Origin of the sequence: Salinisphaera dokdonensis CL-ES53 (genome assembly GCF_040361215.1) — a bacterium.
Lineage (GTDB): Bacteria > Pseudomonadota > Gammaproteobacteria > Nevskiales > Salinisphaeraceae > Salinisphaera > Salinisphaera dokdonensis.
Genome location: NZ_APND01000002.1, coordinates 745,485 through 801,722 on the forward strand (window position 1 = coordinate 745,485; position 56,238 = coordinate 801,722).

Sequence of the window (56,238 nt, forward strand, 5' to 3'; positions counted from 1 at the left end):
ATCGCGGTCTGAAAGGGCGGGCAGCGACCACCGCAGCGATCGAAATGCTGGAAGCGGTGCGTATTCCGGACGCCTCGCGGCGGATTCGCTATTACCCGCACCAGTTTTCCGGCGGCATGCGTCAGCGTGTGATGATTGCCATGTCGCTGGCCTGCGAGCCGGATATTCTCGTGGCCGACGAGCCGACCACCGCGCTGGATGTGACCGTGCAGGCCGATATTCTCGACCTGATGGCCGAGCTGCGCACGCGCACGAAAACCGCGCTGTTGCTGATCACGCATGATCTCGGCGTGGTCGCCGGTCAGACCGAGCGTGTGCTGGTGATGCGTAACGGCGAAGTCGTTGAGCGCGGGCCGATCGATACCCTGTTCGCGGCCCCGCAACACGACTACACGCAGCGCCTGCTGGCGGCCGTGCCCCGGCTGGAGACGCCGCGCCGCGCGGATGGCGGCAGATGAATCTGCCCGATTACCTGACCGCGCCGGAACTGCTCTCACTGCTGCGGTTCTGGGCCACGGTAATCGTGCTCGCCGGCAGCGCGCTGGTGGCCAGCGTGCATGCCCTGCTGACCCGCGAAACCCCGGCCAGCGCCTTCGGCTGGATCGGCGTGTCGGTTCTGTTTCCGCCGGTCGGGCCGTTGCTCTACTACATGTTCGGCGTCAATCGCGTACGTATCCGCGCGCGGCGTCTGGATCGCCAGTCGCGCCACGGTCTGGGCGCGCGCCAGCCGGGCGCCTATGCGGAGCTGCGTGATTACAGCGAGGTTCTCGACCGGCGTCGGCTGGGGCTCGCGGCCGCCGGCGATCGTCTGTCCGCCTGGCCGGTGGTTGCCGGCAACGGCGTCGACATGCTTCACAACGGCGAGCAGGCCTATCCGCCGATGCTGGAGGCGATCGAAAAGGCGCACCGCTTCGTCTATCTCACCACCTATATCTTCGAGACCAACAAGGTCGGCAAGCGCTTCATCGACGCACTCGGTCGCGCCGCAGAGCGCGGTGTGGATGTGCGCGTACTCATCGATGGTGTAGGCGAGTACTACGCCTGGCCGGGGCGGCGTGCTGTGGCACTGCTCAAGCGCCAGAACGTCCAGGCCGCGCGTTTTCTGCCGCCACGGCTGCTGCCGCCGTCGCTGCGTATCAACCTGCGCAATCACCGCAAGATCCTGGTGACCGATGCTGGGGTTGCCTTCACGGGCGGCATGAACATCGGCGACCGGCATTTCTACGCCGACGGGCGCGGCGTCGAGGATATGCATTTTCGTTTCGCCGGGCCGATCGTGCGCCAGATCGAGGCCGTGTTTCTGTCCGACTGGGCGTTTGCGACCGGTCGCCAGACCGGTGTGAGCCGCGGCGAGATCGCGCCGGCCGGTAGTGCGGCCTGTCGCAGCATCGAGAACGGCCCCACCCGGGATACGGAGCGTCTGGCCACGTTGGTACAGACCGCCGTGGCCAGCGCGCGGCGGCGGGTACTGATCATGACGCCGTACTTCCTGCCCGGGCCGGCGCTGATTGGCGCGCTGCAGTCCGCGGCCCTGCGCGGCCTGGACGTACAGATCGTGCTGCCGTCGAAGAACAATCTACCGTTCGTGGAATGGGCATCGCGCCACGCGTTGGGCGAGTTGATGCTGCGCGGGGTCAAGATCCATTACCGCCCGCCGCCGTTCGCACATACCAAGCTGCTGGTCCTCGACGACGACTACGCGTTGGTCGGCTCGCCGAATCTGGATCCACGCAGTCTGCGTCTGAATTTCGAGCTGGCCGTGGAGATCTTCGATCCGGCCGGTGTCGAGAGGCTGGCTCGCCATATCGAAAACGTTCTCGAGCGCAGCCGGGCCTATACGCTGGCCGATCTGCGCCGGCGCCGCTGGCCGGCACGCATGCGCGATTCCATCTTCTGGTTGTTCTCGTCGTACTTCTGAGGCCGGGCGGCTTCGCTTTCGCTTAGGGCGATGCGCCTTCCAGGGCGCGATGCAACGTGTCCGGCAACTCGACGGCCATATGCAGCGGAAGATGGTCGGAGAGCACGGCATCGATGGCCCGCGCTTCGCGAATCTTCAGGCTTGGCGAGGTCAGGATATGGTCGATGCCCCGGCGCGGCCGCCAGCTCGGAAACGTCGGCAGCGGCCGGTCGTAGACATGCAGGCCGCTGGCCGCGAGTGCCGGGTCTGCGATCAGGGCATGGGCCGTGCAGTTGGTATCGCCCATGACGACGACGTGTTCGTCCCGGGCCACCAGTTCGCAGATGGCGGCCAGCTGGCGCGCGCGGCTGCCGGCCCCGAGCGCCAGATGCGTGACCACCACGGCGAGGCTGTCGTCCGGGGTGCCGAAACGCGCGATCAGCGCGCCGCGACCCGGCAGGCGTCCGGGTAGTTTGTGTTCGCTCACTGCAAACGGGGTAAATCGGCTGATCAGGCCCAGCCCGTGCTGGGCAACCCGACCCAGGTTGCGATTGACCTGCACCCGCCAGTATTCGAAGCCGGCCTGTTCGGCCAGGTGTTCGATCTGGTTGCGGTACTGGCTGCGCCGGCTGCCGGCATCGATCTCCTGCAGGCCGATGATGTCGTGGCCGACCAGCAGTTCGCCGATACGATCGAGATTGTCGCGCACCTGCTGGCTGGGCAGCACATGCCGCCAGCCCTGCGTGACGTATTCGCGATAGCGCTTGGTGCCGACGCCTACCTGCATGTTGAAGCTCAGCAGGGACAGGCGCGGCTTGTCTCGGCTGGGCTGGCGCAGGGCGCCGGGATCGTTGGGCGAATTCACGGCTTCAGCGTACCATCGTTGCCGTATTCCGTAGGTGCCGTACGGGCGGCTTGTCGATGAACGAAACGCTGCTGCGACTGGACGACTTGAAGGTCCATTTTCCGTTGACCGCCGGCTGGCCCTGGCAGGACGCCGGGGTGCTCAAGGCCGTGGACGGCGTAAGCCTCGCGCTGCGGCCCGGCCGCACGCTGGGCCTGGTGGGCGAGTCAGGCTGCGGCAAGTCGACGCTGGCGCGCGCGCTGACCGGCATGGTGCCGATTACCAGTGGCCAGCTCGAATTCGATGGCCGCCGCGTCGAGCACGACAAACCGGCGACCTGGAAAGCGCTGCGCCGCGACGTGCAGATGATCTTCCAGGACCCGCTGGCCAGTCTTGATCCGCGCATGACAGTCGGCCAGATCGTGGCCGAGCCGCTGCGTCATCTGCGCCCCGATCTGTCGCGCGCACAGCGCAACGAGCGCGTGCACGGCATGATCGAGCGTGTCGGCCTGTCGCAGGCCCAGATCAACCGCTACCCGCACGAGTTCTCCGGCGGGCAATGTCAGCGTATCGGCATCGCTCGGGCGCTGGTGGTCGAGCCGAAGGTGCTGATCTGCGACGAGCCGGTCTCCGCGCTCGATGTCTCGATCCAGGCAAGAATCGTCGAACTGCTGCAGGAACTGCAGGCGGAGTTCGGTATCGCCATCCTGTTCATTGCCCACGACCTGGCGGTGGTGCGCCAGATCAGCGACGAGGTGATGGTGATGTATCTCGGCCGGGTGATGGAGCAGGCCGAAGGCGACGCGCTGTTCGAGGTGCCGGCGCACCCTTACACGCGCGCCTTGCTGTCCGCGGTGCCGCGGCCGGACCCGGTGGCCGAGCGTGCGCGCCAGCGTATCGCGCTGCCGGGCGAGCTGCCGTCGCCGGCGAATCCGCCTTCGGGCTGTGTCTTTCGTACCCGCTGCCCGTGGGCGCAGGCCGATTGTGCAGATCAGGTGCCGGCGCTGCGAGCGTTCGGAGAGACGGGGCGGGTGGCCTGTCTGCATGCCGAGGCCGTGGCCGATCAGAGCGTCGCCGCGGTGTCGTAACGCCTATGTTGCGTCGCTGGAGCATACGCCTGTTGATCACCGTCGTGGTGATGGCGGCGATTGCGGTGCTCGCGGTCGCGGGTTGGCGTGCGGCACTCGATCGCTATGCCGGCGGTTGGACGCACGAGCCGGAAGACGCGGCCTGGGTCTTGCCGGAAACCGCGCAGGACTTGATCGATGACACCTTTGATCATCTCGATGGTGCGGTCGTCGATCACCGGGTCGGTCTGCTGACCGATGGCCAGTTGGCCGCCGCAGCGGTCGATGAGGGCGCCCAGGCCGGCAGCGAAGCCACGCCGCCCGGCGGGCCGTTCGACTGGGCGCGCCGAGTGGCGCGCCGCCATGCGGCCGGCATGGGCGACGGCGTGTTTGCCGACGCCGAGTATGTCTCGCGCCTGCTGCGCCAGATCGAAGCAATGCCCGGTGACTACCGCGCACGGGTGTTCGCCCGCGACGCGGTCTACGACGCGCAGGGCGAGCGCGACGACGCGGCGACCACGGATTTCGTCGCCAACGCCTATGTCGTCTGGCTCGCCGAACGCGCGCCCGGGCGGCTGGTGCCGGTCGTGTCGGTGCATCCGGCGCGGGAGGATGCAGCCAAGGCGCTGAATCAATGGGCCGAGCGTGGTGTGACGCACGTGAGCTGGCTGCCGGTCGCCCAGCGTATCGATCTCGACGGCCAGGCCGCGATAGCCGCCTATGCCGCGATGGCAGGCGAGGAGATGACACTGCATACGCGCGTCGGCCACTGGGAAAGCGCCAACGGGGAGAAGGATACGATCGATCCCGCCGCCCTCAAGCCCGCGCTCGATGCGGGTGTGGACGTGAGCGTCGCGATCGGCGACGTGGATACAGCGCCGGGCGTCGATGTGATGGAGTCGTTGTTCGCATTGCTGCGCCAGCCGGCCTACAACGCACATCTGAGCGTCGAACTCGGCAACGCGCTGGAAGCGGGTCGGCTGACCGACGTGCTCCCCCCGTTGCTGCAGCACCCGCAATTCTTCGATCGGATGCGCTATGCGAGCGCCTATCCCGACCCGGCCTGGGCACGCGCCATCGACCCGGCGCGTTTGGCGGACCACGATTTCATCGACCCGGCGCTGGTCGAGCCGCTACGCGCGATCTACGACGTCAATCCCTTGCTGTTCGCGTTGGTTACGCTACGCAATGTACGGTTGCCGACCACCGGGCTGCATTTTCCGGCTTCCGTTTTTACCCACGAGCGCGACTCGTGAAGGCTTAACATCGCGCAGCGATTCGCGTTGGCCAGATAGGTGCGTGCCGGCGAGAACCATGTAGTCCCCGCTGATGGAGTCAGCAGCCCGAAGGCCGAGGCGCCGCTGCCGGCCCCGACCGCGGACAGCGCCGTAGTCGATAGCTGAAAAGATGCTGTTTCACAATAGCGTCATATGGACGGGCTAGATTTCCCTCGATAGGTCTTTGTATCGGTACGGGGGAACTCATGGCCAAGTTACGTGCGGCACGGCCGCATGATCCGGCGCGTCGTCGTCTGCTTTTGCAGAGTCTCAGTGGTGCGGGTCTGTTAGTTACCGGCAGCCTGCTGAGCGGCTGCAGCGACGGCGATGCCGCCATCAATCTTGGCAACGGGGGCGCGACCGGGGGCGCAGACGGCGGCGGCACCGTGCGCCCTTCGATGCCGGACGGCGGAGCCTCGCCCACGCCGATCAGCCAGCTTGGCGCGCTCGGCGAACCGGATGCCAGCGGCCTGCGTTTGCCCGAGGGCTTCACCTCGCGCGTGATCGCCAGCTCGGGCGAGCGTCCCTACGGTGGCGCGCCCTATCTCTGGCATACCTTCCCGGACGGCGGTGCGACCTTCGCGCAGGCCGACGGCGGCTGGATTTATGTCTCCAACAGCGAATCGATTCCTGGTGGTGTCGGCGCGCTGCGTTTCGATGCCAGCGGCGAGATCGTCGATGCCTATGCGATCCAGACCGGCACCATAGCCAACTGTGCCGGCGGGCCCACGCCTTGGGGCAGCTGGCTGACCTGCGAGGAGTATGAAGGCGGCCACGTCTTCGAATGCGACCCGCAGGGCAACGGCGCGACCGATTATCTGTCCAACATCAAGCGGGCGCTGGGCACCTTCAACCACGAAGCCGCGGCTATCGACCCCGTCAACGGTGTCGTCTATCTCACCGAGGACGACTCCGACGGCGGCTTCTATCGCTTCGTCTGCGATGCCTACCCCTCGCTGGATTCCGGCACGCTGCAGATTGCCGAGATCGTCGGCGACGATCCGATGACCCGCCGGCCAATCGTTTGGCACGATGTGCCCGAGCCGAATCCGCAGCTCGCTGTGGTCAACGAGGCCACCCTGGCCGCCAGCGCGGAGCTGCGTGCGATCCCGGGCCTGGGAGAGGCCATCGCCAATGGCTTGGAGAACGTCAATCTCGTGGTCGGCACGCCGACCCGCGAACAGGTTGCGGCGGCCACGTCCTTCGATGGCGGCGAGGGCATCTGGTATCACCAGGCGATCGTGTTCTTCACCACTAAGGGCGACAACCGGGTCTGGGCCTACGACACGCGCGACGATTCGATAGAAATCATCTACGACGACGATCTGTTCGAAGACGCCGTGCTCACCGGTGTGGACAACGTCACCATCTCGCCGCTCGGCGATATTCTCGTCGCCGAGGACGGCGGCGACATGCAGATCGTGGCGATCACGCCCGAGCGCGAAGTGCTGCCGATCGTGCAGGTTGTGGGCCAGGACGACTCCGAAATCACCGGCCCGGCCTTCTCGCCTGATGGCCGGCGGCTGTATTTCTCCAGTCAGCGCGGTCGCCTGCCGGCCGGCGGTGGTGCGGCCAGCGACGGCGGTCTGGGGCTGACCTATGAAATCATCGGCACCGGCGACCGGCGGTTCTTCACCCCGGCTGGCTCATGAGCTCGCCGCGCGGCCCCAAAGACCATTCGCCCTCGCGGCGCGGCTTTCTGCGCCGTGTGGGCGCGGCCGGTTCCACGCTGGCGGTCACGCCCTGGCTGGGCGCCTGCAGCGGCGATAGCGATATCGCGTTCGGCGGCGAGGTCGACACCGGCGGTGGCTCGGCCGTAGAAACGCCAGCGGAGCCGGCGCCCGAGACCACGGACGTCAAGGTACGCTTTGAACACGGCGTGGCCAGCGGGGACCCGTTGCCCGATGCGGTCGTGCTCTGGACACGCGTCACGCCGGCCGAATCCACGACACTGCCGGTCGGCGGTCGCTATGTCGTGGCACGCGACGAAGCGCTATCGGATATCGCGTCTGAGGGCGGCTTTCTGACCGACGCCGGTCGTGATTACACGGTCAAGATCGACCGCGACGGTCTCGAATCCGGCCGGACCTATTACTACCGCTTCGAGGCGAACGGCGCGCGTTCGCCGGTGGGGTGCACCCGCACTGCGCCGATCGGGCCAGTGGATCATGCACGGATTGCCTTTACCTCCTGCTCGCAGTACACCGACGGCTATTTCAACGTCTATGCCGCGATGGCGGCGCGTGCGGATATCGATCTCGTGCTGCATCTGGGCGACTACATCTACGAATACGGCAGTACCGGCATCGACGGCCGCGATCACGAGCCGGCCACCGAGATCGTATCGCTGGCCGACTATCGACTGCGCCATGCCCAGTACAAACGCGACCCCGACTTGCAGGCGCTGCACGCCGCCCATCCGATGGTGGTGGTCTGGGATGATCACGAATCGACCAACGACAGCTGGGCCGACGGCGCAGAGAACCATCAGCCGGATACGGAAGGCGCCTGGGCCGCGCGCAAGGCGCGTTCGATTCAGGCCTATTACGAGTGGCTGCCGATCCGCGCGGTCGAGCCGGACCGGCCCGAGCGTATCTATCGGCGTTTCGCCTGGGGCGATCTTGTCCATCTGATCATGCTCGATACGCGTCTTGTGGGCCGTGACCAGCAGGCCTCCAGCCCTGTAGATGCTGCCACGATCGGCGACGAACGCCGCACGATGCTCGGTTTCGAACAGGAAGCCTGGCTCAACGGCGAGCTCGCCCGTTCGACTGCGCAATGGAAGCTTCTCGGCCAGCAGGTGATGTTCATGCCGCTACGGCTGGGATTGCCGCGGCTGCTGGATCTGAACCTGCTACCTGCGCTGGACGAGAAGCTGACGCTGCTCACCAACGGCGGCGTGGCGATCAACGTTGATCAATGGGACGGCTATCCGGCCGCGCGCGACCGCATCATCGATCAGCTGCGCATCCAGGGACTCGACGACGTGGTCGTGCTCGCCGGCGATATCCATACATCCTGGGCCCAGGATGTGACCGAAGACCCGAACAACCCGGCGGTCTACAACCCGCTCACGGGCGAAGGCTCACGGGCGGTGGAGTTCGTCTGCCCGTCGGTGACCTCCAGCGGCCTGCCCGAACTGCAGCCGGCGCGCGACAGCATTCGTGTACTCAATCCGCATATGAAGTATGTGGATCTGGAGAACCACGGCTACGTGCTGCTCGACATCACTTCGGAGCGACTGCAGGGCGAGTTTTGGTACGTGAACACGATCGCCGAACGCGATGCGGGCGAGCGTTTCGCCACGTCGTTCGTGACCCAGAGCCGGGCCAATCGGCTGAGCGAACAGCGCACGGCGAGTACCGGCGAACAGGCAACCGCCACGCAGCCGCCGAACATCGGTCCGGAGCCGGTAGCCGGCGACGTGCGTGCCGCGCCGAACCAAGCCGTCGCGGACGGCGCAATCCTGGCGCCGAGCGTGGGCTGAAAGACGGGCGCCCGCCAGCCGCCCGGGGGCAAGGCATGACGGCCGGCTCGCTCGGCCGGGCAAAAAAAAGCCGCCCGATTGAGGCGGCTTCTTTTATAGATCTTCGCGAACGGTCGCTTTTAGAAGCGACGCGGACCGCGGGGGCGATCGTCGCGCGGACGCGCTTCGTTCACGCGTAGGGTGCGACCACCCAGATCCTTGTCGTTCATGCCTTCGATGGCTTCCTTGGCGGCACTGTCGTCCGGCATTTCCACGAAGCCGAAGCCGCGCGAACGGCCGGTTTCGCGATCCATGATCACTTTGGCCGACGACACTTCACCGAACGCCTCGAAGGCGCCACGGAGTTCGTCGTCATTGGTGTTCCACGACAGGTTGCCCACGTAAATATTCATCTCGACTGATCCTAGCGATACCGTGTCATTATTTCTGAAAAACCGTAAGGACTCGTCAATGACACCAAACTAAGACCAACGGAGAACGGCTAAGCCGTACTAAACCGAGTCTACATATTTTTCGCGCCGTGCAATAGCTCAAGACGAAAAAAATTTCAAGTTATCCAGGCCGCCGTTGTCGCTGCGGGCGTCGCCTAGCTGCAGTTCGTCTTGTTCGGCGCCTGCTGATAGAGCTGCATCGCCTTGTTCATATGGCTTTGCAGGCCGTTTATGCGAGTTTCGTTCGACGGATGGGTCGACATGAACTCGGCCGGCTTCTCGCCACCGGCGGCGGCCATGTTCTGCCAGAGGGCCACGGATTCGCGCGGATCGAAGCCGGCCCGGGCCATTAGTTCCAGACCAACGGTGTCGGCTTCGCTTTCCTGGGCGCGCGAGAACGGCAGCAGGATGCCGACTTGGGCGCCCAGGCCCAGTGCCGACATCACGGCCTGGCTACCGGCGCCGCCGCCCGAGCCGCCGAGAAAGGCCGATACGACCTGTAGCCCGCCCTGGGTGGCAGCCTGTTGAGAGACGCGTTCGTTACCGTGGTCGGCGAGCACGTGGCCGACCTCATGGCCGATGACGGCCGCGAGCTGGTCGTCGGTCTTGGCGACATCGAGCAGGCCGGAATAGACGCCGATCTTGCCGCCCGGCAGGGCGAAGGCGTTGACCTGATCGTCTTTGAACACCGTGACTTCCCATTCGCCGCCGGTCACGTTCGTGATCGCGTCGGACACGCACTTCACGTAGCGGTTGTCGGCCGTGCTGTTGTCGATGGGTTCTTCCTGCTTCATCTGCTGGTAGCTCTGGACGCCCATCTGCGCGATCTTCTCCGAAGAGAACAGCTTGAGCTGGTTGCGGCCGGTGGGCGAGGTGGCACAGGCCACGAGTACTAGCAGCAGGGCAGCGGCAATGAGTCGACGCATGATGGGAGTCTCCAGGCTATCGGTCGGTTTGCGACCGGGTCTCGTACGATAATGATTCTAGCGCGATGAGCTTGCGCGTCGATGAATACGCAACGCGCCGTTACGCGGGGGCCGGTGCCGGCAGGGCATTGGTTACAATGCGCGCCATGGACGACGTATCAGCGATTCTCGAGCCCCTAAACGAAGCCCAGCGTGAAGCCGTGGGCGCGCCGCCCGGCCATATGCGTGTTCTGGCCGGCGCCGGTTCCGGCAAGACCCGGGTGCTTATCCATCGTATCGCCTGGCTGATCGGTGTGGAAGGCGTGGCCCCGCAGTCGGTGCTGGCGGTGACCTTCACCAACAAGGCCGCGGGCGAGATGCGCGCGCGCCTGGAGCCCATGCTGCGGGTGCCGGCGCGGGCCATGTGGGTGGGTACCTTCCACGGTATCGCCCACCGGCTGCTGCGCCTGCACTACAAGGAAGCCAAACTGCCGCAGGCATTCCAGATCATCGATGCGGACGATCAATTTCGATTGGTGAAGCGCACGCTCAAGAATCTGGAGATGGACGAGCAGCGTTGGCCGCCGCGCCAGATGCAGGGGTTCATCAACAGCTGCAAGGAAGCCGCCGAGCGCCCGCGCGATCTGGCCGATACCGGCGACTATGCCCGTAGCCAGATGATCCGTGTCTATCAGGCCTACGAAAACGCCCGCGAAGCGGCCGGCCTGGTGGATTTCCCGGAGCTTCTGCTGCGCGCGTTCGAGACCTGTCGCGACAACGCCGATCTGCTGGCGCACTATCGCCGGCGTTTCAGTCATATTCTGGTCGACGAGTTCCAGGACACCAACGCGCTCCAGTACGCCTGGATACGGCTGCTGGCCGGCCCGCAGGGCAAGGTCTTCATCGTCGGCGACGACGATCAGTCGATCTATTCATGGCGCGGCGCGCGGGTCGACAACATCCTGCGCTTCGAGGACGACTTCAAGGACACGGCTACCGTGCGCCTGGAGCAGAACTATCGTTCCACCGGTACGATCCTGGGCGCGGCCAACGGGCTGATCGGCCACAACCTGTCGCGGCTGGGCAAGGAGTTGTGGACCGCCGGCAGCGACGGCGAGCCGATCGATGTCTACGGCGCCTTCAACGAGTACGACGAGGCCCAGCATGTCGTCACCCGGATCCAGAACTGGATCGCCGAGGGCGGCCGGCGTTCGGATATCGCCATCCTCTATCGTTCCAACGCCCAGTCGCGGGTGCTGGAGGAGCGCCTGATCGCAGCCGAAATCTCGTATCGCATCTACGGCGGCCAGAAGTTCTTCGAGCGCGCCGAGATCAAGGATGCGCTTGCTTATATGCGCCTGCTGCAGTCGCGGGCCGACGATGCGGCCTTCGAGCGCATCGTCAACACGCCGACCCGCGGCATCGGCGCGACCACGGTAGACAAGATTCGCAGCCATGCCCGGGCGGGTTCGATGAGCCTCTGGCAGGCCGCGTTCGACCTCGCCGAGAACGGGCTGCCGCCCCGCGCCGGCAAGATGGTCATGGCCTTTATCGAGCTCATCGACACGCTCGATGCGTCGGTCGAGGACATGGCGCTGCAGGAAATCGCCGAACAGGTGATTACCACGACCCAGCTCAAGGCCCACCATGGCAAGGGCGGCGACGAGAAGGCCGAAGGCCGCAAGGAAAACCTCGACGAGCTGGTTTCTGCCGCGCGGGCCTACAGCGCCGATGACGACGAAACCATGGACGAGATCACCCAGTTTCTGGCCTATGCCTCGCTGGAAGCGGGCGAAAACCAGGCCGGTGAATGGGACGAGTCGGTGCAGTTGATGACGCTGCACTCGGCCAAGGGCCTGGAGTTTCCGCTGGTGTTCATGGTCGGCCTCGAAGAAGGCCTGTTCCCGCATCAGCGTTCGATCGACGACGACAACGGCCTCGAGGAAGAACGCCGGCTCTGCTATGTGGGCATGACGCGGGCCATGGAGAAGTTGCATATCTCGCATGCCGAAGTGAGGCGCCTGCATGGCAGTGAGAACCTCTGTGCGCCGTCGCGTTTCCTGCGCGAGATCCCGGCCGACTACCTGCGCGAAGTCCGGCCTCAGGCCGGTATCAAGCAGCCGGTATTCCGGCCGGGCGGCATTGCAAAGTCGGAGCAGCGCGCGGCGGGCTTGTCATTGGGCCAGCGGGTCGCGCACAAGAAATTCGGGCAGGGCACGGTGCTGGCTTTCGAGGGCGATGGCGCGCGGGCGCGTATCCAGGTCAATTTCGACGGTGTGGGCAGCAAGTGGTTGATCGCCGGTTATGCCAAACTCGATCCGGCATGATCTGAATGTGCCTTGGCGCATTCGCTGCTGCCATCGGCGGCGTTGAAAACAGCTGATATTTCGGCTGTTATTGGTGTCGGGTCAATAAAAACAATCGCGCCGGTCGGTGCGCAGCCTTGGGGGGCGACATGGGGTTACGTCGTGCAGGGGGATGGTCTGGGTTATCGATGCTGCTCGGATCGGCGTTGTTTGCTGCGCCGGCCTTCGGCCAGGGCGATGATGCTTTCGCGCCGCAGCCACTGACCTTTTCCGATCAATCGCCCACCGTCAGCATCTATGGGCTGCCGCGGGCCGACGGCTATACCGTCGCCGAGCCCGGCGCATGGCATGCCGGCCTGCGCGTCGACTACACCAGCCACTACACCGAACAGGAAAGCGGCAACGAGTCGCTGCTGTTCGACGGGGAAACCACCCGCGCCGCGCTGGTATTCAAGCGTGGTCTGGCCGGCCGATGGCAGGCCTCGATCGAGATTCCCTTCGTCGATCACAGCGGCGGCTTCTCCGACGAGTTCATCGATGATTTTCACGATGTGTTCGGCTTTGCCGATGGCGGCCGCTCCAGCGCGCCGAATGATCGTCAGACTTTTCGCTACCAGCGCGACGGTCGGCTTGCGCTCGACGTGAGCGACTCGCCTTCCGGCGTGGGCGATGTCCGCCTGGCCCTGAAAAAGCGCCTGTCAGGCGTGGGTGACTGGGGCATGTCCGTGGCCGGCGAGCTGAAGCTGCCCACCGGCGACGCCGACAGGCTTACCGGCAGCGGCGCGGCGGATCTGTCGCTGTGGGGCACGGTCGGCAATAACCAGAGCGGTACGTCGCGTTGGCGCATGCTCGCCGGCGCCGGCGGCCTCTATTCCGGCGAAGGCGACGTACTGGAACAACAGCGCGTGCAGGAAGTGGCCTTTGGCTGGGCCACGCTCGGCTACGCGCTGACGCCGGCTTTCGTGCTGGAAGTCCAGGCCTATGCGCATAGCCCGTTCTATGAAGACACGGAAATCGAGGCTCTGGACGGCACGGCGGTCGCCGGCGCGCTGGGCTTCGACTGGCAGGTTGGCCAGCGCTCCAGCGTCGACTTTGCCATTATCGAAGACCTGAATACCGGCGCTTCGCCGGATGTAAGTTTCATGCTGGGGCTGCGTCACGCCTTCTGACGCCGTGCCCGGCATCAGGGGGGATAGATGAATAATATTTTTTCATTCAAGACATTGGCTGCATTCGCGCTGTGCGCCTTGCTGGCCATGGCGGCCTCGCCAGTCTGGGCGCAACAAGACGCCGCCGACGCGCAGGCAGCCTCGGACGACTCAGTCTCGGCCGCCATGCCGGCCGGCGAGCGCGGTGCCAATCTCGTTGTTGGCACCAAGGCCGCGCCGCCGTTCGTGGTCGAGAACGAGGCCGGCGAATTCTCGGGTATCAGCATTCAGCTGTGGGAAGCCGTGGCCGAGCGGCTCGGGGTCGAATTCAGCTATGCGCCCAGCGATCTGAGTGGCCTTTTCACGGGGTTGGGGGATGGCACGCTCGATCTGTCGGTGGCCGCGCTCACGGTCACCGCGCCGCGCGAAGCCAATATCGATTTCTCCTATCCGTTCTATTCGACGGGGCTGGCGATTGCCGTGCCGTCGACCGGCAGCGCGGTCTGGGCGACGATCAGCCGCTTCTTTTCCTGGCAGTTCTTCACCGCGCTGGCGGCGTTGACGCTGGTGCTGCTCGGCGTGGGCGTAGCCATCTGGTTCTTCGAGCGCCGCTCCAATGCCGAGGAATTCGGCGGCACCACCGCCCAGGGTCTGGGCAGTGGTTTCTGGTGGGCCGCTGTAACCATGACCACGGTGGGCTATGGCGACAAGGCGCCAAAGACACTCGGCGGCAAGCTGATCGGGCTGGTCTGGATGTTCGCCGCCATCATCATCATTTCCAGTTTTACGGCCGCGATCGCGACATCGCTGACCGTCGATCGACTGGCCTCGGGCATCAACGGGGTCCAGGATCTGGGCAATGCACGGGTGGTCACGGTCGAGGGTTCGGCCGCGGCTGATTCGCTGCGCGATCGGGGTATCGCCTTCAGTACACGCACCGAACTCGAGGAAGGGCTAGCGGATCTGGCCGACGAGCGCGTGGATGCCGTGGTCTACGATGCGCCGCTGCTCAACTTCCGCGTGCTCAACGAGTATGCCGGCACGCTCGAGGTTCTGCCGTCGGTGTTCGACCGCCAGGACTATGCCTTCGCCCTGCCGCAGGGCAGCGATCTGCGCGAGCCGATCAACCGCGCGATTCTCGAATATCTGGCCAGCGACGCGTGGCGCGATACGTTGACCGAGTATCTCGGCAAGCAGCCCTAGCCGAACGCCAGCGTTCGGCGCGCGCGGCGCCCTGAGACGGGTGCCGCGCTATTTCTTGGCCCGCATCACCAGCGTGTCGATACGGTTCTCGCGCAGGCGCTTGAGCATGCGATTGAGCTCGTTACTGGAGCCGATCGTGTCGCTCTGTACGCGATAGACCGTCTTGCCCGACGGCAGATCGACCTCGACGATACGTGCGGCCAGGCCCAGCAAACCGAGCTCCGCCTTGCGACGGTCGGCGTCCTTGTGGGTCGAGAACGAACCCGCCTGGATGATGTAGCTGCCGGGTTCGTCGACCTTGGGGGTGGTCGGCTGCGGCTTGCTCGGCGTTTCGGTCTCCGGCGCTGGCGCGGGGCCGGCGCTCGATGCGGTGCTGCTCGAGCTACTCGAACTGCTGCTGGTCTCGCGTTCCGGGTATTCCTCTTCCGGAATCACTACCTCGTAGTTGGGCAGCATCTTGTAGAAGGAGAACCGGGGTTCCTCTTTCGGTTTGGCGGGCTCGGCCGGCTGTTCGTTCTCGGCGGCCTTGCTCTTGTCTTCGTTGCTGGCCGCCTGCGGCGTGGCGATCTCGACCTGCTCGCGTGCGAGCGTGCCGCCGGGACGGGCGAAGACATAGAAGCCGGCTGCGACGGTCAGGCCGATACACAGCCCGCAGATCATCCATACCCAGCCCGGCGGGCCGCCGCCGGTCTTGGTCTGGCGGCTTTTCGTCGGCTTGGCAGCCGGTTTCCGGCGCGTGGGCTTGCGCTTGCCGTTCTTCGACGGCGAACTGCTGGGACGAGAGGAATAGTCTCGAGCCATTACATTTTCTCCGGAGCACTCACACCCAACAGCCTAAGCCCGTTGGCGAGTACTTGCCGAGTGGCGTACACCAGCGCCAGGCGCGCGTTGCGCAGGGCCGCGTCGTCGACCAGGAACTGCTGGGCGTTGTAATAGCTGTGGAACGCGTCGGCCAGATCGCGCAGATAGTGGGCAACTGCCTGCGGCGCACAGTCGTCCGCCGCGGACTCGACGAGTTCCGGGAAACGTGACAGGGCGGTGATCAGGCGTTGCTCGTGCGGCGTGTCCAGACGCGCCATATCGGCCGCGTCGCGCGAGAATTCGAAGCCGCGCTCGGCGAGCTGGCCATCGACGCTGCAGATACGTGCATGGGCATACTGGATGTAGTAGACCGGATTCTCTTCCGACTGGCTGCGGGCCAGATCGATGTCGAAGGTCTGCTGGGAATCGGGCTTGCGCGCGGCCAGGAAATAACGGGTCGCGTCGCGGCCGACCTCATCGATGAGATCGCGCAGCGTCACATAGGAGCCGGCCCGTTTGGACAGCTTCACTTCCTCTCCGCCGCGCATCACCGTGACCATCTGGTGCAGCACGTAGTCCGGCCAGCCCTTGGGGATACCGATATCCAGCGCCTGCAGGCCGGCGCGCACGCGGGCGATGGTGCCGTGGTGATCGGCGCCCTGTTCGTTCACGGCACGGGCAAAGCCGCGCTCCCATTTGGCGACGTGATAGGCGACGTCGGGCACGAAATAGGTATACCCGCCTTCGGCCTTGCGCATGACGCGGTCCTTGTCGTCACCGAAGTCCGTGGTCTTCAGCCAAAGCGCGCCATCGGCCTCGTACGTGTGGCCGGCCGCGATCAGTTCCTCGACGGTCTTTTCGACACGGTTGTCGGCATACAGGGCGGATTCCAGCGAATAGACATCGAAATCCACGCCGAAGGCCTTGAGATCGGCATCCTGCTCGCGGCGCAGGTACGCCACGGCGAACTCGCGGATCGCGTCGAGGTTCTCGGCGTCACCCGCGCCGGTGACTTCGCGGTCGTCGGCGGCAACGGTCTCGCCCGCGAGATAGGCGGCGGCGACATCGGCGATATAGTCGCCGCGATAGCCGTCGGCGGGCCACACGTCGTCTTCCGGCGTGATCCCTTTCGCGCGTGCCTGTACGGATACGGCCAGATTGGCGATCTGGGCGCCTGCGTCGTTGTAATAGAACTCGCGGGTGACGTCGTAGCCGACGGCCTCGAACAGACGCGCCATGCAGTCACCGACCGCCGCGCCGCGGCCATGGCCGACATGCAACGGCCCGGTCGGGTTGGCCGAGACGAACTCGATCATCACCTTCTCGCCGGCGCCATCATCGCTGCGGCCATAAGCTGCGCCGGTGGTCAGCACGGTATCAATCGCGGCCCGGAAAGCAGCCGGGGCGAGAAAGAAATTGATGAAGCCGGGGCCGGCGATCTCGACCTTGGCGATACGTTCATCATCGGGCAGCGCATCAACGATTGCCTGGGCGATCTCGCGCGGGTTGCGGCGTGCCGCCTTGGTCAGCGTCATTGCGATATTGCTGGCGAAATCACCATGCGCGGCATCGCGGGTACGTTCGACGTGGGGCGCGGCAGAAGTGTCGATATCGGGCCAGGCGCGGTCGGCAGCGCTGGCGAGGAGATCCTGGACGAGACGTTTCACGGTGGTATTGGTTCGAGGCGGTCGCGAATGACCGCGCAGTCTAACGCGGCGCGCCACACCCGGCTATGTCTCGCCCATGTGTGGCTATGTCTGGGCCTCGATCAGGACAAAGGCACGCTGGGAAGGCGGCGGCGCACGGCCCGCGTCGGCCAGCTCCGACTCGGGCAGTACGCGGGCCCGAGAAAAACCGTTGTTCTCGAGCAGGCCGATGGCCTCGTCGGTGCTGGAACAGAGCTGGCTTAGCATGTCTCGGCCGCTGATTCGGCGCAGCGCGTCGAGCACAACACCGGCTGCGGGGCCGAACGCCGCAATCCGATCGCGTGGATAGATTTCGAGCAGGTAACGGCCGCCGCCGAGTCGCTTGAGCAGCGAGGAAATGCTCTGCCAGGCGCGCTGCTTCTCTTCGCGGTTCAGATAGTCGGTCACGCCCTCGGTCATGGCGATCACCGAACCTCGGCTTGGCGCTGTGAGCTGAGCGCCGAGCCCTGTTGCGAGCAGATCGCCGGGTTCGAGCGTGTAGTTCGCTGGCAGGTCGCGACTGGCGAGCATGTTGGCGCGCGCATGCACCATGTCGGGTAGGTCGTAGTCGACCCATTGCATCTGTGGGTTACGCGCGGCGTGGGCGATACCGCGCGTCGACAGCCCGGCGCCGATCTCGATCGCCAGGCCTGGACACTGGCGGGCGGCCCATTCGGAGAACCAGTGATGACGCCAGTAAAGCGTTTCCGTGAAAGCGCCCGGACCAGGCGCGAACCGGCGCAGGGCGCGACAACCGAGATGCAGCGGCAGGAACAGGGCACGCCCGCGCAGGGTGCTGAACCATTGGGCATGCTCGAACCCGAAATGAGTCCAGGCACTGGCGGTGGCATAACCGGTAAGCGAGACGCGCGGGTTCCCGGCGCTGGAATGCGTTGTGGTCATCGATGAATCCTCCAAGCGCCACGATCGCATAACCGCGGCCAGCGTGTGCGTCAGAGCAGATCCTGCGGATCGACATCGATCGACCAGCGCACGCGGCGCGCGCCCGGCAGCTCGCCGAGCACCCGTTGCCAGTGATCCAGCGCCGGGTGCAGACGCGCACGGCGGGTGGCATGCAACAGCAGATGGGCGCGATAGCGGCCGGCGCGGCGCTGCATCGGCGCAGGCACCGGGCCCCAGCAGGCGATATCCGCATCGACGTTGATGGTTGCCGCAGCCTGGGTGAGAAATTCCTGGGGCGACTGAAGGTCGTGGGCTTCGGCGCGTAGCAGGGCGAGATGGCCGAAGGGCGGCAGGGCGGCGTCGCGGCGTTCTGAAAGCGCGGCACTCGCGAAGGCGTTGTAGCCGCCTGCCAGCAGCCGGTGCAGCAGTGGATGCTCCGGATGACGCGTCTGCAGCCAGACTTCGCCGGCCAGATCGGCACGCCCGGCGCGGCCGGCGACCTGGGTGACCAGCTGGGCCATGTGTTCGGCGGCGCGAAAATCCGCGGAGAAAAGGCCGCCGTCCACATCCAGCACGCCGACACAGGTCAGGCGCGCGAAATCATGTCCCTTGGCGAGCATCTGGGTGCCGACCAGCAGCTGAGTGGCGCCGCTGGCTACATCGGCGAGCTGTGATTCGAGCCGGCCCTTGCGCGCCACGCTGTCGCGGTCGAACCGTGCGATCCGCACATCGGGAAAGCGGCTGCGTAGCGCCCCGGCCACGCGCTCGGTGCCGGCGCCGAGTGCAATGAGTTCCTTGGCGCCGCAGCTCGGGCAGCGCGGCGGCGCGGCTTCGGCGGCGCCGCAGTGGTGGCACTGCAGGCGGGCGCCGCCACCGTGCAGGGTCAACGGCGCGTCGCAGCGCGTGCAGGGTGCGATCCAGCCGCAGTCATGGCAGGACAGCGCCGGCGCATAGCCGCGGCGGTTGATGAAGATCATCACCTGGTTGCCAGCAGTGAGATGGCGCTCGATATGGCCGAGCATCGGGTCCGACAGGCCGCCAAGCAGCGGCCGGGAGCGGATATCGATCACGCGGATCGGCGGCAACGCGGCGCCGGTCGCCCGCTTGGGCAGCTTCAGATGGGCGAAACGTTTCTGATTGGCGTTATGCAGGCTTTCCAGCGCCGGCGTGGCGCTGCCGAGTACGATCGGTACGCCGCATTGCTGGGCGCGGCGCAGGGCCACGTCGCGCGCGTGATAGCGAAAGCCGTCCTGCTGCTTGTAGGAGCCGTCGTGTTCCTCGTCGACGATGATCAGCCCCAGCCGCGGCAGGGGGGTGAACACCGCCGAGCGGGTGCCGATGACGATATCCGCGTCGCCCGCGCGTGCCGCACGCCAGACATCGGCACGCTCGCCCTCGCTACGCTGGGAATGCAGCACGCCGATGGCGGCATCGAAGCGTGCGCGCAGCCGTTCGATCAGCTGGGGCGTGAGGCCGATTTCGGGCGCGAGGAACAGCACCTGCCGGCCCGCTGCAAGCATGCGCGCCATGTGCCGGAAATAGACTTCGGTCTTGCCGCTGCCTGTCACGCCTTCGAGCAGGACCGGGTGAAATGCGGCGTCCAGACCGCACAGGTGATCGACGGCCTGCTGCTGATCGGCGCCCAACGTGGGCGCGCTGCCGGCGCCCAACGTGGGCGCGCTGCCGGCGCCGCCGCGTTCGAGTGCGCCGGGCAGCTCCACGGGTTCGATCAGTCCGCGCTCCTGCAGCGCCTTGAGCGGCGCCTGGGCGTTGCCGAAACGGGCGAGCAGATGTGAATGGGCGGTGGGATGCGAGACCGCGCGAATCGCGGCCAGCAGTTCGCGTTGGCGCGGTGCGCGGGCGAGCAGATCGTCTTCGTCGGCGGGCGCCGGGTCCACCTGCTGCCAGCCGCGGTGCCGATGCGGTGTCTGATCGGCCTTGGCGCGGCGCAGGGCAACGGGCAGGGCTGTGGCCAGTGCCTCGCCGAGCGGATGGTGGTAATAGCGCGCCGCCCAGCGCAGCAGGCCGAGCAGTTCGTCGTCGAGAACCGGGGTGTCGTCGAGGACCTTCTCGATCGCGCGCAGTCGCGCCGCGGGCACATCGCTGTCGTCGGCATGTTCGATGACGATGCCGACCAGGCGCCGGCGGCCGAAACGTACGAGTACGCGGCTGCCCACCGGGGTGCGGCCGGTCTCGTCGATATCGAGATAATCGAAGCCACCGTACAGCGGTACCGGTACGGCGACGCGTAGTATCGGCGCTGTTTCGTGGCCTTTGATCAAAGGCTTACAGCCTGTGGATAAAATCGTGGATGGTTTTGCAGCGCAGAGAGCATAGTTTCTGTCTAAAAACCGTCACGTGTTGAAAGACGTCTATTATAAATAATAAAAACAAAAGGTTGCGCCGTTACCCGGTCAAGCTGCGTTGCAGCAATCTCTATCGCACGATCTTTCCGACGTTGTGTATATGTGGACAAGTTGTCCCTGTGGGCGCCCACGGGCCGACATGCTGGCATGCCTTGTTTTCGTACGCCTGTGGATGGGTCGAATGTGCGCATTGGTCGTGCTCAACTCAGCCCGCGTAGCTCGTCGAGCATGGCAAGAGTGAGTCCCCAGAGCCGTTGGCCGTCGCCGCAGTCGTAACACGGCATGGGCAGCGCGACCCGGCCCAGTTGCCAGCGCATCGCGGCGCGGTTCGCCGGCTCGTCCAGCCACGCCAGCGCGAGCCAGCGGGTGGCCGCGATCTCGTGATTGAGTACAGGGGTGTCCGCGTCGCGGTATCGATAGACGAAGGGCGACACGACCATCGGGGCGCGGCGGCGATGGTCCAGCGTTATGCGGTCGTTGAGACGGCCGATGCCGTCGTCGCGTGACAGTCGCAGGCCGACTTCCTCTTCGGTCTCGCGACAGGCCGCGACGGAGGCGCTGGCCTCGTCGGCCGCATCGACCCGGCCGCCGGGAAACGCCATGTCGCCCGACCAGGGGTCGCCGTGGCGATGTGCCCGCACGGCGAGCAGTACCTCGGCGCCCTGGCGTGTCTCGCGCAGAATCACTGCGACCGCGGCGCGTTTGAGCCGTCGACGCCAGCGATAGCGGCGCGGCTGGTAGCGAGCCAGGGCCGCGGCCAGTGGGGCGATCTCATGCATGCGGGCAAGCTTAGCGCGGATAGAAATGGCGGACAGAAAAAAGCCGCCCGAAGGCGGCTTTTCTCCCAGTCCAGGACTGGCTTTCTGCGGCTGGCGCCTAGAGCTGCTTCAGCCCGTTGGCCAGATCGGTGCAGACCTGCTTCGCATCGCCGAACACCATACGGGTGTTGTCGCCGAAGAACAGGCCGTTCTGCACGCCCGAGAAGCCGGTGCCCTTGCCACGCTTGACGACATAGGCCTCACGGGCCTTGTCGACGTCGAGGATGGGCATACCGTAGATCGGGCTGGACTCGTCGTTACGCGCGGCCGGGTTGACCACGTCGTTGGCGCCGATGACCAAGGCCGCGTCCGCATTCGGGAACTCGGCGTTGATCTCTTCCAGATCGAAGATCATGTCGTAGGGCACGCCGGCTTCGGCGAGCAGTACGTTCATGTGACCCGGCATGCGGCCCGCCACCGGATGGATGGCGAACTTCACGTCCACGTCGTGATCCTTCTGCAGCATCTGGACGAATTCCCAGAGCTTGTGCTGCGCCTGGGCGACGGCCAGGCCGTAGCCGGGCACGACGATCAGGGTGTCGGCGTAGGCGAAGGAGGCCGCGGCGTCGAACGCCTCGACCGACTTCATCTCGCCTTCGGGGCCTTCGCCCTGGGCACCGTCATCCACGCCGAAACCGGCGAACAGGACGTTGGAGACCGAGCGGTTCATGGCCTTGGCCATGAGCAGGGTCAGCAGCGAACCGGCCGCGCCCACGACGGTACCGGCAATGATCATGGCCGGGTTGCCGAGTACGAAGCCTTCGAAGGCCACGGCCAGGCCGGTCAGCGCGTTGTACAGCGAGATGACCACCGGCATGTCGGCGCCGCCGATCGGGTTGGTCAGGAACACGCCGAACACGAGGCTGGCGATGAAGAACAACGTCACCAGAACCGGCGCGCCATCGCTCGAGGCGATGATGACGATGCCCAGGAGCACGATCAGCAGGGCGATGCCGGCGTTGATCAGATGCTGGGCCGGCAGACGGATCGTCTTGCTCATCTTGCCTTCGAGCTTGGCCCAGGCAATCAGCGAACCGGAGAAGGACACGCCACCGATCAGCGCGCCGACGACGGCGAGGATCAGCACGGTGGTGCCATGCATGAACGCGGAGTGCGAGTACAGCTCGACCAGCGCGATGGCCGCGGCCGCGCCGCCGCCCATGCCGTTATACAGCGCCACCATCTGTGGCATGCCGGTCATCTGAACCTTCTTGGCGGTGTACCAGGCGCCGCCACCACCGATGCCGATGGCGAGGAAGATCAGAAGATAGCGGAAGAAGCCGGCATCCAGATCGGGATGCCAGAGCGTGACCACGGTGGCCAGCACCATGCCGATGCCGGCCCACTTGATGCCTGCCTTGGCGGTCTTGGGCGAGCCCATCCGCTTGAGGCCCACGATGAACAACACGGCTGCAATGAAGTAGCTCGCGTCGACGGTGAATTCCCAGAAACTCATAGTCGGTAACCTTTTCGTATGCTCGTTTTAATACGGGATCTGCGTGCCTGTGGCGCGCATCAGTCCTTGGAGGACTTGAACATTTCGAGCATGCGCTCGGTGACCACGTAACCGCCGACCGCGTTGCCGGCCGCCAGAATCACGCCGATGAAGCCGATCAGCGTCTCCCAGAAGCCCTCGCCGTGGCCCAGCGCCACCATGGCGCCGACGAGCACAATGCCGTGCACGAAGTTGGAACCCGACATGAGTGGGGTATGCAGGATGGCCGGAACCCGGCCGATGATCTCGTAGCCGGTGAAGGCGGCGAGCATGAAGATATAGAGTGCGACAAAACCTGTGATCACTGTCTTTTCTCCCGGAAAAATATAAGCCGCGTGATGAAGGCCTAGGCCTTGTCCCCGAGGGCTTCCTTGGCAGCTTCATTGACGGTCTGGCCGTCATGCGTGAGCGCGGATTTGGCCAGGACCTCGTCGTCCCAGTTGATTTCCAGCTTGTGCTTCTTGTCTGCCGGCTTGGCCTCTTCCTCGCCTTCTTCCGGCACAACGATCAGTTGCAGGAAGTTGAACAGGTTCTGGGCATACATCTCGCTGGAATGCTCGGCGAGCAGCGCCGGCACGTTGGACGGGCCATAGATGGTGACGCTGCCGTGGCTGACCGTCTCGTCGGGCTTGGTCAGCTCGCAGTTGCCACCGCCGGAGGCGCCGAGATCGATGATCACGGAGCCGGGCTTCATGGCATCGACCATCTGCGTGGAGATGATCTTGGGTGCCGGACGGCCGGGCACGGCGGCGGTGGTGATCACCGCGTCCGCATCGGCCATGTTCTTGGCCAGCATGTCCTGCTGCTTCTGCTTTTCTTCGTCGGTCAGCTCACGCGCATAACCGCCCTCGGCCTCGGCTTTGACGCCTTCGGCCATCAGGAAGTCCGCGCCCAGCGACTCGACCTGCTCCTTGGTGTCGGTACGCACGTCATAGGCGAATACCTTGGCGCCGAGACGCTTGGCAGTGGCGATCGCCTGCAGGCCGGCCACGCCAGCGCCAATGACCAGCACCTTGGCCGGGCGGATGGTGCCCGCGGCGGTGGTCAGCATGGGCAGGAAGCGTTCCAGCGAGTTGGCTGCCATGAGCGCGGCCTTGTAGCCGGCGGCCGATGCCTGGGAAGACAGGGCATCCATGGACTGGGCGCGGGTGATACGCGGCACCAGTTCCATGGCGAAGCAGGTCACGCCGGCCTTGTTGAGCGCTTTCACCGCGTCCGGGTTGTTGTGCGCCTGAACGAAGCTGATCAGAACCGAGCCCTGCTTCATCCTGGCGATCGACTTGGCGTCCGGCGCGTTGACCGCCAGCACCACGTCGGCGCCGAACACATCGTCGGCCTTGTCGGTGATCTGGACCGGGTCGTTGAAGGACTCGTCCGGAATCCGGCTGCCTTCGCCGGCGCCTTTGCTGACCAGCAGATCGACGTTCAGCTTGGCCAGTTTGTCGGCCACCTTCGGCACCATCGCGACGCGTGTTTCGCCGCTGGCCGTCTCTTTCGGGACTGCGATAGTTACGCTCATGTCTTCCCTTGTTTGATTGCGATGAACATCCGGCGCGGCAGCATGGTCGGCGCAGGGTGCGCCGTAGCCCCCTCGGGCCGCAGGCCGGATCAACCCTCAGGCAGTCTAACCGAAACGATACGGCTTTCGTAGCATGCCGCTCCGTGTTAGCGCGCTAGCTGCCGGGCGGCGTGATCGAGGTTTCGATATAGCCGTCGGGGATGGTGAAACGCTTTTTCGCAAGCGAATCGTGGCCGACCTTTACCAGCTGCCGGCGCTCGCCGGAGTTGGTGTCGGTGAAGCGCACCGGCATCCCCGACAGGCTGAGATAAGGCAGGCCCGCGGTCTCGAAACCGGTGCCGGCGAGCAGCGTCTGCATCAACGAGAACATGGATTCGACGCTGGCAAAGGTCTTGCCGGAAATACCCAGATCCTTGGGGCTGGCGACGCATAGTGTTTCGGCCGGCTTGCCGTCACGTACGACTTGTACGACCTCGCAGGACACGCCGGCGACACTGTCCTGGCGACCGGTACGATCCAGGCCGACCTTCTGTGCGCTCGTGTCCAGACCCGGCACCGATTGCAGCATGGCCGCACGGGCGGTGGCCTGCTGGCCTTTCGGCAGTTGTTGGACGCGCGATTCGATCTGGGCGCGCAGGTTGTCGACCCGCTCGCGGATAGCACTGGCGGTATTACGATCCAGGCGTGTATAGCTGCGGTCGACCGGGTTGACCGAGAAGATGGCCTCGTCGTCTGCCTCGTAGAGCTGCCACTGGCGTGTCGCGTCGTCGATACGGACGGCGCCGGGCTTCATGTCGACGGTGAATTCGCCGCTCGCACCCTGATAGGTGAGGGTGGTGTCGGCCTGGGCGGCGCCGGCCGCCACGGTCAGCAATCCGGCCAGCATCGTTGCGCTGGCCCGGGCGAGAAATCGGCTCATGGTCGGTGTCCTCTCGGATGAATTCGGCAAGGGGCGCGGCATTCTGCAGTGTCGGCGCCCGAATCGGGCGAACGGTGCAGTACACTAGCGCCATGCTGCTCGTGGATGCCAGTGTCTATATTTTCCGGGCGTTCCACTCGCTGCCCTCGAGTATGACCGGGCGCGATGAGCGGCCGCTGAACGCCGTCTACGGTTATGCGACCTTCCTCGCGCAGTTGCTCGCCGCCGACGACGACCGCGAAATCGCGGCAGCTTTCGACGAGTCGCTGGTCAGTTCGTTTCGCAACGAACTCTATGCCGACTACAAGGCCAACCGCGAGCTGCCGCCGCAGGCCCTGGTCGACCAGATCGCGGCCTGTCGCGATATCACCGAAGCGCTGGGCGTGCCAACCCTCTCCAGCCCGGTCTACGAGGCCGACGACCTGATCGGCACACTCGCGGCGACCACCGATAAGCCGGTCACAATCGTCACCTCGGACAAGGATCTCGCCCAGATCATGGGCGCCGACGACATCCTTTGGGACTATGGCCGCGAAACACGCTACGACGTCGCCGCCATCGAGGCCAAGTTCGGCGTGCCGCCGCGATTGATCGCGGACTATCTCGCGCTGTTGGGCGATACCGTCGACAACATTCCCGGCGTGCCGGGTATCGGCGCCAAGACGGCCGCATCGCTGCTGCAACGCTTCGATGGTGTCGAGGCGTTGCTTGACGATTTGCCGGGTGTTGCCGCAAGCGGTCTGCGCGGTGCCAAGTCGCTGGCGGGCAAGCTCGAGGCCCATGCCGATCAGGCCCGGCTTTCGCGCCAGCTTGCGACCATCGTCACGGATATCGAGCTCGATAGAGGTCAATGCGATGTGGCCCGGCGCTCGCCGGATCTCGATGCGCTGGCTGCGATCTGCGAGCGCCTGGGCGTAGGCGATCGGCTACGCAAGCGTCTGGGGCTGTCGACGACGTGATCGACTGGGAGGCGATCGATGCCGCCATCGCCCGTACCACCGGCCGAACGTTTGCGAGCGGGTACCGTACGCGGGTCGGCGGCGGTTCGATCAATAGCGCCTACCGGCTGGGCGATGCGCGCCAGCGCTTCTTTCTCAAGCTCAATCGGGCCGACCGCCACGGCATGTTCGAGTCCGAGGCGGCGGGCTTGGCGGAACTCGGCCAGGCGGTCGGTCTGCGCGTGCCGCGGGTGATCACCCACGGCACCACCGCGGCGCATGCGTTTCTGGTGCTCGAATACATCCCGTTGCAGCCGCTTGCGCCGGCGGCGATGACCCGTCTCGGCGAGGCGCTCGCCGACATGCACGGGATTGTTTCTGCCCGCTACGGCTGGGATCGCGACAACACCATCGGTTCCAGCGAACAGCCCAACGCGCGCCATCCGCAATGGCTGGAATTCTGGCGCGAGAACCGATTGGCGGTGATGCTCGATGCGCTATCGCCGCACCATCCCGGACTCGGGCGCGACGGCGATGCGCTGCTGTCGGTGCTCGACGAGCTGCTGGCCGGCCATCGGCCCGAGCCGTCGCTGGTGCACGGCGATCTGTGGGGCGGTAACGCGGGCATGGATGAACACGGCACGCCGGTCATCTACGACCCGGCGGTCTACTACGGCGATCGTGAGACCGATCTCGCCATGGCCGAACTGTTCGGCGGCTTCTCGCCGCTGTTCTTCGAGGCCTACTGGGGCGCGTGGCCTATGAGCCCCGGTTATCGGTATGTGCGGCGCCCGCTCTACCAGCTCTATCACCTGCTCAATCATGCCCGCCTGTTCGGTGGCCATTACGTGGCCGAAAGCCGACGCGTGATGCAGTCGCTGCTCGCCCGGGTCTGAGTCGTGTCTCCAGGACGGGTCGCGCGGCTGTAGTGCGGACCGGGCGTGGGTACAATGGCCGTCGTTTTCGATTCACTGCAACGATTGCCAGCGTGGCCTCCATGTCCGATATCCCGGTTCTCGATACCCGCCCGCCGGCCGGCCTGACGCCGGGTTCGGTTGGTGCGAACAAGCTTGCCAAGCGCCTCAAGCGCCTGACCGGCCAGGCCGTGACCGATTACGACATGATTCGCGACGGCGATCGCATCATGGTCTGTCTGTCCGGTGGCAAGGACAGCTACACGATGCTGGACATGCTGCTGTATCTGCAGTCGGTCGCGCCGGTGCGTTTCGAGCTGCGCGCGGTCAATCTTGATCAGAAGCAGCCGGGTTTCCCCGAACACATCCTGCCCGAGTATCTGAGTGGCTTGGGCGTCGATTACGAGGTGCTCGAACGCGACACCTATAGCGTCGTGGCCGAGAAGGTGCCGGAAGGCGCCACCATGTGTGGCCTGTGTTCGCGCCTGCGCCGCGGCATTCTCTATCGCTATGCGCGCGAGAACGGCTTCAACCGCATCGCGCTGGGGCATCATCGCGACGACATGGTCGAGACCATGTTCCTCAATATGTTCCATGGTGCGCGCATGGCGGCCATGCCGCCGAAGCTGCGCTCCGACGACGGCGACAACGTCGTCATTCGGCCGCTGGCCTATTGCAGCGAGCGTGATATCGAGAAATATTCGCGCCTGAATCAGTACCCGATCATTCCCTGCAATCTCTGCGGATCCCAGGCCAATCTTCAGCGCCAGAACATCAAGGCGATGCTCAGCGAATGGGAGCGCACCGATCCGGGGCGTAGCGAGCGCATCTTTCGTTCGATGACCCGCATCGCGCCGTCGCAGATGGCCGATCGCGAGCTGTTCGATTTCGCTGCACTCGACTGAGTCGATTGCGTCCATAGCGGAACGACCGCCGTATTCCGGCGTCGAATACACGTAATAGGCACGTCTATTGCCTCTATTCCCGGCATGGTCTTTCTTGAAAACCGTCGGGACGTGCCGCATACTTTTTCAGCGCAGTGAACAGTTGTGCACTGCAGCGGAAACACCGTAATCTTGTGAGGGCTATCAAGCCGATGACCGCAGAAAGGAAATATCCGGCCAACCCGGAGATGGACGACCACTTCAACTGGGTCGAAGCCATACCGTTCGCGCTGCTGCATGTGGCGCTGATCGGTATCTGGTGGACCGGCTTCACCGCCACGTCGATCGCGATTTGTGTAGGGCTTTATTTCGCCCGCGTATTCGCCATCACCGGCGGCTATCATCGTTACTTCTCGCATCGCGGCTACAAGACCAGCCGCGGCTTCCAGTTCGTGCTGGCCTTTGTCGGCTCCGCCGCGCTGCAGCGTGGTCCGCTCTGGTGGGCGGCCAAGCACCGCGAGCATCACCGCGATTCCGATATGCCCGAAGATGCGCATTCGCCGCGTCAGTACGGCGTGATCGACGCGCATGTGGGCTGGGTTTACCGCGAAGCGCGTTCCCATGCCGACATGGACCTGATCAAGGATTTCTCCAAGTATCCGGAGATGCGCTGGATCGAGCGTCATCAGTTCACGCCGGGCCTGATCGTGGCCGCGCTGTGTTTCCTAGTGGGCGGCTGGGCCGGCTTGGTGTCGGGCTTCGTGCTGTCGACCGTGCTGGTCTATCACGCGACGTTCACGGTGAACTCGCTCAACCACATGCTGGGCAAGCAGCGTTATCTGACCGGCGACGATTCGCGCAACAACTGGTTCCTGGCGCTGCTGACCATGGGTGAGGGTTGGCACAACAACCATCACTACTATCCGGCAGCCGCTCGTAACGGTTTCTTCTGGTGGGAGATCGACACGACCTATTACCTGCTGCTCGGTTTCGAGAAGCTGGGTCTGGTCTGGGATCTGCGCCAGCCGCCGAAGACGATTCTCGCCAACGAGAAGGCGCCGACGCAGAAGATCATCGACAAGTGCGCGGTGTATATCGCCGAGGGCTTCTCGGCCGATCGCATCAGCCACAACATCCGTGCGCGCTGGGAAGGCAGCCACGTGCTGGACGACCTGCGTGCCCATGCCCGCACCAAGTGGGACGCGGCCGAGGCCTATCTGGCCGAGATCGAGCTGCCGGATCTGCCGAGCGCGGAACAGCTCAAGGCCCGTGCGCATGCCAAGTTCAAGATCCGCCATGAGGGTCTGGACCGTGCCATCGAGCGTGCCCACGAGATGCTGCGCAGCAAGGTTTCGCACCGCCTGATCGAGCAGGCGCGTTCGGAGCCGACCCCGGCCTGATCCCCAGCCGGCGCAAGCAACGCCAAAGCCCGCTGCATTCGCAGCGGGCTTTTTTTATGTGTGCCGGATAAAGCAGTTGAGGTTTCGGTCTCGAAGCGTCGCGCGTAACGGCGCCGCGTATTAATGACGGCGGCGCTGTGCTCGTGCGCGCCATTGCGACGCTCCGGTGTCGAGGTTCGGGTGTGAAGACGCGATTTGCTGCGGGCGTGTCGTCAGTGAGGCCGAGGTGAGCGCCTGTTGGCACGCTCAGTCGAGTTTCTCGCGCGCCTTGGCCTGTTCCTCGTCCTCCGGCGGCTCCGTCTCCGGATCACCGTCCAGATCGCCGCCGCAGAACTTGCAGTAGTCGGCGTCCTTTTCGTGGCCGAATCGTTCGCAATGGGGACACTGTGCCGACCCGCGTTGGGTGCTGATTTCGGTCGTCAGTTCGGCGGTGATCACGCCGGTGGTAACGGCGAGTACGCCGTAGCCGATCAGGATCGCGATGCCCGCAATGGTCTGGCCGACCGGCGTGGTCGGGGAGATATCGCCATAGCCCACAGTGGTGATTGTGACCACCGCCCAGTAGATGGCGCGCGGGATGCTCGTGAAACCATGTTCGGGGCCTTCGACCACGTACATGATCGCCCCGAGGATGGTCACGAACAGTGTCAGGGTGCCGAGAAATATCTGAAGCTTGCGCTGTGCCTGCATCAGCGAACGACGCAGCGTGTAGAGGTCGTTGGCGTAGTTGGCCAGCTTGAATACGCGGAACATGCGCACGATGCGCAATGAGCGTACGGCCACGAAGTAATGCGCGTCCGGAATCACGGGCGCCAGATACATCGGCAGGATAGCCGCCAGATCGATCAGTCCCCAGAAGCTGCGGATATAGTGCCAGCGGTTCTCTGCTGCGTAGATGCGGGTCGCGTACTCGAGCGAGAATACGATCGTGAACACCCATTCGAGCGTGGACAGCTCCGGGCCCAGCCGCGCCTCGATGGCGGCAACGGAAATGAGCATGAGGTTGATCACGCTCGCTGCGATAACGAGCAGCAGCAGAATGTCGAAGGTGCGCCCGGCGGTCGACTCTGTGCCGAATATGATGTTGTGCAGGCGTCGGCGCAGGGTCTGGTCGGGTTGCGAGTCGGTCATGAGTCTAGAGCCACGCGGTACGCGCTAGTTGGTCCGCGCGTTCACGCGCCGGGATTGCCAGTAGTGGCGCTGCCAGTAGACGTTATCCATGCGCGACATGGTCACGCCGCGGCTCGTAGATGCGTGCATGAACCGGCCATCGCCAACGTAGATGCCGACATGCCTGCTTCGAAAACCGGTCTTGAAGAAGACCAGGTCGCCTGGTGACAGATTCCCGGGCGGCACCGGCTGGCCCGCAAGCGCCTGGGCGGCGGTCGTGCGGGGGAGCTCCAGCGAATGCAGATCGCTCATGGTCTGGCGCACGAAGCTTGAACAGTCGATGCCGCTACGGTTCACGCCGCCGTAGCGGTAGGGTACGCCGCGCCATTTCTGAAAGTAGTCGCGAAGCGCTTCCGACACCGCCGAGTGATCACTGGCGTGGCGGCTGCCCGATGGGCCGGGATACGATGTGCCGCCGCTGCTCTGATAGGCAGGCTGGCCCGCGCAGCCGGCGAGCAGGATGATCGCAAGCGACAGCGATAGCCACGACAGGTGCAGTCGCGCGCAGCATTGCGACATAATCGCTTTCGCAATTCTCAAGTGCACGCGCATGCCCCCTTTCATGAATTCATATATCGGCGCCGCGTTCCGTCTGCTTAGGCATTGGCCATGAGCGACAGTCTGGCAAATCGCGCCGTGCAGGCAGCGCCGCAAACCGTCGCTGCCGTGGATCTCGGCTCCAACAGCTTCCACATGATCGTGGTCCGCGACGACGCCGGCAAGTTGCATGTGGTTGATCGGCTCAAGGAATCGGTGCGATTGGCGGCCGGATTGTCCGCAGATCGCACCCTCGATGCCGATTCGGCCGACCGCGCGCTGGCCTGTCTCGAACGCTTCGGTCAGCGCCTGCGCGGGCTTGCGCCCGGCCACGTGCGGGCAGTGGGTACCAATACGTTACGCCGCGCGCGCGATGCCGACGCGTTCCTGGCGCGTGCCAGCGAAGCGCTCGGTCACCCGGTGGAAGTCATCTACGGTGTCGAAGAAGCGCGCCTGATCTATGGCGGCGTGATTCAGGACCTCGGCCGCGAACAGCCGCGTCGGTTGGTTATCGACATTGGCGGCGGCTCGACGGAACTGATCATCGGCGAGATGGGCGCGCCCCAGCTTGTTGAAAGTATCTCGCTCGGCGCGGTCGTGCAGATGCAGCGTTTCTTCGGCGGCGGCAAGATCACCCGCAAGAGTTGGCAAGCCGCCGTGACCGACGCACGCCTCACGCTCGAGCCGATCGCGCGCGCCTATCGGGACGCCGGTTGGGATATCGCGATCGGCGCTTCGGGCAGCGTGAAATCAATCCTGCGCGCGACGGGTGCTCAAAGCGCGGACGAAACCATTACCCCGGCGGGCCTCAAGTCGCTCGGCCGCGCGATCGTGAAGGCCGGGCGCCTGGACAAGCTCGATCTGCCCGGCGTGTCGGATGACCGCAAGGCGATATTCCCGGGTGGCCTGGCGGTGCTGACCGGCATCTTCGAAAGCCTCGGCATCGAGGCGATGCGGGTTTCGGACAAGGCGCTGCGAGAAGGCGTGGTGGCCGACCTCTTGGGCCGCCTGCACGATCGCGACGCGCGTGAAAGCGGCGTGCTGGCCGCAATGAATCGTTACGACGTCGATCAGGCCCAGGCCGAGCGGGTAGCCAAGACCGCCAAGCGCCTGCTGGGCGATTACGCCGACGAGAATGACGACGCGTACGCCAGTGGCATGGCGCTGCGCCTGCTGCGCTGGGCGGCGCTGTTGCATGAGATCGGCCTGGCGATATCCCACAAGGGCTATCACAAGCACGGCGAGTACATTCTGCGAAATGCAGATCTGCAGGGTTTCTCGCGGACGGATCAGGCCTTGCTGGCCACGCTCGTGCGCCTGCATCGCGGGCGCTTTCGCGCCGATCTGATCGAAGCGCTGCCGGCAGAATGGCGTGCGCTCGCCCGTCAGTTGGTCATCGTCCTACGCCTGGCGGTGATCCTGCATCGCGGTCGTAACCCGAAGCTGGCGCCGCCGGTGCGCCTGCGCGTGGGCAAGCGCGAAATCCGGCTGGTGGGTGACAGCCACTGGCTCGCCGAGCGCCCGCTCACGCAGGCCGATCTCGACCGCGAGGCTGAGTTGCTCGGACGAGCCGATATCCGCCTGGTCAGCAGGACTGACGACTAACCAGCGTTGTACTCGCGGGTGCTGGCGAAGGTGATCTCCGGCCAGCGTTCCTCGGTAAGCTGCAGCTTCACGCGGGTCGGCGCCAGATAGACCAGCGCGCCGCCGTGGTCTTCGGCCACGCCGTCATCCATGCGGTCGCGGAAACGCCGCATTTCGCGGTCTTCGCCGTAGATCCAGCGCGCAGTATGCACGTTGATCGGCTCGAACGTGGCCTTCACGCCGTATTCGTTCTTGAGCCGCTCGGCGACCACGTCGAACTGCAGCACGCCGACCGCGCCCAGGATCACGTCGTTGTTGTTGATCGGGCGGAACACCTGGGTCGCGCCTTCTTCACAGAGCTGGTCGAGACCCTTGTGCAGCGCCTTGGCCTTGAGCGGGTCGCGCAGCACCACGCGTTGGAAAAGCTCCGGCGCGAAGTTGGGAATGCCAGTGAACTGCAGATCCTCGCCCTGCGAGAAGCAGTCGCCGATCGCGATGGTGCCGTGGTTGTGGATGCCGATGATATCTCCTGGCCAAGCGCTTTCGGCGGCCTCGCGCCGGTTGGCCATGAAGGTGATCGCATCGTTGACGCGGATCTCCTTGCCCGCGCGCAGATGCTGCATCTTCATGCCTTTCTCGTAATGGCCCGAGCACACCCGCATGAAGGCGATACGGTCGCGATGCTGCGGATCCATATTCGCCTGGATCTTGAACACGAAGCCGGACAGCGGCTCCTCGTAGGGGACGACCTCGCGCTTGGTCGTGTCCCGCGGCAGCGGGGCAGGCGCCCATTCGACGAAGGCATCGAGCAGCGGGCGGATACCGAAGTTGTTCACCGCCGAGCCGAAGAACACCGGCGTGAGCTCGCCGGCGCGATACATCTCCAGGTCGAAGCCTTCGCCGGCCTCGCGCACCAGCTCGATCTCCTCGAGCAGGTCGTCGTAAAAGATGCCGGCAATCTCTTTCAGGCGCGGATCGTCGAGCCCGTCGAGCGTGACCGTCTTGCCGCCGGCTTCGTTGTCGGAGCCCTCGTAGAGATGCACCTTGTCCTCGAGCAGGTGATAGACGCCCTTGAACTGGCTGCCCATGCCGATCGGCCAAGTGATCGGGGCACAGGTGATGCCCAGCACTTCCTCGATCTCGTCCAGCACTTCCAGCGGTGGTCGGCCTTCGCGGTCCATCTTGTTGATGAAAGTGAAGATCGGCGTGGTGCGCAGTCGACAGACTTCCATCAGCTTGATCGTGCGCGGCTCCACGCCTTTGGCGATATCGATGACCATGAGCGCGCTATCCACCGCAGTGAGCGTGCGGTAGGTGTCTTCCGAGAAGTCCTCATGGCCCGGTGTATCGAGCAGATTGACGATGCGCTCGTTGTAGGGGAACTGCATCACCGACGTGGTCACGGAAATGCCGCGCGATTGCTCCATCGCCATCCAGTCCGAGGTCGCATGGCGGCTGGCCTTGCGCCCCTTCACCGTGCCGGCGAGCTGGATCGCGCCGCCGAACAGCAGCAGCTTCTCGGTGAGCGTGGTCTTGCCCGCGTCGGGGTGCGAGATGATGGCGAAGGTCCGACGCTTGGTCGCTTCGCGCGCTGTGGGCGTGTTGTCGAGGGCGGGTGACGCACTCATCGATGGCTCCCGGTCGCTATAAAAGGCTGTATCGGCTGATAAAAGTAGCTGTATAGTGCAGCGCTATCCATAGCAACAAGAAATGCAATTAGGAATCACGATCGCTCCTGCCTATAATTCGTCTCGAAGCCGGCAAGGCGCAACGCCCGCCGGTCTTCGCAGAATCGGTGTTCCCCCTTCACCGGTTTTTGCGTTAACGCAGCGCGCATCCTACCCGAGCGATTGCGCTGCGATGCTGGTGCCGCTCTCCCCCTGGCGGCGCCATTCTTCAGGCCCGGATCGGCTGCCCTCCCGATCCGGGCCTTTCTTTTGTCATTGATGTCTTTCGGTTCTCGGCGAATCTCGCCTGTTTGCCGCGTATTTTGCCGTACTCAAGGCCCGAAAAGCGTGCCTGGGCCTCAGTGCCGCTGGCTCGAGCTCTTCTGCCAGACGCGAATACGTGCGATGACCTCAGCGATATAGAGCGCCAAGAACAACGCAAACATCAGCTCCTTGACCTCGCCTGCATCGATGTCGAATGGGAAGGGAACGTCGCCAAAGACAGCCTCGAAAATCTTCTCCGGTACAGAGGACAACGGCGCAATGAAGCCGATCGCGACACAGGCGATACCCGGCATGATCCAGTAACGGAAACTGCCCGGAGCGTAGGCCGTGCCGCGGACACGCCGTACCAAGGGCAGGATCGCGCCGCCGATGAGCATGCCGACGGTCATCAGGTTGCGTGGCAGCTGGTCCAGCAACGATCCGGCGAGCGCATTCGAATTATGCAGGTTGGTCTCGGCCTGGTTATTGAGTGCACGCCACTCCTCGGGTGTCGCCCAGCCAAACCAGTGCTGCCCCCAGCTGGCTTCTTCACCGCCGAAATACAGGCATCCCAGGGCGAATATCGCGAAGAACACGGTCAGCGCGCGATCTCCCTGACGCCAGGCCCAGCGGGTCACATACAGGCCGGCGACGAGTGAGAGAGCCAGCAGTGCCACGGTCGCGGTTTCAGTCACGCCGGATTCATGGCGGAACCATGTGTCGTAAACCGGATTGCTGAAGACTGCGCGGGCGACGTAGTGGCCGAAATAGACCACCACGGGAACCGCCAGCCAGAGCCAGCGGGGCAGGAGCGTTGCGTTCGAATTGTTCATGGGCGTAGAAGATTAAGACGTTGTGCCGGCACCCCGCGTGTCGCGTCGGGGTCAGCGTACGGTAAACGGTTGGGGCAGGTTGTCGGCGTCGGTGGGCTGTTCGTCGACTGAGTCGACGCGTGCGGCCGGCGAGCCTTGTTCGAGCCAGCGGTTCAAGGCGGCCACCGCATCGCGATCGCCGCCCGCGACGGCCTCGACACGACCGTCCGACAGGTTGCGCACCCAGCCGGCGAGCGCGAGTTCGCGCGCCTTGTCCTGGGTCGCGGCGCGAAAGCCGACGCCTTGCACGCGGCCGCTAACGATGAACTGTCGGGTATGCTGCATGGGAGTATCCGCTAACGCACATTATAATCGTTCCATCACTAGATGGCGCAGGTTGGCCCATGTTCAACACCATTCGTCGACGAGTGCGTCGGCTGGCCGGGCGGGACGAGTCCATGGCCCGGGCCCATGACGCCACGATCCAGTTTCGGGTGCCCAATCCCTACGGCGGTCGGCCCTGGCTGACGGCCACTGTCGCGTTGAGTAGCACGCCCCATGGCTACGGCGAAACAGTGCGCGTACGTGCCCATATGGACGGCGCGCTCAAGCTGCCGGTTCCCGGCGCAGAGCGCGAGCGCCTCGCGCATGACCGCGACGGGGGCGGGGGCCTGGTGCGCTATGGTCGCGATGCCGCTGCAGCCCTTGCGCGCGGCGTCGTGGAGCGCTTGCCGGCTCGGCATCTGGAGTCGATCGCGGCGCGTCGCTGGCGCAGCTGGGTGGACATCCAGATGAGCACTTCGCCGTTGGACGGTGGCGCCGACGCGCTAATGCCCGAGCCGCTGCGCGGCATGTATGGCGGCGGGCTGCCCCGTGCCGGTACAGGCGAGCCACGTATCGGCGTCTGGTCGGGGCCTGCCGGCGGGCCGGCAGGGGGCGTTGCCCAGCTGGCGATGCTTCAGCTCGACGAGCGCGACATCGGTCGCGACCGACAGAAGAGCGGCACGGGCTTCAATCTCAACGCCAGCATCGCCCAGGTGATGGAGCCGACGCTGCCCTATGGCGACGGCGATTGAAACCGATCGTGCGAATTGACTCATGGGCGGTTTTACAAGAGCATATCGCTGCGCCGCGCTTCATGGCGCGTGCTGTTACCGGGAGAATTTGATGATGCAGAGTTGGCGTAAGGCCCTGTTGGCCTTGATCTGTTGCGCCTTCGCGAGCGCTCCAGCGTTCGCCCAGTCCGAGGACAACGCTGATGCACCGGGGGATGCCGCTGCCGGCAAGGAGCGCTTCTATACCTGCGTGGGCTGCCACGGTATTCCGGGTTACAGCAACGCGTATCCGACTTACCATGTGCCCAGGATCGCCGGTCAGAACGCGACTTATGTCGTGGCCGCGCTCAAGGCCTATCGCGACGGCGCACGCAAGCACTCGACCATGCACGCACAGGCATCGAGTCTGAGTGATCAGGACATCAAGGACATTGCGGCCTACCTGTCGCAACTGAAGCCGTAATGGCGGGGCGAGCAACGATGACGCATGCATTCACGCGTGGACTGATCTGCCTGGCGCTGTGCGGTTTTGCCGGTGCGAGCATCTCGGCCGAGTCCGGCCACGGTGAGGACAAGCCGGCCGACAGTGACTGGGTGTCCCAAACCACCCAGACCTGCGCCAGCTGTCATGGCAAGAAGGGCGTGGCCCAGACCGAAAACTTCCCGACTCTGGCGGGGCAGTATCAGGACTACCTGCTGCACAGCCTCAAGGCGTATCGCGACGGCGAGCGCAAGAACGGCATCATGGCCGGCCAGGTTCAGGGCATGACCGACGACCAGTTCAAGGCGTTGGCTCGTTATTACAGCAAGCAGGAAAGCCCGCTGCACACGCCAAGCCTCGACTAGGTTTACAAGGGCCGGGCGGCTGCGCTTTTCAAGGATTAGACGATGTCCAACTTTGCGGTTTACATGATCGGCATCATCATCGTGGCGGGCGCGCTCGCCTACGGTGCCTATGCGCTCAGCGTTCCGCCGGTGTGGATCGGTGTTGGCGCGGCCATCATCCTCGGCTTCGGCCTCATGGGCGCAGTGAAAAAGACTCGCGGCCCGTCGGGCGGCCCGCCCCGCCGCTAGACCGGCCCACCTCGCGCTGGGGCGCGATGCGTCAGTCGCTGCGGTACCCTAGCCGTGCGAGCAGGCCGTCGAACTCGTCGAGATCATGAAAGGCGATACGTAGCTCGCCGCGCCGGCGATCGGCGTCGTAGTCGATCTTGACCGTGTTGCCGACCAGATCGGCCAGCTGATTTTCCAGTTCCGCCATGCCGTGGTCGGTGGTCGACTGCGACGACGTGTCGCCTGTTTCCAGGCGCCTGACCGCGGTTTCCAACTGGCGCACGCTCATCCGGCGCGTCGCCGCCAGTCGCGCCAGCTCGATCTGATGGGTCGGGGCCAGTCCGGCCAACACCTTGGCATGGCCCAGATTAAGTTCGGCGGCTTCCAACCGCGCCTGTACCGGCGCGGCGAGCTGGCGCAAACGCAGGTAATTGGTCACGTATACCCGTGACTTGCCGATCCGCCGGGCCACCGCGTCGTGGGTTAGGCCGTGCTCCTCGCACAGCCGCGCGAGGCCGTGGGCGGTGTCCATCACTCCCAGCGATTCGCGCTGCAGGTTCTCGATCAGCCCGAGAACGGCTGCCTCGGCCGCCCCGAGATCGTTGCGCACGATCGCGGGCAATTCCGCCAGGCTCGCGCGCTGGGCGGCCCGCCAGCGGCGCTCGCCGGCCAGCAGTTGGTAGCCGGTCTCGGCGTCGCCGCGTACCACCACCGGCTGGATGATGCCGGAGGTCTCGATCGAGGCTGCGAGCTCGGCGAGGCCGGCCTCGTCGAACGCGGTACGGGCCTGGCTGGGGCCGGGGCGAATCAGCTCGATGGCGAGCGAGACGACGCGCTGGCCGGGCTGGTCGACAACAGTGGAATCATTGGGCATCGGGGGCCTGCAGGGTGCTAGGCAGCGCGATCTGCGTGCTAAGCTCGATGGTCACAGGCTGCAGTGTAAAACCAAAGGCGCGTCCTTCCCCAGCGCGGAGCGACGTACCGTTCGAGGAGTCCTATGCGCACCCGGCAGTTTCTCAAGCCGCGTACCGTGGGTCGCGATGTCGACCGGCTCGTCGACGGCCTTCCCATGCACAACATCGGCAGCCAGGGCTATGACCCCTGGGGGCTCAATCCGGATACCGCGAAGATCACCTTCACCGCGGTGCGTTGGCTGTATGAGAACTATTTCCGCGTTCAGGCCAGGGGCCTGGAGCATATCCCTGGTGATGGCCGGCTGTTGATCATCGGCAATCACAGCGGCCAGCTTCCCATGGACGGGGTGATGGTCAGCTTTTCGGTGGCCAACAAGGAAGAGGACGCGCGTCTGCCGCGTTCCATGATCGAGCGCTGGTTTCCGTCGGTGCCTTTTCTGGGCAACTGGATGAATTCGGTCGGCGGGGTGATCGGCGATCCGAAGAACTGCGCCAAGATGCTCGAGCGTGAAGAGGCCATCGTGGTGTTTCCCGAGGGCATCCGTGGCTCGGGCAAGCCGTACCGGCTGCGCTACCAGCTGCAGCGTTTCGGCCATGGCTTCATGCATCTCGCCATGGAGCACAACACGCCGATCGTGCCGGTGGGCGTGGTCGGCTGCGAAGAAACGATGCCCTCGCTGGTCAATATCAAGCCGCTCGCGCGGATGCTGGGCATGCCGTATTTCCCGCTGGCGCCACTGGTGCCGTTGCCGGCCCGGGTTTTCCTGAACTTCGGCAAACCCATGCACTTCGCCAACGATGCGCGTAACGAGCGTGATGTCGAATGGCGTGTCGAGGAGGTCAAGGACGCCATCCGTGATCTGATCGATACCGGCATCGCCCAGCGCAAGAGTATTTTTTGATGACCGAGTCGACCGAGAACAAGAACGACATCGACCCGACGGCCGCCGCAACCGAAGACAACGCCACGCCGCGACGCAAGACGCCGGCCCGGCGCGCGCCCACACGCAACCGGCGCAGCGCCACCCGCAAGGCGGAAGGTATCGGGACCGGTACGCGTGGCAAGGTGCTTGTCACCGGCGCGGCTGGCGCGTTGGCGCAGCATGTGATCGCCCTGCTCAAGGAGCATTACGAGGTTGTCGGCGTCGAGTTCCGCGGCCTGCAGACCGATTATCCAGACACCGTCGACTACGTCGTGGATTTCAACACCCGGCCGTTCGAGGATGTGTTCCGCGAACACGGGTTCATGGGCATCATCCATCTCGGGCGTATTCGTTTCACGCAGTCGACACGCAACCGGCGCTATTCAGCCAACGTGGTCGGCACCGCGCGGCTTTTGCGCCTGGCACGCAAATACGGTGTGGAACAGGTGATCGCGCTATCGACGTATCACGTCTATGGCGCCGACGCGCGCAACCCCTCGCTCATCGACGAGGAGTACCCGATGCGCGCGGCCAATCTCATGCCCGAGATCGTGGATGCGGTAGAACTGGAAAATCTGTTCAACATCCATCTCTACAAGCATCCGGAACTCAATATCGCGATCCTGCGGCCGTGCAATATCGCCGGGCCGGGCATCAATAACGAGATCAGCCGGATGCTGTCGCAGTCGGTCGCGCCCTGCCTGTTCGGTTTCTCGCCGCTGATGCAGTTCATCCATGTCGAGGACATGGCCGCGGCCGTGGTGCGGTCATTCGAGCGTAACCGTCCGGGCGTATACAATGTCGCGCCTGACGATTACGTGGCATATCAGGATGCGCTGCAGCGCTCGGGATGCCGGCGGTTGTTCCTGCCTTCGGTGCCGCCGTCGCTCGCGCGCCGATCGGTACGGGCACTGGGCCGCTACGCGCCCCCGGACTATCTGATCGATTTCTTCAAGTATGCAGTGATCATCGATGGCGGGCTGTTCGCGCGTACTTTCGACTTCAAGCCGCAACATTCGTTGACCGAGCTGTTCGCCCATTACCGTGGCGGCAAGTAGGCGCCGGCGGCGTATTCATACCTCGAGGATGACCATGATGAAAATGTTGCCGCAACGGCTGCTCTCGCTTTCGGGCCTGTTCGGGTTGCTCGTGCTCGGCGGCTGCGTACACAGTCCGCCGTCCGATCCCTGGGATCCGATCGAGCCGGTCAACCGCGCGGTCTACAAGTTCAACGACACCGCCGACCGCTACGTGCTCCAGCCGGTGGCACGCGGCTACGACACGATCACGCCGGACCCGGTACAGCGCAGCGTCGGCAATTTCTTCGACAACGTGCGCGAGCCGGTCAACATGGCCAACAGCGCGCTGCAGCTCAAATGGGGGTCGTTCAATACCTCGCTCGGGCGTTTCATGGTCAACACCACCGCCGGCGTGGGCGGCCTGTTCGACGTGGCCAGCGCCGTGGGCGTGGCCGAAGTGGACGAGGATCTCGGCCAGACGTTCGGCTACTGGGGGCTGGGGCAGGGCCCTTATCTAGTGCTGCCGTTCCTCGGGCCGAGCAGCGGACGCGATTTGACCGGCCGTCTGGGCGATCAGTTCTTCTATCCGCTGACCTATGTGGATGAGGACTACGACTACATCGTCTGGAGCCTGCGCGCGCTGGAACTGATCAATTACCGGGCCAGCCTGCTCGGCTTCGAGGAAACGTTGGCCCAGCAGTTCGACCCCTATGCGTTCATGCGTGGCTATTACCTCGAGAACCGCCTCAAGGCGGTCTACGATGGCAACGTGCCGGCCGAGCGCATGTACGGCGACGACAGCGAAGACGACGGCGGCGCTTAGCCCGGGACCCGCATGCCCCAGGACCGGACCGATCTCCAGGCGCTGCAGGGGCTGACCCGGGTGCAGTTGCATGCCCATGCGCGCCAGTACTACAAGGCGGGTGGCCGCACGGAGCCGGAGGTGGCGCTGGTCGTCTACGGAGAGGCGCGGGCCGTGTTCAAGGACTATGCCCGTACGCCGGGCTGGTTCGGGCGCGTCCTCGCGCCGGTACTGATCTGGCGCGAGGCGAGCGCGCTGCGGCGCCTGGCTGGTATCACCGGCATTCCGAAGATTTATCGCCAGCTGGATGCGCGCGGTGTACTCATCGAGTATCTGCCGGCCACGCCCTGGCCGCAGGCGCGGCCGTCCGAGGTTGCTTATGAGCGGCTCGAAGCGCTCGTTCAGGCAATGCACGAGCGCGGCGTCGCCCACTGTGATTTGCGTGCGCCCAGCAACATGCTGGTCGGCGATGACGGCACGCCATATATCGTCGATTTTGTCGCCCGCGTGTGTCGCGGGCAGGTCTGGAACCTGCCGTGGAACTGGGTTTTCCGGCAGTTCGTGGGCGCCGACGAGAGCGCGCTCGCCAAACTGCGAGTACGTTTCGCGCCCTCGCTTGCGACAGCGGCCGACCGTGCGTTGCTCGCCGAGCGCGGCCCGGTCGAGCGTGTCGCCCGCGCTATCGGCGAGCGTACCCGCGAGATCGTGCGTTTTTTCGTGCGTTCCGGCTAAAAAGCGTCACAGGCAAATAAGCAATGAGTTTTCTGCTGCGTTTCCTGATGTTGTTCATGCCGCTGCTGCGCTGGCCGCTGCGTGCATGGATCAACACCCATGCCTCGCCCTCGGATCTCGAAGAGCTCTCCCTCGCGAGCGATAAACCGGTGTGCTACGTGCTGCCGGTAGCCAGTGTCATGGACTGGCTGGCCCTGGAAGTGGTCTGTGCCGAACATGGGTTGCCGCGCCCGCAGCTCGCGGGCAACCGCATGCCGAGCATGCAGCGCGCGGTGGTGCTGGCGCTGCCGGTGGGGCGCAGCCGTGAACGGTCCGAGCTGCACCGGATTGTCTCGCGCGGCCTGCATGACAAGTCCTTCGACGTGCAGATGGTGCCGGTGTCGGTTTTCTGGGGCCGCAACCCGGTCAAGGAAACCTCATTGTTCCGGATTCTGTTTGCCGACAGTGACCGTACCGGGCGGCTGCGCAAGTTTCTGATCGTGCTCGCGAATGGCCGCAATACGCTGGTGCATTTCGGCCAACCCCTCGATTACCGCGGTTTCCTGGACGAGGACGCCGCGCCGGACACCATGGTGCGCAAGCTCGTGCGCGTGCTGCGTATCCATTTCCGTCGCCAGCGTGCTGCGACCCTGGGCCCGACCTTGTCGCGTCGCAGCCAGCTGATCAACTCGCTGCTGGCCGATCCGGATGTCCAGCATGGTATCGAGCAAGCCGCACGGCGCGAGAACGTAACTGTCTCCGCGGCCCGGTCGCGCGCCCGCGATTACGCCAACGAGATCGCGGCCGACTATTCCAATATCGCCATCGGTTTCATGCTGCGGGTGCTGACCTGGCTGTGGCACCGCATCTACGACGGCGTCGACGTGCGTCATCTCGCGCGCCTGCGTGCCACCACGCATGACCGGCGTGAGGTCATCTATCTGCCCTCGCACCGCAGCCATATGGACTACCTGCTGGTGTCCTACATCCTCTACAAGGAAGGCCTGGCGTTGCCGCAGATCGCGGCTGGCGTGAATCTCAATTTCTGGCCGGTCGGCGCGTTGTTGCGTCGTTGCGGGGCCTTCTACCTGCGCCGCAGCTTCAAGGGCGATCGACTCTACACGGCGGTATTCCGCGCCTATGTCGACGTGCTGATCACGCGCGGCCAGCCGATGAAGTTCTATCCCGAAGGCGGGCGCAGCCGCACCGGCCGGCTGCTGTCGCCCAAGACCGGCATGCTCTCGATGGCCGTGACCAGCGCGCTGGGTGGCAAGGGCGCGCCGGCCGCGATCGTGCCCGTCTATATCGGCTACGACCGCGTGATGGAGGTCAACAAGTACTTCGACGAGCTGCGCGGCACGCGCCCGAAGAAGGGCGAATCGATGGGCGATCTCGTACGCGGCTCGACCAAGGTGCTCAAGCGCAAATACGGCCGGGTGTTCGTGTCCTTCGGCGAGCCGATCGACCTGCAATCCTATGCCGACGAGCACCTGCCGGATTGGCGCCAACAGATGCGCACGCTGGATATGGATGCGCGCCCGCGCTGGCTGCAGGACTTCGTGGCCGCGCTCGCCGAGCGGGTGATGGAAGGCATCAACGCCACGGCCACGCTCAATGCCTCGGGCCTGGCCTCGCTGGTGCTGCTTGGCAGCCCGCAGAAGGCGGTCGCCGAGGACGAAATGGTCCATACGCTGTCGCTGCTCGCCCAGCTGGCGCGCCGCAGCCCGTATTCGCGCGATGCCACCGCCCCCGCCGAAACCGACGGCCACAAGCTGCTCGCCGAGGCCGAGCCGCTGATGCGCCTGATCCGTGTGCCCCATGCCTGGGGCGACGTGCTTACTGTGGAATCGCGTCAGGCCGTATTGCTGACCTATACCCGCAACAACGTCATGCACCTGTTCGCGCTGCCGTCGTTGGTGGCCAATTTCTTTGCCCATTTCGAGCATCGGGATCGCGCGCGCGTGCTGGATGACGCGGTCGAGCTGTATCCGTTGCTGGCCTCCGAACTGTTTCTGCGCTGGCCTTTGGAGCAGGCGCGCGAGGCACTCGATCAGGCGATCGATGGCCTGCTGGACTGTGGCTTTCTGCTGACCGACGAATCCGGCCAGCTACGTCGGCCGGAGGCCGGCAGCAATGCCTTTGCGGCGTTGATGAGTCTTTCGCGGATCATGCGAGAAGCGCTGGAGCGTTATGCGATGACCGTGATGCTGCTGAGCCACAATCTCGAGGCCGGCACCGTCGAACGCGGTCGCTTCGAGCGCCAGTGCCAGCTCATGGCCGAGCGCATGGCGATTCTGACCGGCCGCAACAGCCCGGAATTCTTCGATTCACGCCTGTTCCGCAATCATCTGCAGACCCTGGTGCGGGTCGGTTTGCTGCAACAGCAGGGCAACAAGTTGCATATCGACGAAGCGCTGCGGGATGTCGCCGAGCATGCGCTGCAACTGCTCGGCCCCGATCTGCGCCAGTCGATCGCCCACCTCACCTCGCTGCCGCATCTCGAAGACGGCGACGCGCAAGGCAGCGACGCCGCCAAGACTGCATCGGCCGGCTGAATCGCGAGGTGCGAGTCGGTGGCGCTCCTTATGGGGCGCCGGGCGGCTGCCAGAGATAGAGCGGCTGTGACGCGCCGGCATTGCTGTCGACCGACAGATCGATCGGCACTCCCGCGGCACTGAAATTCATGCCGCTGCCAGTTGCCGCCTCGGCGAGAATCGAACGCGGCGCGCTACGTCCGCGGTAATAGCGGATCACGCGGGCTTCGTCCACGCCGGCCTTGTCGCGGGCCAGCGCGAGCACGTCGTCGATATGGCCTATCCGGTCGATCAGGCCCAGCCGTTTGGCATCGTCGGCGGCGAAGATCCGGCCGTCGGTGATCTCGGCCAGATGATTGCTGTCCAGATTCGGGCGGCCGGCCTTCACCACGCTCACGAAGCGCGCGAACAGCGAATCGATCACGTCCTGAACGATCCGGCGCTCTTGGGGGCTCGCCTCGCGTAGGGGCGACATGATGTCCTTGTGCTCGGCGCTGACATAGCTGGCGTCCTCGACGCCGAGCTTGTCGAGCAGCCCCTTCGCGTTGACGCTCGGAATGATCACGCCGATCGAGCCGGTGATCGATGTCGGCTGCGCGATCACCGTATCCGCGGCCATGGCCACGTAGTAACCGCCGGATGCCGCCACGCCGCCGAAGCTGGCGATTACCGGCACGCCGGTGGTTTCGTGGTAGCGCTGAATGCGGGCATGGATCTCGTCGGCGGCGGATACCGTGCCGCCGGGGCTGTTGATCCGCAGTACGACGGCGCCGATGTCGTCGTCCTTTTCAGCCTTGTCGAGCGCGCGCGTGACCGTCGCCAGCGTCGACTGCTGCTGGACCAGCCCGAACGCCTGGCGGCTGGGGGCATCCGAGATGAACCCCGAAATCGGCAGCCAGAGAATCTTGCTGTCGCCATCGCCCTGGACCGTGGTCTCTCGCAGTTGGTCGTCATGGCCGCCGAACGGCGAGATGACCACGCAGCCAGCCAGCCCGAGCAGGGCGGTGGCAAGCACCGTGGCGCACAGGCCGGTACGCAGGGTCGCAGCAAAATGGGGCATGGCTAGTGGACCTGCGTCTGCCAGGCCTCGATCGCGGCGATCACGCGCTCGGAAGCCTGCTGGAGGCATTTCTCGGCTTCGCCGCGCTGTTCGTCGTCCAGATGTTCCCAGGCCATGGCGATGAACGGGCGCGCCTCATCGACCACGTCGTGCTCATAGAGCTGGCGATAGGCGGTTTCGAGCGCGGCCAGGCACTGGCCGATAGCGTCGGCCGGCATCTTGGCCTGCTGGAACACCATCACGCAGGCGCCGGTGGCGGCATTCTCGAGCATCGGCTCGTTTTTGGCCGTTTCCGGATAGTGCTCGGCAAACAGATCCGCGAGGCGCGTGACCATGTCGACGAGCGCCAGCATGGCTGGCATGTCGTCATGCAGGGTCGGATGGCCGCGCTTGGCCGCCACATCCGCGGCCGCCTTGAGCGCCGGGCCGATCACGCGGTGATAGGTCTTGGGGTCGAGCGCCTCGGGATCGAGTTTTTCGGGATCGAGTGGGCGTGCGGTATCCGAGTTTTTCATGATGCAAGACGTCTTGTTCGATAGATGAAGCCGCGCGTGGCCTGGCGCGCGATCTGCAATACGCGCAGGCCCTGCGTCGACACTGTCTGAAATCCTTGGGGCAATCGACACGCCGGGCAAGCGCCGCGGCAGCTATGCCGCCGGCGCAAACACGGGTGCTGTCGATCCTATCACCCGGCCGGCAGCACGATGGCCACCCGTGCACCGCCGTTCTCGCAGTTCGTGAGCGTGATCTCGCCGGTATAGGAGCGCACGATCTCGGCGGCCACCGCCAGCCCGAGTCCCTGACCTTCGCGGTTGGTGTCGGCGCGCACGCCACGTTCGAGCAGGCGCTCGGTGGAGCCATCGCCGAAGCCCTGGCCGTTGTCGTCGATCTGCATGTGGAGATCGCCGTCGCGGGTCTCGGCGCGCACGTCCACCTGGCCGTTGCCGTATTTGGCGGCGTTGTCCATCAGCGTGCCGAGCAGCTCGGTCAGGTCGCCCTCATCGATGGGCGCCTTGACGCCCGTATCGATATGAACGCGGAACCGGGTGCCGTCCTCGGCATAGACCTTGGTCAGCGCGCGGGCAAGCTTCTCGGCGATCGGCGCGATCGAAATCGAGGCGGTCAGGCTGCGCTTGCCGGCCGCGGCGGCCTTCTGCAACTGGTAGTCGAGAATATCGTTCATGCGCGCGAGCTGATTGCGCAGCGGCTTGCGCTGGCTTTCCTCCAGGCGCTGATCCTCGGCGAGTCCGCGCAGCACGGCCATCGGCGTCTTCAGGCTATGCGCGAGATCGCCGAGTGCGTTGCGATAGCGGGTCAGCCGCGCCTGGTCGTTGGAGAGCATGGTGTTGAGATTGCTCACCAGCGGCTGGATCTCGTCCGGATAGCGGCCCTCGATACGCCGTTTTTCGTGTGCTTGGAGTGTGGACAGGTTGCGTGCCAGCCGGCGAAGCGGCGCCAGGCCCCAGCGCAGGATGAGCAATTCGACGATTAGCAGGACCAGCGCAGAGGCGCTGAGCAGTGCCCAGAGCACGCCGCGAAAACGCTGCATCTGTTTGATGAATGTACTCGCGTCCTCGGCCACGACCAGCGTATAGCGAAAGTCTTCGCCGCCGTCGGTCACCCAGCGAAAACCGAAGGACAGCGTGATCAGCGTGCCCTTTTCGGGGTAAATGCGCATGAACTGCCATTCGCCCACCGCCGGCAGACTCGGCATGTCGACCGGGTCGAGCAGCGAAGGCGAGCGCCAGACGGTTTCGCCGTCCTCGTTGAGCACCAGCGCATAGAGGCCGGAATCGGGACGGGTAAGGTCGGATTCGGGCAGCACGCGTGGCGCCAGCTTGAAACCCCCGTCGTCGGTGATTTCCGCGCTGCCTAGCAGTGCATAACTCAGCCCCTGCAGGCGATCGTGCTCGGCCTGGTCGGCGCGCTCGCTCACAGCGGTTTCCAGCGCAACGCCGGTGAGCACGATGAAAGCGAGCAGGAGAACCGCGGTCGCGGCCAGCAGCCGCGCCCGCAGTGAGTTCATCACGAGTCGGTCGCGTCTGCGCCGGTGGTCGCGTCGGCGTTACGCGAAAGCCCGCGCGACAGCCGGTAGCCGCGTCCACGCAGGGTCTCGATCGGCTTGCGCGTGCCTTCCGGGTCCAGCTTGGCGCGCAGGCGCCGCACGAACACCTCGATCACGTTGGAGTCGCGTTCGGCGTTCTCCTCGTAGATATGTTCGGTCAGCGCGGTCTTGGAGACCACTTCGCCGGCATGCAGCATCAGGTGCTCGAGCACGCGGTATTCGTAGGCGGTCAGTTCCACTGATTCCTCGGCGACGAAAACCTCCTGGCGGGCCGTATCGAGCACGATATCGCCGGATTCCAGTTTCGGCTGAGCCCAGCCGCGCGAGCGTCGAACCAGGGCCTGGATGCGCGCGGTCAGCTCTTCCGGCTGGAACGGCTTGACCACGTAATCGTCGGCGCCGGTTTCCAGCCCCTCGACCTTGTCCTGCCAGCGGCTACGCGCGGTGAGGATCAGGATCGGATAGTCGAGTCCGGCTTCGCGGACCTCGCGGATGATATCCAGTCCGGTGGGCCCGGGCAGGCCGAGATCGACAATCGCGATATCGATGGGATATTCGGTCGCGAAGAACAGGCCTTCTTCGCCTTCGCCGGTCGCGTCGACCGCGAAGCCGTCGCTGCGCAGCTGGGCGCAGATCTGCTCGCGCAGATCGACGTCGTCCTCGATGACCAGTGCTCGCATAGGTTCTCTCAGAATCCGGTTTGTGAAGGCGCCGACAGGCGCAGGTTCAGTGGCGGGCCTCGACGTGCACCACACGGACACGCCCGCCATCGAGCAGTTTGACCCGATAGTACGGGCCGCCCGGGCCGTCTTCCAGCACCACGTTGAGCACCCGCCCGCCGTATTCGCGCGAGGCGCGTCGTGCAGCCTCGCCTGGTGCCACGTTGGGTTTCGGGCGGCTGTCGCGCTCGGCTGTCTTGCGCGCGCGTTCCTTGCCGGGACCGGCGCTTTCGGCCAGCGGCGCGCGCAGCGCGTTGCCGCTCATCTGCGCAAGCGCTGGCGTCGGGCCGCCGAGCAGCGCGGTCACGCAGACTGCGATCTGCAGCGTGCGCCAATGTCGGCGTGGTTGGGAGGAGGTCATGATGGCAGCCGCTCGAGCGGGCTAGTAGCCGCTCTGGTTGGCCGGCTGATAACCGCCCTGATAAGTGTTCTGGCGCTGCAGGCAATCGTTCGTCCGATTGTTTTCCATGCGCTTCGCGTTCCAGGCGCCCGCAGCCGCACCCGCGGCCACGCCGACGCCGGTGGCGATATCGCGGCCTGACCCGCCGCCGAACTGGTTGCCGAGCAGTCCGCCGGCCGCGCCGCCGATCACGGCCTGACCCGCGGTGCTCGTGGCGCCTTTAACGGCCACGTTGCGGTCATCCGTCTGGTAATAGCAGTCGTATTTTCCACCGGGCACGGCCTGGAAGATCGGGTCGACCTGCGGTTTCGGATTGCTGGCACAGCCGGCCGCAAACAACACACCGGTGAGCAGTGTGGTGATCAGCGCGAGTCGGCTGGCGAAGGATGTGTTCGATGTCATTGCATGGTCCCCGGTTCTATAATGCAAACGCTAGGCCTGAAGCGCTGAACGCCTGCTTAATTCTCGAGCCGCTGGCCGCGCGGCGGGACAGGCTCATTCATGGCGCATTCACGCGCGCGAGCCAAGACTCCATACAAAGTCGATGCCGTACCCGCGAGGAGGGTGCCGTCATGCCCATACGATTGCGATTTCTGTCCCTGTGCGCCGCGAGCATTGTCGGCGCCACCGCGCTGCTGGCCACGACCACGGCGGTCGCCGCAGACAACTCGGGCATCGTGATCATCGACCAGCAGCAGCGTTCGACGCCTTTCGGCAGCTACAACAGCCGTCGTCAGACCCAGGTGTTCGGCCCGTCGAGCGGCTTTCGCTACGAAGAATATCGGACGCCGGTCCAGCCCGTGTACCCACGTTATCGCAATCCCGGCCATCGTCACGGCCGGAGCGATCGTCACGATGGCGGCTATGCCTATGGGCCGAGCTATCGCGGCGATCAGCGCGAGAGGCGGGTGATTCAACGCTATGGGCCGGGCGCCTATGGCCGCTATGGCGCGCCCGCCGCGCCACGCTATAACGGCCACGGCCACAGTCGTGGACATCGCGATCGCTTTGGCGGCCATGACCGTGGTTATGGCCATGATCGCGACCGTGCCCGTAATGGCCGCGCCATCGATCGCCCGCGGCGGGCGATCAAGCCAGCTCAGCGTGCGATCGGCAGCGATCGGCGCTAATCCGCGGGCGCGGGCGTGCCCGGCATGAGATCGCACTGGCCGAGCGCGTCCTGCCAGCGCTCGGTATGGGTCTCGATGGCCTTCGACAGCCGTTCCCAGACGCCGTGGTCGCTGGACAGCGTTTCGCGACGATAGGTCTCGAATGCCGTCGGCAATAGGGTGCTCTGTACCTCGATGAGCCGTCCGGTGGCGTCGCGCCACAGACGGCCTGCGCGTACCAGATCCGCGAGATAGGGCTGTACGCCCTGGCCATAGATATCGAGCAGGATCGTGCGCAAGACCCGCGCCCGGCGATTGGGCCGCTGGTTGAAGCATAACGGCCGGTCGGCGAGACGGGCGTTGAGGAGTGCGGTGGCCTGTTCCAGTGCCGCGGCCGCTTCCAGCGCTGCGATCTGTAGTGCCCCGCCGTATTCGGTGGCGTCCAGCGTTTCGTAGATCGTTGCCAGCTCGTCGCGCGCGATCGTCTCGCCCGTGTTGAAAGCCGCAATGCGCTCGGCCAATCGTGCGAGTGCCTGGCGGCTACCGCGCCCGGCGAGACTAGGCTGAAGGCCGGCGTCGCCGCCTGCAACGCTGAACAGATGAGCCATGGCCTCGCTCGCCCAGGTCTCGTTCCAGATCGTAGGCGCGCGGTTGGCCTGCTTGCGGGCGATGAGTGTAACCAGGCGCGCCAGAAATTCGGCGTCGTCGGCATCCTCGGCTTGTTCTGCACGACAGTCGACGAGGCCTTCCAATACCTGCGACTCGTAGGCCAGTAGTGCCTGGGGCGGTGCCACTCGCCCGAGGATGCTGTTGCGCTCCGAGACCAGGTTCATCAGTCCGCAGCGGTTCAGTTGGAAGAATCCGATCCAGCCGGTACGCGGCGTATCGATCGGCTGCAGCAGCGCCCGCCGCGGCGGATAGCCAGTGCGCGTTGGTGCCGGCTGGACTGGAATCTCGCGGTCGAGCGTGCGGGCAAGTCGGTCGAGATAGTCGTCGAATCGGGCGCCCGGGCTATCGGCTGCGCTACAGCCGCCGATAAAGATCAGCAGAAGGAGCCCGGCCCTCATCACCCGGGCGAAAGGGCGGGCGTGTCGCGATGTCGTACCCGTCTCGTCAGTGCGCATGGGGCGCGATACGATCCTGCTTGGGGTCCAGTTGCCGGGAGAGAACGCCATGTTCGGCGCTCGCAAGAACAATCAGATCGACAATGTCCGGCCGGCGCGGCGCCGGGTGGCGGTGCACGTCGAATCGCGCCTGGCCCTCAACGAGGCGATTCAGGAGCGCATCGTCGAAGCGGTTTCGCCCATGGCCTGTACGCCGTTGGCCGATCCCGTCGGCGCGGTGCCTGCGGTCGATGCCGTGTTCGCGCTCTACCCGGAACTCGAAACACTGGAGACCCTCGCACACGCCGTACGCGTCCAGCGCGAAGCGCGCGACGATGGTCTGCCGGTTCTGATCGTCGGCCTGTCGCCGGACAATCTCACCGCGTTCGGCGGCTGGCTCGCCAATGCGGCGCGCGACAACGCCGTTCACGGCCTGCGCCTGCTCGTGGATCGCGACCCGAGTGTGGTCATTTCGCGTCTCGAGGCCTATCTGGAGCCGGTATACGAGACCAACATCATTGCGATGCCGGTATCCACGGAAGTCGAGACGCGCGAGTACAAGTATTTCTTCTGCCTGAGTCCGGAACTGCGCGGTCTGCTCAGCTATCTAACCGAGCTGGCGCAGAACAACATCGAGCGTATCTATCTGCTCGGCGGGCCAGGTGCCGGCAAGACATCGCTGGCCTATTACTACTATCTGTGCCGGCAGCGGGGCAATTTCGTAACCGTCAACCTGTCCTCCGAATCCACCGACGACAAGGCAGCCATGAAATCGCTGCTCTGCGGCCATGTCTCGGGGGCGTTCGCCGGCGCCGGTTCGCGCACCGGCGCGTTCTCGCATGCGCGTGATGGCGTGTGTTTCCTCGACGAGTCGCACGGCGTTTCGGGATCGGTGATGGAAGTGCTCATGGAAGCACTCGATTCCGGTCAGTACCTACCCTACGGCGCGTCGGCCAAGCGGCCGCTCGAATGTGCCCTGGTGTTCGCCTCGAACCGCAACTGGGACACGCTGATCTCTTCCGTGAACATGGACGAACACGCCCGCCTGGCGGCGCAGGTGCTGCATCTGCCCGATCTGGCCGTGCGGCGCGAGGATCTGGTCGCGGTGCTTGCGGTCACGCTCGACAACATGCGGCGGCGCTCCACGACCTGGCAGGCGCCGGCCGGGCTCACCCACGCGGCCTGGCAGGCGGTCTGCAACTGCCCGTGGCGCGGCAACACGCGCGCCCTTATCCGGGTGATCGAGACGGCTTTCGTCACCGCCGCCACGCGGCGCTCGCCGTTGATCGAGCGCGATGCGATCGACGAGGCGCTCGCGCTATGGGAACCGGAAACCCACGCCAGCCATGGCCTGTACACGGTTGGCGGGCGCTAGCTCGTCAATACCTGGGCCGCTGTGCGAACAGCGGCGACTGGCTATACTGGCGTGATGGCAACCAACGACAATAATGCCCTCGCGTCGGTCGACGCTTCGCTCGACAGCCTGCGCGAACCGCTGACCCTGCCTTGTGGCCAGACCCTGCCCAACCGCATCGCCAAGGCGGCGATGACCGAAGGCCTGTCCGATGCCGGCATGAACCCGACGCCCGCGCTGGAAACGCTCTACCGGCGCTGGTCGCATGGCGGCGCAGGCCTGCTGATCACCGGCAACGTCCAGATCGATCGCTGGGATCTCGAGCGCCCGGGCAATGTCGTCATCGACGGCGCTGCCGATCCGCGGGCGCTGTCTCGCTGGGCGGCCGCCTCGAAGGAAGGCGGCAATCGCGTCTGGATGCAGTTGTCGCACGCCGGCCGCCAGGCGCCGCTGTATTGCACGCCGCGCCCCGTCGCGCCGTCGGCCGTCGGCCTGAAGCTGCTCGGCGCCTATCGCACGCCGCGCGCGCTTACCCGTCAGGGCATCGAATCGGTGGTCGAACGCTTCGTACACGCAGCCACGGTCGCGCGCGATGCTGGGTTCGACGGTGTGCAGGTCCATGGGGCCCACGGCTATCTGCTCAGCGAGTTTCTGTCGCCGGTGACCAATCGCCGCAGCGACGACTATGGCGGCAGCCTGGAAAACCGGGCGCGCTTGCTGCTCGAGGTTGTACGCGCGGTGCGGGCCGCCGTTGGGCCGGAATTTGCTGTTGGCGTGAAGCTTAACTCCGCCGATTTCCAGAAGGGCGGCTTCACCAACGAGGAATGTCTGCAAGTCGTGCGCTGGCTCAGCGAGTGCGATATCGATCTGCTGGAGATATCCGGCGGCAGCTACGAGCAGCCGCGGCTGCTCGGCCATTCGGGCGACGAGAGCCAGGCTGAAGACGATCGCCGCGAAAGTACGAAGCGGCGCGAAGCCTATTTCATGGAATATGCGGCACTGATTCGCAAGGCGGCGACGATGCCGCTGATGGTGACCGGCGGCTTTCGTTCCGGTGCCGCCATGGTCGAAGCACTCGCCAGCGGCGATACCGACGTGATCGGTCTCGGCCGGCCATTATGTGTCGATCCGGCGTTCGTGAATCGGCTGTTCGAGCAGACTACCGAGCGCGCCGAAGATCCGGGCGCCGACCTGGCCTATGGCGGTGGCAAGCTCGGCCCGCGCTCGTCGATATCGGCGCTACGCTTCATCAATATTTTTTCCCAGATGGGCTGGTACTACATGCAGCTCATGCGCATGGGCCGCGGTGCAGAGCCGGACTGGAACATGCCGCTATGGAAAGGCTTGTTCGGCCATGTGAAGGCCGAGCTGTCGACGGCATGGCGGATCCGCAGCTTCCAGAAGAAAGCGAAGACGCTGGACGCGGAATAACGCGGCTGCAGGCCGCGTCGAAAGCATCTGCGCTTTCGGCTGTTTTGATGCCGGGTTAAGCGGCTAGCTGAATACCGCCACGCCGAGCAGGATCACGCCCAGCGTATTGATCGCGCCGTGGCCGTAGATGAACAGCTTCGGCGGCGCGCTGTGCTTCCAGACGACGCCGAACAGCACCGCGCCCGCACCGAAGCCGATCGCGAGCAGCGCGAACGCGGTCCAGACGAGCGTGCCCGGCGTAATCAGTGCACCGATCAGCAGACACGCCAAGCCGACTCCGGCGATAGCGCCGTGGCCTATGCGCAACGGCCGTGTCGCGCCGTCCAGCGTCGCCATGGTGGCGCCGCCGAGCGCGGCGATCACCAGTAGCCAGAAGGCGAGGACCAGCACGGTCTAGCTCTCGCCCATCTGCGGTTCCGGCTTGGCCGGTTTCTCGCTGCTCGAGCTGTCGTCACCCGAATCCGAAGCGGACGGCTTGTCACCGTCGTTTTCGCTTTGCGGCTTGTTTTCAGCCGACGCCGGTTTGTCGCCGGCCGCTTTCTTCGGCGGCTGGGGCTTCTTCTGCTCCGGCGCCTTCTGCTGCGGCTTGTCCGACGGCTTCTCGGCGTTACTCGTGGCGTTACTGGCGGGCGGCGGGGCGCTCGTCTCGCCATCGGCGACTTCCAGTTCGTCGATCACGTCCTGCACGCCGGCCTGCGAACGGGCGAGCTTGATCGCGCGCTTGCGCGTCTCGTCGTCGGGCACATTGCCGGTGAGCGTGACCACGCGGTTCTTGACCCCGACCGAGATCGCCGCCTTGTCGAATTCCTTCTTGTCCAGCACCTCACGCTGGATGGTGCGGAACAGCACCTCGTCGTTGACGGTCTTGTTGACCGCCTGCGATGCGGCCTCGACTTTCTTGCGTGCTTCCTGGAGCTTAGCCTCGGCCTCGTTGAGGTTGGCCTGGAGCTCGCTCAGCTCTTCCTTCTTGGAGGCGACCTTTTCCTGCGCGTCGTTGCGGGATTCGCGGGTCTCGTTGAGCTTCTCGACCGCGTTGTCGTATTTCTCCTGCGGCGTCTCGGAACAGCCGGCCAACGTGGCCAGGCCGAGCGTGATGGCGACGAGCAGCGCCGCGGGGCGAACAGATTGAGTGGTCATCGAGGTTTAGATGGGCTGACAAACCGATGCCAGCGAAAATAACACGTTTCGATCCGGCTTCCGCAGAGTCCAGCCGTCGCTTGCTCTAGAATATGTCGCCATGCGTATCGCCGGTTTCCAATTCGAGTCGGGCCTAGCCGCCGCGCCGATGGCGGGCGTGACCGACCGTGTCTTTCGCCAGCTCTGCAAAAGCCTGGGCGCGAGCGCGACGACCGCGGAAATGGTCTCGGCTCGCCCCGAACTGCGTGGCACCCGCAAGTCGCAGCTGCGTCTCGATCATGCCGGCGAGCCCGCGCCGCGGATCGTGCAGATTGCCGGCGGCGACGTGGCCGATCTGGTGCACGCCGCCAGGGTCAACGCCGATGAAGGCGCGGATATCATCGATATCAACATGGGCTGTCCGGCCAAGAAGGTCTGTCGCAAGGCCGCGGGTTCGGCGCTGATGGCGGATTACGATCGGGTGGCGGCGATTCTCGACGGCGTCGCCAACGCGGTGGACGTGCCGGTCACGCTCAAGATGCGTACCGGCGTCAGCGCGGATCGGCGCAACGCCGTGGCGATTGCACGCTGTGCCGAGCAAGCCGGCATTGCCGCGCTCGCCGTGCATGGGCGTACCCGGGATCAGCACTACAAGGGCGTGGCCGAGTACCACACGATCGCGGCGGTAAAACGGGCGGTGTCGATTCCGGTCTGGGCGAACGGTGATATCGATTCGCCGGCCAAGGCGCGCCAGGTGCTGGCCGCAACCGGTGCGGACGGGCTGATGATCGGCCGCGCGGCTTGCCGGCGGCCCTGGCTGTTCCGCGATATTGCGATCGAGCGGGCCACCGGGCAGACGCCTGCTGCGCCGACCCTGGCCGACGAGCGCGAGATTCTCATGGCGCTCGTCGAGCAGCTGCATGATTTCTATGGCGAGCAGCAGGGCGTGCGAGTCGCCCGCAAGCATCTCGCGTGGCTGCAGGAACGTCGGCCGGCCCGGCCGGCGCTGTATATGGACATGGTTCAGGCCGCGACTGCGGCCCGCCAGCTACGTCTGCTCGACTGCTATTTCGATGCAGCGCACGCTGCCGAAACCGCCCAAAAGCCTGTGCAGACGCGGGCCGCGGCCTGAGCCGCAGCCCGCTTTCCGTCTTCTTACATGCCTGCGGGGCCAGTCGGGCCTGCAAGACCGCCGATCAAGGCCATGATCAACAGCTGCACGAGCCAGCCCGCTACACAGACGCCCACCGCGCGCAGCGTGCTGTTGTAGTCCAGCGCCTGGCGTACCGCGATGACGGTTGTGGCCAGCATCCACACGGACGCCACGAGCCAGACGATCGGGCCCAGGATGGGAATGATGCCGAATACGCGCAGTAAGCCCGGCGTGGCGGCAAACCCGAGCGTACGCAGTAGTTGGCCGATGTCGGCTTCGGTCTGGGCCTCGGGCAACAGTTTGGTGCCGATCGCCCAGATAATCGCGGCCCAGATCAGCCAGCCGAGAAGGGCGGCCACCGCGTTGAGTAGCAGAAAACCGATACTGCCGCCCACGGCGCCGAGCGCGCCGATGCCGGCCGCCAGCGCGGCCAGCGCGACGACCAGGGCCGCCTGGCCGGTGGCGCTGCTGTCGTG

55 protein-coding genes (2 of these 55 running past the window's edge) are annotated in these 56,238 nt (G+C 65.1%); 27 read left to right on the top strand and 28 right to left on the bottom strand.

Annotated elements, in window-relative coordinates; genetic code table 11:
- Both SADO_RS09285 and SADO_RS09290 read left to right on the top strand, forming a co-directional pair.
- Positions 1-458, top strand: partial view of an ABC transporter ATP-binding protein gene (locus tag SADO_RS09285; protein ID WP_353110899.1) — the 3' portion only. Its footprint begins 379 nt before the window's first position; only the last 458 of its 837 coding nucleotides appear in the window; its start codon lies off the left edge, out of view; it ends in the stop codon at positions 456-458.
- On the top strand, positions 455-1,918 hold the full coding sequence (locus SADO_RS09290; RefSeq protein ID WP_353110900.1) for a phospholipase D-like domain-containing protein: 1,464 nt from the start codon (positions 455-457) through the stop codon (positions 1,916-1,918). The genes SADO_RS09285 and SADO_RS09290 overlap by 4 nt, the downstream gene beginning before the upstream one ends.
- A 22-nt stretch (positions 1,919-1,940) precedes the next feature.
- Here the strand turns inward: SADO_RS09290 and SADO_RS09295 are convergent, their stop codons facing one another.
- A complete protein-coding gene (locus SADO_RS09295; RefSeq protein ID WP_353110901.1) occupies positions 1,941-2,762 on the bottom strand; it encodes an endonuclease/exonuclease/phosphatase family protein in 822 nt (273 codons plus the stop codon).
- 56 nt (positions 2,763-2,818) lie between these two features.
- On the opposite strand from SADO_RS09295, the gene SADO_RS09300 reads away from it, so the two are divergent.
- The 4 genes from SADO_RS09300 (at position 2,819) to SADO_RS09315 (ending at position 8,572) form a co-directional block, all read left to right on the top strand.
- Positions 2,819-3,829: an ABC transporter ATP-binding protein gene (locus SADO_RS09300; RefSeq protein ID WP_353110902.1), complete on the top strand. Its 1,011-nt coding sequence runs from the start codon at positions 2,819-2,821 to the stop codon at positions 3,827-3,829.
- 5 nt (positions 3,830-3,834) lie between these two features.
- Positions 3,835-5,064 carry a hypothetical protein gene (locus SADO_RS09305; RefSeq protein ID WP_353110903.1) on the top strand — a complete coding sequence of 410 codons (1,230 nt, stop codon included), beginning with the start codon at positions 3,835-3,837 and terminating at the stop codon, positions 5,062-5,064.
- 227 nt (positions 5,065-5,291) lie between these two features.
- Entirely contained in the window at positions 5,292-6,737 is a 1,446-nt protein-coding gene (locus SADO_RS09310; protein WP_353110904.1) for an alkaline phosphatase PhoX, read from the top strand.
- Entirely contained in the window at positions 6,734-8,572 is a 1,839-nt protein-coding gene (locus SADO_RS09315; protein ID WP_353110905.1) for an alkaline phosphatase D family protein, read from the top strand. Before SADO_RS09310 ends, SADO_RS09315 begins: the two co-directional genes overlap by 4 nt.
- 119 nt (positions 8,573-8,691) lie before the next feature.
- Here the strand turns inward: SADO_RS09315 and rbp are convergent, their stop codons facing one another.
- Both rbp and SADO_RS09325 read right to left on the bottom strand, forming a co-directional pair.
- On the bottom strand, positions 8,692-8,964 hold the full coding sequence (rbp, locus tag SADO_RS09320) for an RNA-binding regulator (RefSeq protein ID WP_353110906.1): 273 nt from the start codon (positions 8,962-8,964) through the stop codon (positions 8,692-8,694).
- A gap of 194 nt (positions 8,965-9,158) precedes the next feature.
- On the bottom strand, positions 9,159-9,929 hold the full coding sequence (locus SADO_RS09325; RefSeq protein ID WP_353110907.1) for a M48 family metallopeptidase: 771 nt from the start codon (positions 9,927-9,929) through the stop codon (positions 9,159-9,161).
- 146 nt (positions 9,930-10,075) lie between these two features.
- On the opposite strand from SADO_RS09325, the gene uvrD reads away from it, so the two are divergent.
- The 3 genes from uvrD to SADO_RS09340 all read left to right on the top strand — a co-directional run bounded on the left by uvrD (position 10,076) and on the right by SADO_RS09340 (position 14,565).
- Complete coding sequence (uvrD, locus tag SADO_RS09330) at positions 10,076-12,235, top strand: DNA helicase II (protein WP_353110908.1); 2,160 nt, start codon at positions 10,076-10,078, stop codon at positions 12,233-12,235.
- Positions 12,236-12,402: 167 nt separating this feature from the next.
- The gene (locus SADO_RS09335) at positions 12,403-13,383 is read left to right on the top strand and encodes a DUF3187 family protein (RefSeq protein WP_353110909.1); all 981 of its coding nucleotides are present in this window, start codon (positions 12,403-12,405) and stop codon (positions 13,381-13,383) included.
- A 27-nt stretch (positions 13,384-13,410) separates the two neighbouring features.
- Positions 13,411-14,565, top strand: a complete 1,155-nt coding sequence (locus SADO_RS09340) for a transporter substrate-binding domain-containing protein (protein ID WP_353110910.1) — start codon at positions 13,411-13,413, stop codon at positions 14,563-14,565.
- Between the two features lie 48 nt (positions 14,566-14,613).
- Here SADO_RS09340 and SADO_RS09345 read toward each other — a convergent pair whose 3' ends face one another.
- From SADO_RS09345 to SADO_RS09385, 9 genes are all read right to left on the bottom strand, one after another.
- The gene (locus tag SADO_RS09345) at positions 14,614-15,366 is read right to left on the bottom strand and encodes an SPOR domain-containing protein (protein WP_353110911.1); all 753 of its coding nucleotides are present in this window, start codon (positions 15,364-15,366) and stop codon (positions 14,614-14,616) included.
- Positions 15,366-17,033, bottom strand: a complete 1,668-nt coding sequence (gene argS / locus SADO_RS09350; RefSeq protein ID WP_353110912.1) for an arginine--tRNA ligase — start codon at positions 17,031-17,033, stop codon at positions 15,366-15,368. The genes SADO_RS09345 and argS overlap by 1 nt, the downstream gene beginning before the upstream one ends.
- Before the next feature lie 84 nt (positions 17,034-17,117).
- The gene (locus SADO_RS09355; protein WP_353110913.1) at positions 17,118-17,954 is read right to left on the bottom strand and encodes a class I SAM-dependent methyltransferase; all 837 of its coding nucleotides are present in this window, start codon (positions 17,952-17,954) and stop codon (positions 17,118-17,120) included.
- A 50-nt stretch (positions 17,955-18,004) separates the two neighbouring features.
- Complete coding sequence (locus SADO_RS09360; protein WP_353110914.1) at positions 18,005-20,236, bottom strand: primosomal protein N'; 2,232 nt, start codon at positions 20,234-20,236, stop codon at positions 18,005-18,007.
- Positions 20,237-20,520: 284 nt separating this feature from the next.
- Positions 20,521-21,099 carry an NUDIX hydrolase gene (locus tag SADO_RS09365; RefSeq protein WP_353110915.1) on the bottom strand — a complete coding sequence of 193 codons (579 nt, stop codon included), beginning with the start codon at positions 21,097-21,099 and terminating at the stop codon, positions 20,521-20,523.
- Positions 21,100-21,196: 97 nt separating this feature from the next.
- Positions 21,197-22,594 (bottom strand): NAD(P)(+) transhydrogenase (Re/Si-specific) subunit beta, encoded by a 1,398-nt coding sequence (locus SADO_RS09370; protein WP_353110916.1) that lies wholly within the window; start codon positions 22,592-22,594, stop codon positions 21,197-21,199.
- 59 nt (positions 22,595-22,653) lie between these two features.
- On the bottom strand, positions 22,654-22,938 hold the full coding sequence (locus SADO_RS09375; RefSeq protein WP_353110917.1) for an NAD(P) transhydrogenase subunit alpha part 2: 285 nt from the start codon (positions 22,936-22,938) through the stop codon (positions 22,654-22,656).
- Positions 22,939-22,979: 41 nt separating this feature from the next.
- The gene (locus SADO_RS09380) at positions 22,980-24,152 is read right to left on the bottom strand and encodes a Re/Si-specific NAD(P)(+) transhydrogenase subunit alpha (protein ID WP_353110918.1); all 1,173 of its coding nucleotides are present in this window, start codon (positions 24,150-24,152) and stop codon (positions 22,980-22,982) included.
- A gap of 154 nt (positions 24,153-24,306) precedes the next feature.
- On the bottom strand, positions 24,307-25,071 hold the full coding sequence (locus tag SADO_RS09385) for a DUF4412 domain-containing protein (protein WP_353110919.1): 765 nt from the start codon (positions 25,069-25,071) through the stop codon (positions 24,307-24,309).
- A 74-nt stretch (positions 25,072-25,145) separates the two neighbouring features.
- On the opposite strand from SADO_RS09385, the gene SADO_RS09390 reads away from it, so the two are divergent.
- From SADO_RS09390 to SADO_RS09405, 4 genes are all read left to right on the top strand, one after another.
- A complete protein-coding gene (locus SADO_RS09390) occupies positions 25,146-26,030 on the top strand; it encodes a 5'-3' exonuclease (RefSeq protein WP_353110920.1) in 885 nt (294 codons plus the stop codon).
- Positions 26,027-26,905: a fructosamine kinase family protein gene (locus tag SADO_RS09395; protein WP_353110921.1), complete on the top strand. Its 879-nt coding sequence runs from the start codon at positions 26,027-26,029 to the stop codon at positions 26,903-26,905. Before SADO_RS09390 ends, SADO_RS09395 begins: the two co-directional genes overlap by 4 nt.
- Before the next feature lie 101 nt (positions 26,906-27,006).
- A complete protein-coding gene (gene ttcA / locus SADO_RS09400; RefSeq protein ID WP_353110978.1) occupies positions 27,007-27,828 on the top strand; it encodes a tRNA 2-thiocytidine(32) synthetase TtcA in 822 nt (273 codons plus the stop codon).
- A 191-nt stretch (positions 27,829-28,019) separates the two neighbouring features.
- The gene (locus SADO_RS09405) at positions 28,020-29,207 is read left to right on the top strand and encodes an acyl-CoA desaturase (protein WP_353110922.1); all 1,188 of its coding nucleotides are present in this window, start codon (positions 28,020-28,022) and stop codon (positions 29,205-29,207) included.
- 246 nt (positions 29,208-29,453) lie between these two features.
- On the opposite strand, the gene SADO_RS09410 is transcribed toward SADO_RS09405, so the two are convergent.
- Positions 29,454-30,338, bottom strand: coding sequence for an ion transporter (locus tag SADO_RS09410; RefSeq protein ID WP_353110923.1), 885 nt, complete (start codon positions 30,336-30,338; stop codon positions 29,454-29,456).
- 24 nt (positions 30,339-30,362) lie between these two features.
- The gene (locus SADO_RS09415; RefSeq protein ID WP_353110924.1) at positions 30,363-30,896 is read right to left on the bottom strand and encodes a C40 family peptidase; all 534 of its coding nucleotides are present in this window, start codon (positions 30,894-30,896) and stop codon (positions 30,363-30,365) included.
- 90 nt (positions 30,897-30,986) lie between these two features.
- Here SADO_RS09415 and SADO_RS09420 point away from each other — a divergent pair, with 90 nt between their 5' ends.
- Entirely contained in the window at positions 30,987-32,519 is a 1,533-nt protein-coding gene (locus SADO_RS09420; protein ID WP_353110925.1) for a Ppx/GppA phosphatase family protein, read from the top strand.
- On the opposite strand, the gene SADO_RS09425 is transcribed toward SADO_RS09420, so the two are convergent.
- From SADO_RS09425 to SADO_RS09435, 3 genes are all read right to left on the bottom strand, one after another.
- Positions 32,516-34,126: a peptide chain release factor 3 gene (locus tag SADO_RS09425; RefSeq protein ID WP_353110926.1), complete on the bottom strand. Its 1,611-nt coding sequence runs from the start codon at positions 34,124-34,126 to the stop codon at positions 32,516-32,518. The two genes, SADO_RS09420 and SADO_RS09425, sit on opposite strands and share 4 nt — an antisense overlap.
- Before the next feature lie 398 nt (positions 34,127-34,524).
- Positions 34,525-35,262 carry a hypothetical protein gene (locus SADO_RS09430; protein WP_353110927.1) on the bottom strand — a complete coding sequence of 246 codons (738 nt, stop codon included), beginning with the start codon at positions 35,260-35,262 and terminating at the stop codon, positions 34,525-34,527.
- Between the two features lie 51 nt (positions 35,263-35,313).
- Positions 35,314-35,586 carry an acylphosphatase gene (locus SADO_RS09435; RefSeq protein ID WP_353110928.1) on the bottom strand — a complete coding sequence of 91 codons (273 nt, stop codon included), beginning with the start codon at positions 35,584-35,586 and terminating at the stop codon, positions 35,314-35,316.
- A gap of 59 nt (positions 35,587-35,645) precedes the next feature.
- Between SADO_RS09435 and SADO_RS09440 the strand changes: the two genes are divergently transcribed.
- From SADO_RS09440 to SADO_RS09455, 4 genes are all read left to right on the top strand, one after another.
- Positions 35,646-36,317 (top strand): hypothetical protein, encoded by a 672-nt coding sequence (locus SADO_RS09440; RefSeq protein ID WP_353110929.1) that lies wholly within the window; start codon positions 35,646-35,648, stop codon positions 36,315-36,317.
- A 91-nt stretch (positions 36,318-36,408) separates the two neighbouring features.
- Positions 36,409-36,759, top strand: coding sequence for a c-type cytochrome (locus SADO_RS09445; RefSeq protein ID WP_353110930.1), 351 nt, complete (start codon positions 36,409-36,411; stop codon positions 36,757-36,759).
- Between the two features lie 17 nt (positions 36,760-36,776).
- The gene (locus tag SADO_RS09450) at positions 36,777-37,142 is read left to right on the top strand and encodes a c-type cytochrome (RefSeq protein ID WP_353110931.1); all 366 of its coding nucleotides are present in this window, start codon (positions 36,777-36,779) and stop codon (positions 37,140-37,142) included.
- 42 nt (positions 37,143-37,184) lie between these two features.
- On the top strand, positions 37,185-37,370 hold the full coding sequence (locus SADO_RS09455; protein WP_353110932.1) for a hypothetical protein: 186 nt from the start codon (positions 37,185-37,187) through the stop codon (positions 37,368-37,370).
- A 31-nt stretch (positions 37,371-37,401) separates the two neighbouring features.
- On the opposite strand, the gene SADO_RS09460 is transcribed toward SADO_RS09455, so the two are convergent.
- On the bottom strand, positions 37,402-38,223 hold the full coding sequence (locus SADO_RS09460; RefSeq protein WP_353110933.1) for a ParB/RepB/Spo0J family partition protein: 822 nt from the start codon (positions 38,221-38,223) through the stop codon (positions 37,402-37,404).
- Between the two features lie 123 nt (positions 38,224-38,346).
- Between SADO_RS09460 and SADO_RS09465 the strand changes: the two genes are divergently transcribed.
- From SADO_RS09465 to plsB, 5 genes are read left to right on the top strand one after another with little or no spacing between them, the layout of a single operon-like run.
- A complete protein-coding gene (locus tag SADO_RS09465; RefSeq protein ID WP_353110934.1) occupies positions 38,347-39,165 on the top strand; it encodes a lysophospholipid acyltransferase family protein in 819 nt (272 codons plus the stop codon).
- On the top strand, positions 39,165-40,244 hold the full coding sequence (locus tag SADO_RS09470) for an NAD-dependent epimerase/dehydratase family protein (RefSeq protein ID WP_353110935.1): 1,080 nt from the start codon (positions 39,165-39,167) through the stop codon (positions 40,242-40,244). Before SADO_RS09465 ends, SADO_RS09470 begins: the two co-directional genes overlap by 1 nt.
- A gap of 34 nt (positions 40,245-40,278) precedes the next feature.
- Entirely contained in the window at positions 40,279-41,028 is a 750-nt protein-coding gene (locus SADO_RS09475; protein WP_353110936.1) for an MlaA family lipoprotein, read from the top strand.
- A gap of 12 nt (positions 41,029-41,040) precedes the next feature.
- On the top strand, positions 41,041-41,739 hold the full coding sequence (locus tag SADO_RS09480; RefSeq protein WP_353110937.1) for a hypothetical protein: 699 nt from the start codon (positions 41,041-41,043) through the stop codon (positions 41,737-41,739).
- A 23-nt stretch (positions 41,740-41,762) separates the two neighbouring features.
- Positions 41,763-44,273: a glycerol-3-phosphate 1-O-acyltransferase PlsB gene (plsB, locus tag SADO_RS09485; RefSeq protein ID WP_353110938.1), complete on the top strand. Its 2,511-nt coding sequence runs from the start codon at positions 41,763-41,765 to the stop codon at positions 44,271-44,273.
- Between the two features lie 28 nt (positions 44,274-44,301).
- Here plsB and sppA read toward each other — a convergent pair whose 3' ends face one another.
- The 6 genes from sppA to SADO_RS09515 all read right to left on the bottom strand — a co-directional run bounded on the left by sppA (position 44,302) and on the right by SADO_RS09515 (position 48,898).
- Positions 44,302-45,312 carry a signal peptide peptidase SppA gene (gene sppA, locus SADO_RS09490; protein WP_353110939.1) on the bottom strand — a complete coding sequence of 337 codons (1,011 nt, stop codon included), beginning with the start codon at positions 45,310-45,312 and terminating at the stop codon, positions 44,302-44,304.
- A 2-nt stretch (positions 45,313-45,314) separates the two neighbouring features.
- Positions 45,315-45,827 carry a hypothetical protein gene (locus SADO_RS09495; protein ID WP_353110940.1) on the bottom strand — a complete coding sequence of 171 codons (513 nt, stop codon included), beginning with the start codon at positions 45,825-45,827 and terminating at the stop codon, positions 45,315-45,317.
- Between the two features lie 170 nt (positions 45,828-45,997).
- The gene (locus SADO_RS09500; protein ID WP_353110979.1) at positions 45,998-47,338 is read right to left on the bottom strand and encodes an ATP-binding protein; all 1,341 of its coding nucleotides are present in this window, start codon (positions 47,336-47,338) and stop codon (positions 45,998-46,000) included.
- Complete coding sequence (locus tag SADO_RS09505; protein WP_353110941.1) at positions 47,338-48,057, bottom strand: response regulator transcription factor; 720 nt, start codon at positions 48,055-48,057, stop codon at positions 47,338-47,340. Before SADO_RS09505 ends, SADO_RS09500 begins: the two co-directional genes overlap by 1 nt.
- Positions 48,058-48,103: 46 nt before the next feature.
- The gene (locus SADO_RS09510) at positions 48,104-48,457 is read right to left on the bottom strand and encodes a PepSY domain-containing protein (RefSeq protein WP_353110942.1); all 354 of its coding nucleotides are present in this window, start codon (positions 48,455-48,457) and stop codon (positions 48,104-48,106) included.
- A 21-nt stretch (positions 48,458-48,478) separates the two neighbouring features.
- Positions 48,479-48,898: a glycine zipper 2TM domain-containing protein gene (locus tag SADO_RS09515; RefSeq protein ID WP_353110943.1), complete on the bottom strand. Its 420-nt coding sequence runs from the start codon at positions 48,896-48,898 to the stop codon at positions 48,479-48,481.
- A 170-nt stretch (positions 48,899-49,068) separates the two neighbouring features.
- Between SADO_RS09515 and SADO_RS09520 the strand changes: the two genes are divergently transcribed.
- On the top strand, positions 49,069-49,626 hold the full coding sequence (locus SADO_RS09520) for a hypothetical protein (protein ID WP_353110944.1): 558 nt from the start codon (positions 49,069-49,071) through the stop codon (positions 49,624-49,626).
- On the opposite strand, the gene SADO_RS09525 is transcribed toward SADO_RS09520, so the two are convergent.
- Positions 49,623-50,729, bottom strand: a complete 1,107-nt coding sequence (locus tag SADO_RS09525) for a DUF3080 family protein (protein ID WP_353110945.1) — start codon at positions 50,727-50,729, stop codon at positions 49,623-49,625. The genes SADO_RS09520 and SADO_RS09525 overlap by 4 nt on opposite strands.
- On the opposite strand from SADO_RS09525, the gene SADO_RS09530 reads away from it, so the two are divergent.
- Entirely contained in the window at positions 50,728-52,083 is a 1,356-nt protein-coding gene (locus tag SADO_RS09530; RefSeq protein WP_353110946.1) for a sigma 54-interacting transcriptional regulator, read from the top strand. The two genes, SADO_RS09525 and SADO_RS09530, sit on opposite strands and share 2 nt — an antisense overlap.
- Before the next feature lie 54 nt (positions 52,084-52,137).
- Positions 52,138-53,493 carry an NADH:flavin oxidoreductase/NADH oxidase family protein gene (locus SADO_RS09535; protein WP_353110947.1) on the top strand — a complete coding sequence of 452 codons (1,356 nt, stop codon included), beginning with the start codon at positions 52,138-52,140 and terminating at the stop codon, positions 53,491-53,493.
- A gap of 63 nt (positions 53,494-53,556) precedes the next feature.
- Here SADO_RS09535 and SADO_RS09540 read toward each other — a convergent pair whose 3' ends face one another.
- Positions 53,557-53,883: a hypothetical protein gene (locus SADO_RS09540; RefSeq protein ID WP_353110948.1), complete on the bottom strand. Its 327-nt coding sequence runs from the start codon at positions 53,881-53,883 to the stop codon at positions 53,557-53,559.
- Positions 53,884-53,886: 3 nt separating this feature from the next.
- Positions 53,887-54,630 (bottom strand): BON domain-containing protein, encoded by a 744-nt coding sequence (locus tag SADO_RS09545; protein ID WP_353110949.1) that lies wholly within the window; start codon positions 54,628-54,630, stop codon positions 53,887-53,889.
- Positions 54,631-54,730: 100 nt separating this feature from the next.
- Between SADO_RS09545 and dusB the strand changes: the two genes are divergently transcribed.
- Positions 54,731-55,741 (top strand): tRNA dihydrouridine synthase DusB, encoded by a 1,011-nt coding sequence (gene dusB / locus SADO_RS09550; protein ID WP_353110950.1) that lies wholly within the window; start codon positions 54,731-54,733, stop codon positions 55,739-55,741.
- Between the two features lie 23 nt (positions 55,742-55,764).
- Here dusB and SADO_RS09555 read toward each other — a convergent pair whose 3' ends face one another.
- Positions 55,765-56,238 carry the 3' portion of a YIP1 family protein gene (locus tag SADO_RS09555; protein ID WP_353110951.1) on the bottom strand. The gene runs 69 nt beyond the window's last position, so only the last 474 of its 543 coding nucleotides appear in the window; the start codon falls outside the window, past its right edge; the stop codon is at positions 55,765-55,767.

Bases quoted from the DNA above. Each gene is read 5' to 3' on its own strand.
- SADO_RS09515 (WP_353110943.1), bottom strand. From the start codon at position 48,898: ATGACATCGAACACATCCTTCGCCAGCCGACTCGCGCTGATCACCACA.
- SADO_RS09415 (WP_353110924.1), bottom strand. From the start codon at position 30,896: ATGTCGCAATGCTGCGCGCGACTGCACCTGTCGTGGCTATCGCTGTCG.
- SADO_RS09465 (WP_353110934.1), top strand. From the start codon at position 38,347: ATGCGCACCCGGCAGTTTCTCAAGCCGCGTACCGTGGGTCGCGATGTC.
- SADO_RS09460 (WP_353110933.1), bottom strand. From the start codon at position 38,223: ATGCCCAATGATTCCACTGTTGTCGACCAGCCCGGCCAGCGCGTCGTC.
- SADO_RS09440 (WP_353110929.1), top strand. From the start codon at position 35,646: ATGTTCAACACCATTCGTCGACGAGTGCGTCGGCTGGCCGGGCGGGAC.
- SADO_RS09545 (WP_353110949.1), bottom strand. From the start codon at position 54,630: ATGACCACTCAATCTGTTCGCCCCGCGGCGCTGCTCGTCGCCATCACG.
- SADO_RS09500 (WP_353110979.1), bottom strand. From the start codon at position 47,338: ATGAACTCACTGCGGGCGCGGCTGCTGGCCGCGACCGCGGTTCTCCTG.
- dusB (WP_353110950.1), top strand. From the start codon at position 54,731: ATGCGTATCGCCGGTTTCCAATTCGAGTCGGGCCTAGCCGCCGCGCCG.
- SADO_RS09535 (WP_353110947.1), top strand. From the start codon at position 52,138: ATGGCAACCAACGACAATAATGCCCTCGCGTCGGTCGACGCTTCGCTC.
- SADO_RS09435 (WP_353110928.1), bottom strand. From the start codon at position 35,586: ATGCAGCATACCCGACAGTTCATCGTTAGCGGCCGCGTGCAAGGCGTC.
- SADO_RS09340 (WP_353110910.1), top strand. From the start codon at position 13,411: ATGAATAATATTTTTTCATTCAAGACATTGGCTGCATTCGCGCTGTGC.
- SADO_RS09370 (WP_353110916.1), bottom strand. From the start codon at position 22,594: ATGAGTTTCTGGGAATTCACCGTCGACGCGAGCTACTTCATTGCAGCC.
- SADO_RS09315 (WP_353110905.1), top strand. From the start codon at position 6,734: ATGAGCTCGCCGCGCGGCCCCAAAGACCATTCGCCCTCGCGGCGCGGC.
- SADO_RS09305 (WP_353110903.1), top strand. From the start codon at position 3,835: ATGTTGCGTCGCTGGAGCATACGCCTGTTGATCACCGTCGTGGTGATG.
- SADO_RS09510 (WP_353110942.1), bottom strand. From the start codon at position 48,457: ATGACCTCCTCCCAACCACGCCGACATTGGCGCACGCTGCAGATCGCA.
- ttcA (WP_353110978.1), top strand. From the start codon at position 27,007: ATGTCCGATATCCCGGTTCTCGATACCCGCCCGCCGGCCGGCCTGACG.
- SADO_RS09425 (WP_353110926.1), bottom strand. From the start codon at position 34,126: ATGAGTGCGTCACCCGCCCTCGACAACACGCCCACAGCGCGCGAAGCG.
- rbp (WP_353110906.1), bottom strand. From the start codon at position 8,964: ATGAATATTTACGTGGGCAACCTGTCGTGGAACACCAATGACGACGAA.
- SADO_RS09495 (WP_353110940.1), bottom strand. From the start codon at position 45,827: ATGAAAAACTCGGATACCGCACGCCCACTCGATCCCGAAAAACTCGAT.
- SADO_RS09420 (WP_353110925.1), top strand. From the start codon at position 30,987: ATGAGCGACAGTCTGGCAAATCGCGCCGTGCAGGCAGCGCCGCAAACC.
- SADO_RS09525 (WP_353110945.1), bottom strand. From the start codon at position 50,729: ATGCGCACTGACGAGACGGGTACGACATCGCGACACGCCCGCCCTTTC.
- SADO_RS09365 (WP_353110915.1), bottom strand. From the start codon at position 21,099: ATGCATGAGATCGCCCCACTGGCCGCGGCCCTGGCTCGCTACCAGCCG.
- SADO_RS09410 (WP_353110923.1), bottom strand. From the start codon at position 30,338: ATGACCGACTCGCAACCCGACCAGACCCTGCGCCGACGCCTGCACAAC.
- SADO_RS09405 (WP_353110922.1), top strand. From the start codon at position 28,020: ATGACCGCAGAAAGGAAATATCCGGCCAACCCGGAGATGGACGACCAC.
- SADO_RS09290 (WP_353110900.1), top strand. From the start codon at position 455: ATGAATCTGCCCGATTACCTGACCGCGCCGGAACTGCTCTCACTGCTG.
- SADO_RS09300 (WP_353110902.1), top strand. From the start codon at position 2,819: ATGAACGAAACGCTGCTGCGACTGGACGACTTGAAGGTCCATTTTCCG.
- SADO_RS09475 (WP_353110936.1), top strand. From the start codon at position 40,279: ATGATGAAAATGTTGCCGCAACGGCTGCTCTCGCTTTCGGGCCTGTTC.
- SADO_RS09470 (WP_353110935.1), top strand. From the start codon at position 39,165: ATGACCGAGTCGACCGAGAACAAGAACGACATCGACCCGACGGCCGCC.
- SADO_RS09530 (WP_353110946.1), top strand. From the start codon at position 50,728: ATGGGGCGCGATACGATCCTGCTTGGGGTCCAGTTGCCGGGAGAGAAC.
- SADO_RS09520 (WP_353110944.1), top strand. From the start codon at position 49,069: ATGCCCATACGATTGCGATTTCTGTCCCTGTGCGCCGCGAGCATTGTC.
- SADO_RS09445 (WP_353110930.1), top strand. From the start codon at position 36,409: ATGATGCAGAGTTGGCGTAAGGCCCTGTTGGCCTTGATCTGTTGCGCC.
- SADO_RS09335 (WP_353110909.1), top strand. From the start codon at position 12,403: ATGCTGCTCGGATCGGCGTTGTTTGCTGCGCCGGCCTTCGGCCAGGGC.
- SADO_RS09480 (WP_353110937.1), top strand. From the start codon at position 41,041: ATGCCCCAGGACCGGACCGATCTCCAGGCGCTGCAGGGGCTGACCCGG.
- SADO_RS09345 (WP_353110911.1), bottom strand. From the start codon at position 15,366: ATGGCTCGAGACTATTCCTCTCGTCCCAGCAGTTCGCCGTCGAAGAAC.
- uvrD (WP_353110908.1), top strand. From the start codon at position 10,076: ATGGACGACGTATCAGCGATTCTCGAGCCCCTAAACGAAGCCCAGCGT.
- SADO_RS09430 (WP_353110927.1), bottom strand. From the start codon at position 35,262: ATGAACAATTCGAACGCAACGCTCCTGCCCCGCTGGCTCTGGCTGGCG.
- sppA (WP_353110939.1), bottom strand. From the start codon at position 45,312: ATGCCCCATTTTGCTGCGACCCTGCGTACCGGCCTGTGCGCCACGGTG.
- SADO_RS09455 (WP_353110932.1), top strand. From the start codon at position 37,185: ATGTCCAACTTTGCGGTTTACATGATCGGCATCATCATCGTGGCGGGC.
- SADO_RS09355 (WP_353110913.1), bottom strand. From the start codon at position 17,954: ATGACCACAACGCATTCCAGCGCCGGGAACCCGCGCGTCTCGCTTACC.
- plsB (WP_353110938.1), top strand. From the start codon at position 41,763: ATGAGTTTTCTGCTGCGTTTCCTGATGTTGTTCATGCCGCTGCTGCGC.
- SADO_RS09450 (WP_353110931.1), top strand. From the start codon at position 36,777: ATGACGCATGCATTCACGCGTGGACTGATCTGCCTGGCGCTGTGCGGT.
- SADO_RS09325 (WP_353110907.1), bottom strand. From the start codon at position 9,929: ATGCGTCGACTCATTGCCGCTGCCCTGCTGCTAGTACTCGTGGCCTGT.
- SADO_RS09505 (WP_353110941.1), bottom strand. From the start codon at position 48,057: ATGCGAGCACTGGTCATCGAGGACGACGTCGATCTGCGCGAGCAGATC.
- SADO_RS09385 (WP_353110919.1), bottom strand. From the start codon at position 25,071: ATGAGCCGATTTCTCGCCCGGGCCAGCGCAACGATGCTGGCCGGATTG.
- SADO_RS09380 (WP_353110918.1), bottom strand. From the start codon at position 24,152: ATGAGCGTAACTATCGCAGTCCCGAAAGAGACGGCCAGCGGCGAAACA.
- SADO_RS09310 (WP_353110904.1), top strand. From the start codon at position 5,292: ATGGCCAAGTTACGTGCGGCACGGCCGCATGATCCGGCGCGTCGTCGT.